The organism is Kitasatospora sp. NPDC058032 (assembly GCF_042885845.1).
Classification (GTDB): Bacteria; Actinomycetota; Actinomycetes; order Streptomycetales; family Streptomycetaceae; genus Kitasatospora.
Map to the genome: position 1 here is coordinate 1 of NZ_JBHVRK010000037.1, position 57135 is coordinate 57135.

Consider the following 57135-nt stretch of genomic DNA (forward strand, 5'->3'; position numbering starts at 1 on the left):
TCGCCGCGTCGTCCGGCACACCCTCGGCGCCGGCACCCCCAGCACCGGCACCCGCAGCACCCGCGCGCTCCGCCGCCTCGGCGGCTGCCGCTGCGGCAGCCGCCAGCGCGGCGGCCTGCGCCAGCCGGGCCTCCTCGGCCCGCTGCAGCGCCTCCTCCGCCCGGCGCCGCTGCTCCTCGCGCGCCAGCTCGCGCTGCCGCTGGAGCTCCGCCCGGGCGGCCGCCTCCTCGGCGAGCCGCTTGCGCTCGGCCTCCTCGGCCGCCCGGCGCGCCTCTTCCTCGGCGCGCCGCTTCGCTTCCTCCTCGGCCCGGCGACGGGCCTCCTCCTCGGCCTTCTTCCGGGCCTCCTCGGCCGCCTTGCGCGCGGCCTCGGCGGCGGCCCGCTCGGCCTCCTCCTTGGCCAGCCGCTCCTTCTCCGCCTGCTCGGCCCGCAGCTGCGCCAGCACCTCCTGGCGCTTGCGCTCGGCCGCTTCCTCCTCGGCGCGTTTGCGGGCCTCCTCCTCGGCCCGGCGCCGCGCCTCCTCGGCGGCCTTCCGCTCCTGCTCGGCGCGGGCGGCCTTCTCCTGCTCGGAGAGCGGCAGCTCGCGGTCCAGCCGGTGGCGGACCGCGGTGGTGACGACGCCGGGGGCCTGGCTGCCGTCGACGACGAGGTAGCGCGCCGGGTCGGCGGCGGCGAGCGCGAGGAAGCCGGAACGGACCCGCTGGTGGAACTCGGTCGGCTCGGACTCCAGCCGGTCCAGCGCCTCGGTGAAGCGCTCCCGGGCCCGGGTCGGGTCGACGTCCAGGACGACGGTCAGGTCGGGCAGCAGCCCGCCGGTCGCCCAGCGCGAGATCCGGGCGACCTCGGTGGCGGCCAGGTCGCGGCCGGCGCCCTGGTAGGCGATGGACGAGTCCATGTACCGGTCGGTGATGACCACCGCGCCGCGGGCCAGCGCCGGGCGGATCACGTTCTCGACGTGCTCGGCGCGGTCGGCCGCGTAGATCAGGGCCTCGGCGCGGTGCGAGAGGCCGGTGTTGCCGACGTCCAGGACCAGGCCGCGCAGCCGCTGGCCGACCGGGCTGCCGCCGGGCTCGCGGGTCAGCACGACCTCGTGGCCCTTGCCGCGGATCCACTCGGCGAGCGCCTGGGCCTGGGTGGACTTGCCGGCGCCGTCGCCGCCCTCCAGGGCGATGAAGAAGCCGGTGCCCGCCCGGTGCGGGGCCGGTCCGGTGGCGCCGCGCACCGCGTCGACCAGGTCCCGGCCGAACGGCACGGTGCCGCGCCGGTCGTCGGTGCGCAGCAGCACCACCGCGGCCAGCACCAGGGTGAGCAGTCCGGCGGTGGCGACCGCGAGGGCCGCGCCGCCGTGGATGAAGGTGAACGAGCCGGGCTCGACGGTGCCGTACTCGACGTCCCCGTAGGCGGCGGCGATCAGCGGGACGCCGACCAGCGCGCCGCCGACCACGACCCGCAGCACCGCGTACAGGTGCTCGGTGACCTGCGGCAGCCGGACCTCCTCGACCTCCTGGGCGAGCAGCGCGCGGCCGGTGGAGATCGCCACTCCGGCGGCCAGCGCGGCCAGCACGGTGAGCAGCAGGACCAGCACGAAGTCCACCACCAGGCCGGCCAGGATCAGCGCGACGCCCTCGGTGAGCAGGGCGAGCGCGAGCAGCCGGCGGCGGGAGAGCGAGGGCAGGACGGCCCGGGTGATCCGGACGCCGATCGCGGGGACGCCGGCGGCGGCCAGCACCAGCAGGCCGTAGCCGATCGGCCCGGCGCGGTGCTCGACGGCGGTCAGCAGGGCCAGCGCGGCGACGCCGGCCATCGTGGCGTACCCGGCGCAGACCGCGAAGGTGAAGTACGGGGCGGAGTTGGTGCGGCCCTTCGCCAGGGCCGGGCCGGGGGTCGCGTCGACGGGCGCCCGCAGGCCCCGCAGCGGCGAGCCCGGCGGCACCCGGACGGGGCCGCCGGGCAGCTCCTGGAGGTGGACCCGGACGGCCGAGACGGCGAACAGGGCGGCCGCGCCGAGGGCGGCGAAGGTGGTCTGGTGGGCGCGCAGCCAGTCCGAGCCGAGCGCCGCGCCGATGTTGTTGAGCAGGGTGAGCGCGATCAGCGCGGCGGCGCCGAGCGGCACGGTGGCCCAGCCGGTGCGGTGGTCCAGGGTCCGGACGGTGGCCAGGTTGGCGGCGGACGGGCGCCGCTCGGCCGCCGGGGCGTAGGCGTCGGCGGGCGGCAGCAGCGCGGGGACGGCGGCGGCCTTGGCGATCGCCCAGACCCGCTCGGCGGCGCCGGTCAGGAAGACGGTGGCGAGCAGCACCCAGGTCGCGGCGCCGGAGGGCTTCGGGCCGGAGCCCAGCCAGACGATCCACCAGGGCGCGACGCCGATCAGCACGGCGCGCAGCACGTCGGCGCCGAACAGCGTCCAGCCCCGGTCGAGCTTCCCGCTGAGCAGCCCGTGCACGGGGCCGAGCAGCGCGGCGCCGACCAGTCCGGTGGCGGCCAGCCGGGTGGCGAGGACGGCGGCGACCGCGAACGCGAGGGCGCGCGGCGGGTCGCCGAACGACCCGCCGAGCACGGCGGCGACCACGGTGAGCACGAGCAGCACCAGCAGGCCGAGCCGGTCGGCGGTGCCGCCGATCAGCTGGGTGGTCCACAGCCGCCGGTAGGGGCGCAGTCGCAGCAGCGCCCGGATCCGCTCGCCGGCGGTCCCGGCGGGCGCGGTCTCCGGCCGGTCGGGCGTGCCGGTGCCGGCCGCCGCCGCGGCGCTGGGGGTGGGCTGCTCCTCGCTCGTCATACGGTCAGCGTAGCGGTCGGGGCATGCCGCAAAAGAGGGGAGCGTGGCTCCGGACGACCGTCGCCACCGGGTTGTGACGATCCGCGCACGACCCTGTCACGCCCGGTCCCGGGCCCGCCGGAGCGGATCGGCGAACGGTTCGGGCCCGCGCCGCCGGGGCGGACGCGGGCCCGGGTGCGACCGAACGGGGGTCAGCCCTCGTCGGTGGCGGTGGTCTTGCTCGCGGCGGTCTTCTTGGCCGCCGTCGCCTTGGTGGCGGTCTTCTTCGCGGTGGTGGTCTTCTTCGCCGCGGTCTTGGCCGCCGCCGTGGTCTTCTTGGCAGCGGTCTTGGTCGCGGTCTTCTTGGCCGCCGCCTTCTTCGCCGGGGCCTTCTTCGCCGTCTTCTTCACCGGCCCGCGCGCCCGCTTCTCGGCGAGCAGCTCGTAACCGCGCTCGGGGGTGATGGTCTCGACCGCGTCGTCCTTGCGGAGCGTGGCGTTGGTCTCGCCGTCGGTCACGTACGGACCGAACCGGCCGTCCTTGACCACCACCGGGCGCTCGCTGACCGGGTCGGTGCCCAGCTCCTTGAGCGGCGGCGCGGCGGCGGCCCGGCCGCGCTGCTTGGGCTGGGCGTAGATCGCCAGCGCCTCCTCCAGCGTGACCGTGAACAGCTGGTCCTCGTCGGCGAGCGAACGGGAGTCGGTGCCGCGCTTCAGGTACGGGCCGTAGCGGCCGTTCTGCGCGGTGATCTCCACGCCCTCCTGGTCGACGCCGACCACGCGCGGCAGCGAGAGCAGCTTGAGCGCGTCCTCCAGCGTGACGGTGTCCAGCGACATCGTCTTGAACAGCGAGGCGGTGCGCGGCTTGACGGCGTTCTTGCCGGTCTTGGGCGTGCCCTCGGGCAGGATCTCGGTGACGTACGGGCCGAACCGGCCCTTCTTGGCGACCAGCTGGTTGCCGCTGACCGGGTCCGGGCCGAGCTCGTAGTCGCCGCTGGGGCTGGCCAGCAGCTCCTCGGCCAGCTCAACGGTCAGCTCGTCCGGCGGCAGCTCGTCCGGGATGTCGGCGCGCTGGCCGGGCTCGCCCTCGACCTCGGAGGCGCGCTCCACGTACGGGCCGTAGCGGCCGACCCGCAGGGTGATGTCGTCGCTGACCCGGAACGAGCTGATCTCCCGGGCGTCGATCGCGCCGAGGTCGGTGACCAGTTCCTTCAGGCCGCCCAGGTGGTCGCCGTCGCCGTTGCCGGCCTCGGCGGCGCCGCCGGCGGCAGCGCCCTCGCCGCCCTCGCCGAAGTAGAAGCGCTTGAGCCACGGCACGGACTGCGCCTCACCGGCCGCGATCCGGTCGAGGTCGTCCTCCATCTTCGCGGTGAAGTCGTAGTCGACCAGCCGGCCGAAGTGCTTCTCCAGCAGGTTGACCACGGCGAAGGAGAGGAACGACGGCACCAGCGCCGTCCCCTTCTTGAAGACGTACCGGCGGCCGATGATGGTGTCGATGATCGAGGCGTAGGTGGAGGGGCGGCCGATCTCCCGGTCCTCCAGCTCCTTGACCAGCGAGGCCTCGGTGTAGCGGGCCGGCGGCTTGGTGGCGTGGCCCTCCGGGGTGAGCTGCTCGGCGGCCAGCGGGTCGCCCTGGGCGACCTGCGGCAGCCGGCGCTCACGGTCGTCCAGCTCGGCGTTCGGGTCGTCGGCGCCCTCGACATAGGCCTTGAGGAAGCCGTGGAAGGTGATGATCTTGCCGGAGGCGGAGAACTCGACGTCCCGGCCGTCGGCGGACCGGCCGGCGACCTTGACGGTGACCGACTGGCCGACCGCGTCCTTCATCTGGGAGGCGACGGTGCGCATCCAGATCAGCTCGTAGAGCCGGAAGTCGTCGCCGCTCAGACCGGTCTCGGCGGGGGTGCGGAAGCGGTCGCCGGACGGGCGGACCGCCTCGTGCGCCTCCTGCGCGTTCTTCACCTTGGAGGCGTAGGTGCGCGGCGCGTCCGGCAGGTAGTCGGCGCCGTACAGCTGGGTGACCTGGGCGCGGGCCGCCGAGACGGCGGTGTCCGACAGCGTGGTGGAGTCGGTGCGCATATAGGTGATGAAGCCGTTCTCGTACAGCTTCTGGGCCACCTGCATGGTCCGCTTGGCGCCGAAGCCCAGCTTGCGGCTGGCCTCCTGCTGCAGCGTGGTGGTGCGGAACGGCGCGTACGGCGAGCGGCGGTAGGGCTTGGACTCGACGCCGCGCACCGAGAACGCGGTCTGCTCCAGGGCGGCGGCCAGCGCACGGGCGGCCTGCTCGTCCAGGTGCAGGGTGTTGGCGCTGCCCGCCTTGAGCCGGCCGTCCTGGCCGAAGTCGCGGCCGCTGGCGATCCGCTTGCCGTCGACGGCGATCAGCCGGGCGCCGAAGCTCTCCGGGTTGGCCGCGTCGGCCGCGGTGCGGCCGGTGCCGAAGGTGCCGACCAGGTCCCAGTACGAGGCCGAGTGGAACGCCATCCGCTCGCGCTCGCGCTCGACCACCAGCCGGGTCGCGACCGACTGCACGCGGCCGGCCGACAGCTTCGGCATGACCTTCTTCCAGAGCACCGGCGAGACCTCGAAGCCGTACAGGCGGTCGAGGATGCGGCGGGTCTCCTGGGCGTCGACCAGACGCTGGTTCAGCTGGCGCGGGTTGGCCACCGCCTCCTGGATGGCCGACTTGGTGATCTCGTGGAACACCATGCGGTGCACCGGCACCTTGGGCTTGAGCACCTGCTGGAGGTGCCACGCGATGGCCTCGCCCTCGCGGTCCTCATCGGTGGCGAGGAAGAGCTCGTCGGACTCCGCGAGCAGCGACTTCAACTTGCTGACCTGGGACTTCTTGTCCGCGTTGACCACGTAGATCGGAGCGAAGTCGTGGTCCACGTCCACACCGAGACGGCGCACCTCGCCGGTGTACTTGTCCGGGACCTCGGCGGCCGTGCTCGGGAGGTCGCGAATGTGCCCGACGCTCGCCTCGACGATGTAGCCGGGGCCCAGGTAGCCCTTGATCGTCTTCGCCTTGGCCGGCGACTCGACAATGACGAGTCGCTGTCCGTGCGCGGTCTCGCTGCTCGGGGACACCTTCGCTCTTCTCTCCCGGTCGTTACGTGAGCTGGTCGGCGCTGGCAGCACGGGCTGCGCTCCGCCCGACCCCTCCACCGTCCCGGGGCTGCCGCTGTACGACGACCCCACCAGCGGAGTGTGACCGTACCCCGGCCACCCTTGTCAAACGGACGGATCCCGCAATTTCACCGGCAAGGCCGACCGACGCCACTCGAACGGTAACCCGAGGGCGACGCGTCGCGCCCTGCGGAGGGGGGCTTCGGCGGGTTTCGAAGGATGGAATGACGGATTTCGAAATCTGTCAACGGAATATCGGGGCGACCGCCGGGGGCCCACGGGACCCCCGGCGCGGGCGGGCTACCCGGCGCTGAGCAGCAGGAGCGCCCCCGCCGCCAGGCAGCCGAGGCCGAGCGCCGTCCACAGCAGGTCGGCGAGGACGGTCCGCGGGCCGGTCTCCGCCGGCGCGAGCACCGCGCGGGCGGGGCGGCGGGGATCGTAGGCGATCCGGACGGAGGCGCCCGGGACCAGCCGGGGTGGGCGGCGCAGCGGAGTGTGACCGCGCGGACGGGTCAGCACCAGCTCGCACGCCTCGACGGCCAGGACACCCGGTGTTCCTCCCCCGCGTGCTCCGACGGCCGCCGGCTCGGTGGCGAAGGAGAGCAGGGGTGCGCTGTCGAGCGCGCCGTGCGCGTCGGCCTCGGCGACCACGGTCGCGACGGTCGGCCGGCCCCGGCGGCGCACTCGGTGGCGCAAGTGCACTTCGGCGGCGCACCAGAACAGCAGCGCGCCACCGAAGAGGACGAACACCGTGCCCCCCACGGCCGCCGTCGTCGTTTCCACCTCAGCCGCCCCCAGCTCTGTCCACAGCCTGTGGACAGAGCCTCACAGTCCGGGGCCAACGAGGGGCAGAGGTTCGGTGAACGGCCGACGAACCAGGGGAATCCGAGAAGTGAACCGGCGACGCCCGGGCCGCCAGTGCTCGAGCCGTCAGTGCTCGAGCCGTCAGTGCTCGAGCCGTCAGTGCTCGAGCCGTCGGTGCTCGAACCTCCGGTGCTCGGACCGCCTGCTTCAGGCCACCGGCGCTCAGGCCACCGGCCGGATGAACCCCTGCTCGGTGAGCAGCCGCAGCGACTCCGGCACCCGGTCCCGCAGCACCACCCGGTCCTCACCCAGCAGCTGGGCGATGGCGTCGACGATCTCGCCCGCCGACAGCGTCCCGTCGCAGACCCCGACGAAGCCGGCGCCCACCGTGTCCACCTTGGTGGCCCGGCGCATGCCGCGGTTGTGACGCAGGATCACGTGCTCCGGGTCCTCCGCCCCCGGCGCGCCCACCTGCTCCTGGACCACCTCGTCGGCCAGCACGTACCGCGCCGCCAGCAGGCCGGCGTCGTCGTGCGTGCGCAGGAAGTCCTGCCGGTCGAACCACTCCTCGATGTGCGGGCCGAGCGGCTGCTCCACCGGGTGCGGCCACTCCTCCACCCGGACGGTCGGCCGCTCGGCGCCGCTCGCCCGCAGGGTGATCCAGCCGAAGCCGATGCCCTCGACCCGGCCGGCCTCGAAGGCGTCCAGCCACTCCCCGTACCGGGCCCGGTAGTCGCCGCCCGGCCCGCGGTGGTCGCCGCCGTCGCGCAGCCAGAGCTCCGCGTACTGGGCCACGTCCTGCACCTCGCGCTGGACGATCCAGGCGTCCAGGCCGGTGCCGGCCACCCAGCCGGCCAGCCGGTCGTGCCAGTCCTCGCCCTTGACGTGCTGCCAGTTGGCCAGCAGCTGGCAGTAGCCGCCCGGTTCCAGGTGCTCGGCGGCCGAGCGGACCAGGCTGCGGCAGAGGTCGTCGCCGGCCATCCCGCCGTCGCGGTAGGTGAACCGGCCGGCCGGGGAGATCACGAACGGCGGGTTGGAGACGATCAGGTCGAACCGCCGCTCCCCCACCGGCTCGAAGAGGCTGCCGGCGGCGGTCTCCGTGTTGTCGAAGCCGGACAGCGCCAGGGTCAGCTCGGTGAAGCGCAGCGCCCGCGCGTTGAGGTCGGTCGCGGTCACCCGCTGGGCGTGCCGGGCGGCGTGCAGCGCCTGCACGCCGGAGCCGGAACCGAGGTCCAGCGCCGAGCGGACCGGCCGGCGCACGGTGATGTTGCCCAGCGTGGTGGACGCGCCGCCCACCCCGAGCACCAGGTCCTGGCGGGCCACGCCGTGCGCGGTCTCACCGGAGCCGATCCCGCCCGCGCCGCCGACCGCGCAGCCGAGGTCGGAGACCACCCAGGCGTCCGAACCCGGCAGCCCGGCGACCTCGTTGGCGTACGGGCGGACGTCCACGGTGGCGCGCACGAGCTCGCCGTCCTGGCGCAGCCAGCCGTCGGCCAGGCAGTCCTCCACCGGGAGCGCGGCGGCGGCCGCCTTGTACGGCACGGGCTGCTGCAGCAGGAAGAGCCGCACCAGCGTCTCCAGCGGGCTGCCGCCGCGGGTCGCGCGCAGCGCGGGCACCGCCTCGCTGCGGGCCAGCGCCGCGTACCCGGTGGGCCCGAGCAGGTCCAGGCAGCCGTCGGCGGTGTACGAGGCGGCGAGCAGCGCCTCACGAAGCTTGGCGAGGCGGGTCGGGTCGAGAGCGGGGCTACTGATCACCCCGCCATTGTCCCCCGCGCGGCCCCCGCACCCGTCCTTCCCGCCGTCGCCGAGGCGCTCGTGGAGGCGCTGGCCGAGGTACTGGCCGAGGCACTCGCGGGCGTGCTCACCGAGGCACCCCTCCGAGGGCTGTCCTCGCCAACGCCGACTACCCCCTCGGCGGCCGGGGCCGAGGGGGTGCGGGTGTGTTCGGTCAGCTCGCCGAGGGGGCGGCGGCCGGGGTGGAGGGCGCGGGTGCGGCGGGGTCGCCCGCCGGGCTCGCCCCGTCCGTGGCGCCCGCCGACGGCGCGCCGGTGGCCGCGTCCGTCGGCGTGGCGGACGGGCTGCCCGTCGAGCCACCCGTCGGAGCGGCGGCCGCCGTACCCGGCTTGCACCCCTCCTGCTTGGCCATCGCCGCGCCGAGATCGCCGCGCTGCAGCTTGCCCTGCGCCTGCGTGGAGAGCGCGGACAGCTGCTGGATCTGGTCGGCCACGCTGCGCAGCCCGTCGGCGAACTTCGACTGGTCGTCGACGGAGAGCGCGTCCAGCTTCTTCTGGATCTCGACGTAGCCGTCGGCCGCCTTGTTGAGCTCGGCGACGGTGTCCGTCTGCAGGGTCGCGCCGTCGTCCACCTTGGGGGCACCGGCCTTGTCGATGGCCGCGGCGATGTCCTGGTTGGTCTTGGCCAGCTGGCCGAGGTCCGCCGAGAGGCGCTTCTGGAGGTCGGCCGGGACCTCGCCGGTCTTCACCTGCGCGGTGTCCGCCAGCGCGGTCTGTGCCTGGGCGATCGGGTCCTTGGCGGCGCCGCACACGTTCGCCGACCAGGACTCCAGCTGCTTGCTGTTGTCGTCGCCGCAGCCGACGGCGCCGAACGCCAGCAGCGCCCCGAGCGCGGGTACGGCCAGCAGTCGCTTGTTCACCGGGAGAAGCCCTTTCGGTTTCGGTCGTCGAACTGCGAACCTACACGGCCGCCGTTCGACTCCCGGTTCCCGCCCGGGCCACCCCCCGCTGTGCGTGCGCGTAGCCTCCCGCTCGCCGCGCGCCGCCCGCCGGTCCCCGCGCGCCGCTCAGAGCGCGAGGGTGTCCGCCGAGGCCGGCCAGCTCATCCGGATCAGTCCGCCGTCGGCACCGGCGGTGACCTCCAGGTCCTCGACCAGGCCGGTGAGCACCGCGAGACCGAGGGCGTCCTCGTCCGGCTCGGCGCCGTCCGCCGCACCGGCGGTCGGGACGGTGTCGAGACCGGCCTCGTCCTCGACCTCGATGAGGAAACGCTTCTTCTGGTCGATCAGTGCGACGCGCACCGCGCCCTTGACGTCCCCGCGCCGGTGCAGGCCGACCGCGCGGGAGCACGCCTCGCCCACGGCGAGCCGCACCTCGTCGAGCACCGACTCGTCGACCCCGGCTCGCCTGGCGACCGCCGCGGCGACCAGCCGGGCCGTCCGCACGTGTTCGGGAAGCGCGCTGAATCGAAGTTCGACGGTTGCCATCTCTTCCCCCTCGGGGTGCTCCGACCGGGGCCGGTCTCACGGCCCCTGCGGGCCGGTGTCGACCGGCCCTGGGGCGACCGGACGGGCCGGGGCGCGCGGCCCCGGCTCCCGGACGCATGGGAATCGGGCGGACCGGCCGCTGAGGGCCGGCCCGGCCGGTCAGTCGGTCCTGCGGATCAGTCGGTCGCCTGGACCGCGTCGTCCACCGAGCTGTGGATCGGGAAGACCTTGGTCAGACCGGTGATCCGGAAGATCTTCAGAATGCGCTCCTGGTTGCACACCAGGCGCAGCGAGCCCTCGTGGGCACGCACCCGCTTCAGACCGCCCACCAGCACGCCGAGGCCCGTGGAGTCCAGGAAGTCCACGCCCTCCATGTCGACGACGAGGTGGTAGCTGCCGTCGTTGACGAGCTCGACCAGCTGCTCGCGCAGCTTGGGGGCGGTGTACACATCGATCTCGCCGCCAACCTCGACGACCGTGCGGTCGCCGACTGTACGGGTCGACAGGGACAGGTCCACGGAACCTCCAGCACCTTGCCTTGCTACGTCATTGCGATCCTCGGCCGGACGGCCGTCACCGCATGGTCGCGAGCTCCGGGCACGCCCAGCCAGTGCGTGGCAAGCCTCAGCGCTGCGACCCCCGGCCGTACGGCCGTCACGGCCACATTCAACCACCTGCGACCATGCCCGCACGATGGCTTAGGACGATTCTCCGTCACGCCGGTGACACACTGGGTCCTCATGCCGCCGCGTCACAGCCTGCCCGAGGCACTGCTCACGACCCTGTCCACCACCCGAGGGCGGTCGGACCGGCTCACCCATACGGAGCACCTTCCCGCCCGGCGCGCCCGGTATGCGCCGTGGCCCGACTGGATCCGGCCCGAGATCACCGCGTCCGCCCAGGCCATGGGTGTCCGGCAGCCCTGGGCGCACCAGGCGGAGGCGATGAATCTGGCCAAATCCGGTCAATCTGTGGTGATCGCCACAGGGACCGCCTCGGGCAAGTCGCTCGGCTACCTCGGCCCGGTGCTCTCCGACCTGCTGGACGGCACCGAGGCGCGCAACGGCCGGGGAGCCACCGCGCTCTACCTCGCCCCGACCAAGGCGCTCGCCGCCGACCAGCGCCGCCGGGCCGCGGAACTCGCCCCGCCCCGCGTCCGGGCCGCCCTCTACGACGGCGACACCCCGCCCGAGGAGCGCGAGTGGGTCCGCCAGTACGCCTCCTACGTCCTCACCAATCCGGACATGCTTCACCGCGGCATCCTGCCCGCGCACGCCCGCTGGTCCTCCTTCCTCAAGACCCTGCGCTACGTCGTCGTCGACGAGTGCCACGGATACCGCGGCGTCTTCGGCTCGCACGTGGCCCAGGTGCTGCGCCGGCTGCGGCGGATCTGCGCCCGCTACGGCTCCTCGCCCGTCTTCCTGCTCGCCTCGGCCACCACCGCCGACCCGGCCGTCACCGCCCGCCGCCTCACCGGTCTGCCCGCCGAGGCGGTCACCGAGGACGCCTCACCGCGCGGCCCGATGGTCTTCGGGCTCTGGGAGCCCCCGCTCACCGAGAACGTCGGCGAGAACGGCGCGCCGGTCCGCCGCACCGCCACCGCCGAGGCCGCCCACCTGCTGACCGACCTGGTCGAGCGGGAGACCCGCACCGTCGTCTTCGTCCGCTCCCGGCGGGCCGCCGAGCTCGTCGCCCTGCAGACCCAGGACCAGCTCGGCCACCCGCTCGCCGACCGGGTCGCCGCCTACCGCGGCGGCTACCTCGCCGACGAGCGCCGGGCCCTGGAACGCGAGCTGCACTCCGGCCGACTGCTCGGCCTCGCCTCCACCTCCGCCCTCGAACTCGGGGTCGACGTCTCCGGTCTGGACGCCGTCCTGATGGCCGGCTACCCGGGCACCCGGGCCTCGCTGTGGCAGCAGGCCGGCCGGGCCGGACGCGAGGCCCAGGGCGCACTCGCCGTCCTGATCGCCCGGGACGATCCGCTGGACACCTATCTGGTGCACCACCCGGAGGCGTTGTTCGCCACCCCGGTCGAGGCCACCGTGCTCGACCCGGACAACCCGCACGTCCTCGCCCCGCACCTGTGCGCGGCCGCCGCCGAGCTGCCGCTCACCGATCCGGACCTGGAGCTGTTCGGTCCCTCGGCCGCGCCGCTGCTGCCGGTGCTGGAGCGGCGAGGGCTGCTCCGCCGGCGCGGCGACGCCTGGTACTGGACCCGCCGCGAGCGGGCCGCCGACGCCGTCGACCTGCGGGGCAGCGGGGGCAGTCCGGTGCAGATCGTCGAGGCCCCGACCGGCCGACTGCTCGGCACCGTGGACGCCTCCGCCGCCCACACCACCGTGCACACCGGGGCCGTCCACCTCCACCAGGGCCGCAGCTACCTGGTCCGGGACTTCGACCTGGAGAACTCGGTCGCCCTGGTCGAGCCCGCCGACCCGCCCTACACGACCTCCGCTCGGGACATCACCTCCATCTCCGTGCTCTCCACCGACACCACCGTTGACTGGGGCGAGGGCCGGCTCAGTTTCGGTTCGGTGGAGGTGGTCAACCAGGTGGTCGGCTACCTCCGCAAGCGGATCTCCACCGGCGAGATCATGGGCGAGAGCAAGCTCGACCTGCCGCCCCGGACCCTGCGCACCCGGGCCGTGTGGTGGTCGGTCACCGAGGACCAGCTGCTCGACGCGGACATCCCGCCCGACCAGCTGCCCGGTGCCGCCCACGCCGCCGAGCACGCCTCGATCGGCCTGCTCCCGCTCTTCGCCACCTGCGACCGCTGGGACATCGGCGGCGTCTCGGTGCCGCTGCACCCCGACACCGGGCTGCCCACCGTGTTCGTTTACGACGGCCACCCCGGCGGGGCGGGCTTCGCCGAGCGCGGCTTCCGGCGGGCCACGCAGTGGCTGACCGCCACCCGGGAGGCGATCGCCGCCTGCGAGTGCGAGCGCGGCTGCCCGTCCTGCGTGCAGTCACCCAAGTGCGGCAACGGCAACGATCCACTGGACAAGGCGGCCGCCGTCCGGCTGCTGGACGTGCTGCTCGCCGGCGCTCCCGAGGCCGCCGCCGAGCCCGGCCGGGGCGGAGAAGCCGGACGGGACCGAGGAGCCGACAGGGACAGGCCGTCCGGGCACCCCGGACGACCCTCGCCGACGCAGGCGGCCGACGGCGCCGAGGAGGCCGCCCGGGCCGCGGAGCGGGCTGGGACGCCGGAGGGGAAGCCCGGGAAGGAGCCGGGACCGGACGGGCCCACCGGCGAGGGCGACGGCCCTCCCGAAGCTTCATGAGCCACCGCCCCCGACCGACCCGGACTCACCCAGCGCGGCCCGCGCGTCCTCGTCCGTCGGCGCCACCGGCGCCCTGATCGGTCCGGCCCGGGACCGTCCCCGGGCCGGACCGACCGGCAGGCGTGACGGCAGCCCGGCGACGGGCACCTGCGCCACCACCTCGACGGCGTCCGCCGCCCGGTCCACCGCGCAGGAGACCACGACGGCCGCCTGCGCGGCCGCCACGGCGCCGGCCCGGCCGCAGCCTCCGTCCGCGTCCAGCAGCAGCCCGTCGGCCGCCGCGAGTGCCGCGAGGTCGGCGGCGGACTCCGCCCGGTGGCGGGCGCCGAGCACCGCGCCCACCGAGAGCCCGGCGCCGCACGCCAGACAGCCGAGCAGCGCGCAGGCCAGCAGCCAGACCGTCGCCGATCCCGCGTCGGACCGGCGCTCCCCGAGGCGCGCCGGGACGCTCAGCCCGCCCACGGACCCGCACCTCCCTCCGCTCCCCGCAGGGTGTCCTCCCGGGCCGCGACGGCGGTGGCGCTCAGCCGCACCGCGAGCACCTCCGCGAACCGCCCCGGCGCGCCGTACGGCGCGTCCACGGTGACCCGCACGGTGTCCGGCGCCAGATCGACCAGGACGGCCGCTCCCGCCGGCGCGGCCGCCCGCGCGGCCCCGGCGGCATCGGCCTCCCCGCGCGCGGCCGCCCTGGCACCCACCCGCGCCGCGTCGATGCAGCGGAGCTGGGCGGCCGCGGCGAGCACGGCCCAGACCAGCAGCACGCCCAGCAGCACCAGCGCCGGCAGCGCGACGGCGGTCTCGGCGGTGACGAATCCACCGTCGCCGCGCCGTCGGCGTCGCGGTCGCCGCTGCCGGCGCGGGCGCCGCGGCGTCCGGTCAGGCCGCATGGAGCGCCCGGTCCAGGACGCCGGCCAGCGCCTCCAGCACAGCCGTACTGGTCGCCACCTTGTACAGCCCGGCCGCCAGGGCGCACGCCCCGAGCGTGCCGACCGCGTACTCCGCGGTCGTCATCCCCGCGTCCGAGTCGCTCCGGGCCCGGATCCGGTGCCGGATCGCGCGCGCGATCCGGTGGGCCGGCCCGCCGGGAGCGGTGACGGGAGCGACGACGGCCACGGCCACGGTCTTGATCGCCACGTTCATGGTGTTCCTCCTTGCATCGAACGGATTCGGTGTTGCGTCACATCGCGTGCGAGAAACGGCCGGTGAGCCCCACGACCACCGGGGCCACCCCGACCAGGACGAAGGCCGGGAGAAAGCACAGCCCGAGCGGCGCCGTCGCCAGCACCCCGGCCCGGCGGACGCGGGCGTGCGCCGCCCGGACGGCCTCCGCCCGCCGGCCGCTCGCGAGCCCGCAGAGCGCCGCCGCCGCGGGGGCACCGCTCAGGCTCGTCCGGACCAGGCACCGGGCCAGCGGTGCCAGCGGCGGGTGCTCCTCCCCGAGCCGGCGCCAGCAGACCTCCGGCGGCGACCCCAGGGCGAGTTCCGCCGCCGTCGACAGCAGCCGCGGCCCCATGGGCGCGTCCACGCTCGCGCCGACCGCCGCCACCGCCGCTGCGGGCGAGGCCGCCGACCCGAGACAGGCCGCCAACAACTCGGCGGTGAGCGGCAGCTGTCGCACCAGCCGCGCCTCCTCCAGCACGGCCTGCCGCTGCGCCGGGGACCGTGCCCGAGGCATCCAGCGGTGCAGCGCGACCGCCAGCAGTCCGCCGGCCACCAGGCCTCCCGGTCCGCCGAGGAACACCGCCGCCCCGAGCCCGGCCGCCAGTGCCGTCGCGGCCCGGCGCACCTTTCCCGGAACGACCGGGCTCCCCCGCGCCGCCGCCCATCGCCCGGGCCGCCTCAGCCGGAGCGGATCCGCGGTGCCGAGAAGGGCCTCGGCCCGTCGGCGTGCCCGTCTGCCGGGCCGGGCCGCACCGACCGCACCGACCGCACCGACCGCACCGACCAGCAGCACTCCCGCGCCGGCCGGATCCGTCAGCCAGGTCATCCGCACCCCACCTCCCGGCGGAACGCCCCGCTCGGCCGACCCGGCCTGGCCCGGGTCCGGGTGATCCCGCACCGCCACTCCCCCGCCGTCGGCTCGGCCTCTTGCACCGGGGCGGAGCCAAGGGCGCCCTCGGCGGCCGCCCGAACGATGCGGGCGGTCCACGCCAGGCCCACTACCTCCAGGGCCGTGCCCGCCGCCAGGGAGGCCAGCCCGGCGGGCGTGTGGAACAGCACCTCCAGCGGTCCGGCCCCGAGAGCCGCGCCCAGCAGCAAACCGGCGAGCGGCAGGGCCGCCAGTACCGCGATCGTGGTGCGCGGCGCCGCCAGCTCGGCGGTGATCTCCTCCGTGAGCGCCCGCTCGACCCGCAGGGCCTCGGCCACCCCGTCCAACCCGGCCGCCAGGCCCGATCCGCCGGCGGAGGCGACCTCCCAGCACGCGGCGACCGCCGCCGCCCCGCTCCCGCCCGGCAGTTCCGCGAGCAGCCGGAAGGCGGCGGGCACGTCCGCGCCGTACCGGCCGGCCGCGAGCCTGGCGACCGGTTCGGCACCGAGCCTGCTCAGCGCCACGGGATCGGCGGCGGTCCGCGTGGTCACCAGGTGCAGGGACTGCTCGGGCGTCGCCCCGCCGCGCAACTCGCCCGCCAGCCCGGCGCAGAGCTCCACCACGGCGGCTGCCCGGTGCCGCGCCTCGGCGACCGTAGCCCGCCGCAGCCGCCACCGCCGCACCGGCAGGACGGCCGCGACGGCCACCAGGACCGGGACCGGCGATCCCGTCGCCCAGCCGGCCGCCAACCCTCCGGGCGGGAGCAGCAGTTCGGGAGCACTCCGAAGGGACCTCCCGAGCCCGCCCGACCACCGCACCACCGCAGCCGCCGCACCGCCGTCGCCGCCTCCGACACCGGCACCGCCTCCGCTGTCGACACCCGTGCCGGCATCACCCGTCAGCACCGCCCCGGCTCGACGAACACCCGCCGTCTGCCGCCGCAGCCCGCACCACGCCGCCACCGCGGCCCCGCACAGCACCAGCGCCCACCACAGCGCCGTCTCGTCCGCCACCACGACCACCGCCTCTCTCGCCGTCGCCACCAACGCCACTCCGCCGCACCACGAACCCGAAGGCCGCCAACCGCCCACTCCGGCGCCCGACATCGCCCGCTCAGGCGCCCGGGCCGTCCCGGCCGCCTCCACCGCGGTCCCCACGCCCCCTCGGCCCGCCGCCCAGTCCGAGGAGCAGCAGGGCTCCCGCCGCAAAGCCGCCCATCAGCAGCGCGAACGCCGCCTCCGCCAACCCGGCCGTCACAATGCGCCCTCCTCGACGGCGGCTCCCCGGACGGCGAGCAGACCGGTCAGACGCTCCCAGCCGGGACCCGGGACCGTGGCGCCGTCCGCCGTGAACGTCACCGCCGGGGTGGTGACGGCGAGCCCGCGCCGGTCGCCGTCCAGGGTGTGGATCTCGGCGACCCGCCGACGCCCGGTCGCCTGGTCCCGCACCAGGTGCACCACCAGGTCGAGGGCGGCCCGGAGTTGGCTGTGCAGGGCCGGACGGTCCAGCCCGGCCAGTGAGCCGAGCGCCTCCAGCCGGACCGGCACGTCCGCCGCCGTGTTGGCGTGGACCGTTCCGGTGCCGCCTTCGTGGCCGGTGTTGAGGGCGGCGAGCAGGTCGGCCACCTCGGCACCGCGCACCTCCCCGACCACCAGCCGGTCGGGCCGCATCCGCAGTGCCTGGCGGACCAGATCCCGCAGGGTGAGCTCGCCCAGCCCCTCCTGGTTGGGCGGGCGCCCCTGGAGCCGCACCACGTGCGGGTGGTCGGGCCGCAGTTCGGCGGAGTCCTCGGCGACGACGATCCGCTCCTCCGGACCGACCAGACCGAGCAACGCCGCGAGCAGCGTGGTCTTCCCCGTGCCGGTGCCCCCGCTGATCAGCAGCGAGAGCCGGGCCCGCACCACGGCGGCCAGCAGCTCGCCACCGCGCGGCGGGAGCGCCCCGCCGGTCACCAGCTCGTCGAGATCGAACGGCCGGGGGCGGCACACCCGCAGCGAGATGTGGGTGCAGCCGGCCGCGATCGGCGGCAGGACGGCGTGCAGCCGGGTGCCGTCCGGCAGCCGGGCGTCCACCCAGGGCCGCGCGTCGTCGAGCCGCCGCCCGGCCGCCGTGGCGAGGCGGTGGGCGAGCCGGCGCACCGCCTCCGGGTCGGCGAAGCGCACGCCGGTGGCCCGGCGCAGCCCGCCGCCCCGGTCGAACCAGATCTCGTCCGGTCCGTTGACCAGGACGTCCGTGACGTCGGGCGCCGCCAGCAGCCGCTCCAGCGGGCCCGCACCCACCAGTTCGGCGCAGAGCAATCGCACGGTGTCCAGGACGTCGTCGCCGCCGAGCGGCGGCCTGGCGGCGCGCAGGGCGGTCGCCACCGAGCCGGCGGTCGGCGGCGACCCGGACTCGGCCAGCCGCAGCCGGACGGCGTCGACCAGCGCGGCGGCGCGCTCCTCCCGCGCCGTCCGGCCGTAGGCGTTCGGTTCGGCCCGGGGTCCCGGGACGCTCCCGGGGCCGGGGACGCTCCGCAGCGCGCGCCGCTCACCCGGCCCGCCGCCACCGCGGTCGGCACCCGGACCTCCGTCGGTCCTGCGCAGACGCACCATCAGGCGACACCCCCCTCGACCGCCGGCACCGGCGGCAGCACCTCGTCCAGGAACGCCCCGCAGAAGCGGGCGAGCGGCCCGCTCTCCCGGATGCCGGGCGGTACGCCCTGTTCGAGGTCGACGGCCAGCCCGGGCTCCGGCTCCAGCACCCCGGCGAGCTGCATCCGCAGTCCCCGGGCGACCCGGTGCGCGGGGATCCCGAGGGGACCCGGCGGCCGCACCACCGCCCGCACGTCGCCCAGCCGCATGCGGACGGACGCGGCCACCCGGTCGGCGGCCGCGACCGCGCGCAGTTCGGCCGGCACCACCAGCAGCGCCGTGTCGGACTGCTCCAGCGCCTGCCCGGCCGCCGGATCCAGCCGCCGGGGCACGTCGACCACCACGAGTCCGCCCCGACGGCGGGCGGCGGCCAGCACGCTGCGCATGGCCTCGGGCGGCACCGCGAGGGTGTCGCTGCGGTCCCAGGACAGGCAGGACAGGGTCCGGAGCCGCTTGAGCGCGGGCAGCGCCCGGGCCAGCTCGGCGCCGTTCACCCGGCCCCGGGAACCGGCGAGGTCCGGCCAGCGCAGGCCGGCGGCCGTCTCGCCGCCGAGCAGGATGTCGAGGCCGCCGCCGAGCGGGTCTCCGTCGACCAGCACGGTGTGCAGGCCCCGGCGCGCGGCGGTGACGGCGAGCGCGCAGGCCAGGGTGGAGGCGCCCGCGCCGCCCCGACCGCCGAGCACGGCGACGGTGCGCGCGGGGGCGCCGACCCCTTCGGCGGCGTCGGCGACGCGGTCGAGCAGCCAGGCCTCGGCGTCGGGCAGGAACAGCACGTGCTCCGCGCCGAGTTGGACGGCCCTGACCCAGACGCCCGCGTCGTCGAGGTCCAGCCCGAGCAACAGCACCCCGGGTCTGCGGGGCAGCCCGGCACACTGTCCGGACCGGTCATCGCCAACCAGGACCAGCGAGGCGCCCTCCCACAGCTCGCGCGGCGGCGGGGCGCCCCGGATCAGCCGCGGCTCGGTGCCGGCCGCCGCGCAGATCCGCAGCAGCTGCTCGGCCAGGCCGTCGTCCCCGGTGAGGACGAGCGGCCCGACGGGCTCCGGCCCGCCGGCGGTGGGGTGGTCGGTGATGGGCTTCGTCATGTGGGCTCCCCTGTCGTCCTGGTGTCCGGTCGGTCCGGCAGCCGGTCGCCGGGCCCGCGGCACGGACCCGGCGACCACCGCCGGACATCACGGTGGACGGTGATCCGGATTCCGTCCGCCTGGTTCCGAATCCCTGTGGACAACTCATGGGCTGTGGACGAAAACGTTCACCCGCACGGGGGGCTATTGGACAAAGAATTGACGAAACGGGCTCACGGAGATGAACCGCCATACCGACGAGACCGGATAGCACCGCGCGGACCGCGCGCTCCCCGGGGCAGGTCCGACCGCATTCCCGAAGCTGCCGGGGTCGGCGCCGACCACGAGCGACGCCCTATGGGCCATCTACGGAGAGTGATGAAAACACGCGACCACCCCCGTTCCCCGACACCCCCTGTAGACACCACGGGGGCCGGCCGGCAGATCCGCACGATGGGCCGTTCAAGCCCTGAAAATGGCCCCGGACATGCGACGACCCCCGCCGGGGGGGAGAGCGGGGGTCGTCTATCCACGGCCCGACTCGGGGGGGAGGAGCCGGACCGGGTTAGCACGGTCGCGAACGATCCGTGACTTCCATGGTGTACCCGAGCGGCCAGAAACACAAACCCGCACGCCCACGAGTACACCGAATGGCGGGCTGTTTTGCGGCGCCCTCTATCCTCGGTTCCCGTGGACACCACCGAGAACGCCGACGAGCACGCCGACGAGTCCCCGGACTCCACCGCCGCAGCTGCCGGAGCCGACGGGACACCCGGGCCCGACGGGACGGCCGTGACCGACGCACGCCCCGGAGCGCCCGGCTCCGGCCCGTCCGGGCCCCGTCCGCCGGCCGTGCGGCCCGGTCCGACCGGCCCGCGCACCGCCGCCTTCTTCGACCTCGACAAGACGATCATCGCCAAGTCGAGCGCCCTCGCGTTCAGCCGTCCCTTCTACCAGGGCGGCCTGATCAACCGTCGGGCCGTCCTGCGAAGTGCGTACGCCCAGTTCGTCTTCCTGGTGGGCGGCGCGGACCACGACCAGATGGAGAAGATGCGGGAGTACCTCTCCGCGCTGACCCGGGGCTGGAACGTGCAGCAGGTGCGCGAGATCGTCGCCGAGACCCTGCACAACCTGATCGACCCGATCATCTACGACGAGGCCGCCTCGCTCATCGAGCAGCACCACGCGGCCGGCCGCGACGTGGTCATCGTCAGCAGTTCCGGCTCCGAGGTGGTCGAGCCGATCGGTGCGCTGCTCGGCGCGGACCACGTGATCGCGACCAGGCTGAAGATCGAGGACGGCTGCTACACCGGCGAGATCGAGTACTACGCCTACGCCGAGAACAAGGCCGCCGCGATCCGGGAGTTGGCCGGGGTCGAGGGCTACGACCTGACCGAGTGCTACGCCTACAGCGACTCGTCGACCGACCTGCCGCTGCTGGAGGCGGTCGGCCACCCCTCGGCGGTCAACCCGGACCGGGCGCTGCGCAAGGAGGCGATGGCCCGCGAGTGGCCGGTGCTGGTCTTCGACAAGCCGGTGGAACTCCGGCGGAGGCTCCCGGAATTCTCGGCGCCGAGCCGCTCGGTGCTGACGGCGGTGGCGGTGGGCACCGCCGCGCTGACGGCCGGGGTCATCTGGTACGCGGCCAGGCGCCGCCGCCCGGCGGCCTGATCACGAGGGCGTTGGACAAAACGGTCAAAAGCCCAAGAGGCCGCTTTTCGGGTTCCCCTTTCGCCCGAAACGCGATACAAATGAAACACGGCCCGCGAGACCCGGTCAGGACCGAAGAGGTCAAACCGACAACGCAGTTCAGGCCCCACGGACCGCCGTACAGATGACCGAGCACCCACATGCAGCCGACCCGCTGTCGGGCCGCCGGACCAGACGAACGGGCAGGATCCCCGTCTGATCGGCACTTTCCGGTGCATGCATGGTCACCCGGCATCTGTGCCAGCGGCGGCACCTGGCAGGATCAGGTGCCGCCGCATCTTGCTGTTCGGGCGGGTGGATCCGCCCACCCGGGCCAGGCCCTAGACCATGCCGCGCTGCATCGCCTCGCAGACTGCCGTGCTCTCCCGCACGCCGAGCCGCAATGCCCGGCCGCAGTGGCCGATCCAGGCCGCCAGGCCCTCGGGCGTCCCCGCCAGGTAGCCGGCCAGCGCCCGCCGGTAGGCGTCCGTCCCCAGCTCCACCAGACCGACCTCGGCCGGACAGATCGACTTCGGGTCGAGCCCCTCGGCGATCAGCACGATCCGCTGGGCGGCCCGGGCGATCAGGCCGTTGTACGCGCCGAACGGCCGCAGCGCCAGCAGTTCGCCGTGCACCACCGAGGCGACCACCAGGGCCGGCGTCCCGACGCCCTGGCCCTCCGCGCGGGCGACCAGCAGCCGGGAGAGCTGGTCGAGCCGGGCGGCGACCTCCTCCGGGCCGGGCGCCGCGGGCAGCGCCGGCACCGGCCCGTCCGTCACCGCGCCGGCCGGCGCGGTCGCCGGGCCGTGGTCCGCCGCGACGCCCTCCGCCGGCTTCAGCTCCAGCGGGAACGGGTCGTCGGCGCCCTCTCCGCCCTGCCGCGGGCGGCCCGCCGCGGGGTCGGCGTCTCCGACCGCCAGCAGGTGCAGCCGGGCCAGCACCTGGAGCGGCGAGTGCCGCCAGATGCTCAGCAGCTGGCCCGCCTCGGCCGCCACCCGCAGCGCGGCGCCCACCGTACGGGCCTCGGCGTCCGCGCCGAAGTCACTGCGCCGTCGGACCTCCTCCAACGGCCAGTCGGCCCCGGCCAGCGCCGCCGAGGCGCGGGCGCCGCGCAGGGCGGACTCGGAGGTGACCTCGGCCGCACGGCGACGCATCACCCGGTGGCCGTAGAGGCGGTCGACGGCCTTGCGCACCTCGGCCACCGCGTCCGGCACTCCGGGGAGCTGGGCCAGCGGGGCGAGGGGATCTGTTCCAGTGCTCACCTACCCGAGAGTAATGACCCGGGCGCCCCGCCCGGAACAGCAACCTCGGATCACCCGTTAGAGGCAATCCTCACTTCCCTCCGGCCAGCGCCCCCAAACCCCCGATAGCATGACCGCCGTCGAAGACGACAACGATTTCCAGCTCGGAAGATCGTCGACCTCGCCACGGCGCGCAGCCACGACCGCGGCGGGCCCAGCAGTGAGAGCCCCAGCAGCGAGAGCCGGAGTTCCAAGATGAAGATCGCCTTCGTCGGCAAGGGCGGCAGCGGCAAGACCACGCTGTCCGCACTGTTCATCCGCCACCTGGCCGCCGCGGGCCGGCCGGTCCTCGCCGTCGACGCCGACATCAACCAGCACCTCGGCCCGGCCCTCGGACTGACGGACGACCAGGCCGCCGCACTGCCCGCGCTGGGGGCCAGGCTGCCCGAGATCAAGGAGTACCTGCGCGGCAGCAACCCGCTGATCCGCTCCGCCGAGGAGATGATCAAGACCACCCCGCCCGGCCGGGGCTCGCGGCTGCTGCGGATCGTCGAGGAGAACCCGGTCTACACGGCCTGCGCCCGACCGGTCGCGCTCGACGAGGGCTCGGTCCGGCTGCTGGCGACCGGCGCGTTCACCGAGGAGGACCTCGGCGTCGCCTGCTACCACTCCAAGGTCGGCGCGGTCGAGCTGCTGCTCAACCACCTGGTCGACGGCCGGGGGGAGTACGTGGTGACCGACATGACCGCGGGCTCCGACTCCTTCGCCTCGGGGCTGTTCACCCGTTTCGACCTCACCTTCCTGATCGCCGAGCCCACCCGCAAGGGCGTCTCGGTGTACCGCCAGTACCGGGACTACGCACGCGACTTCGGCGTGCGGCTGCGGGTCGTCGGCAACAAGGTGCAGGGCCCGGACGACCTGGACTTCCTGCGCCGGGAGGTCGGCGAGGACCTGCTGACCGCCTTCGGCCAGTCCGACTGGGTGCGCCGCCTGGAACAGGGCGCACAGCCGCAGCTGCGCGCCCTCGAACCCGCCAACCGCGCCGTGCTGGACGAGCTGCGCGCGGCCACCGACGCCGCGTACGAGCTGCGGGACCCGCGCCGGTACACCGAGCAGGCCGTCCTCTTCCACCTGCGCAACGCCGAGAGCTGGGCCAACGCGAAGGTCGGCACGGACCTCGCTGCCCAGGTCGACCCTGACTTCGTGCTCGGCGGCGGGTCCGCTCCGGCCGGCGAGCCCAGCGCCGCCGGCGCGGTGGTCTGAGCCGGAGGCCACCGCAGCGTCCACGGGCCGCGGTCCCCCACACGGGGGCCGCGGCCCGCGCGCGTCCGCGACACGGCCTCCACCAGCAGATTCCCGTTCGTTCGGCCACCACCCAATGGAGTGAACCGGGCGGTTATTCACTGTCGCTCCGGATGACGCTGTGCAAAGCTCTCATTACCCTCGGTTTACCGAGTCTTGATGTTCCGCTTCCGCCCCGCTGCCCCTTGGCCGTGGCCTGGCTCCTCCCAGCGCCCCGTCGAGCGGCCGCCGGACGGCCCGATGGACCAAGGCCCGGCCGGTGACACCCGCACTCCCGGCCCGACCGCGCCATCCCGCCACACCGTCGCGACCCACGACAGCCGATCCGCTTCACCGAGCCCACGACCGGACTCACCGCCGGACCTGACTGCGTTCGTTCCCCCGGACAGACGGGAAGACCCATGACCCTCGACATCTCCAGCGCCCCCATCGCCTCCGACACCACCGACCACGCCCCACCGGGCCGACGTCCCCGCGCCGCCTGGGCGCAGGACCTCTCGGCCTCGCTGGTGGTGTTCCTGATCGCCGTGCCGTTCTCCCTCGGCATCGCCCTGGCCACCGGCGCCCCGCTCACCGCCGGCCTCGCCGCGGCGGCCGTCGGCGGCATCGTGGTCGGCCTGTCCGGCGGCACCCCGCTGCAGGTCAGCGGCCCCTCCGCCGCGCTCACCGTGATCACCGCCGGGCTCATCGCCCAGTACGGCTGGCAGGCCACCTGCACCATCACCCTCGCCGCCGGCCTGCTCCAACTCCTGCTCGGGGCAAGGCGGGTGGCCCGCACCGCGCTGGCCGTCTCGCCCGCCATCGTGCACGGCATGCTGGCCGGCGTCGGCCTGGCCATCGCCATCGCCCAGCTGCACGTCGTCCTCGGCGGCTCCCCGCAGAGCTCGGCACTGGCCAACCTGCTCGCCCTGCCCGCCCAGCTGTCGACCCCTCACCCCGCCGCCCTGGCCGTCGGCGCGGTCACCGTCACCGTACTGCTCGGCTGGCCCCGGCTGGGCCGGCTTCCCGGCCGGTACGGGGAGTTCGGCACCCGGCTGGCCAAGGTCCCCGGCCCGCTCGCGGCCGTCGCCGCCGCCACCGCGCTCGCCGTCGCACTGGACCTGCGGCTCGCCCGGGTCGAACTGCCCGCCTGGCAGCCGCACGGGCTCGCCCCAGACCTGCCGCACGGCCCGCCCCTCGCCATCCTGGCTGCGGTACTGACCGTCACCGCCGTGGCGAGCGTCGAGTCGCTGCTCTCCGGCGTCGCGGTCGACCGGATGTCGCGCCGCACCGGAGACCTGGACCGCGAACTGCGCGGCCAGGGACTCGCCAACATGGTCAGCGGACTCGTCGGCGGGCTGCCGGTCGCCGGCGGCGCGGTGCGCAGCACGGCCAACGTCCGGGCCGGCGCGCGCAGCCGGCGGTCCTCCGTCCTGCACGGGGTGTGGGTGCTGGCTGCCGCGCTGGCCCTCACCGGCGGGCTGCGCCGGATCCCGCTCGCCGCGCTCGCCGCCCTGGTGCTGGTCGTCGGTCTGCAGATGGTGAGCTTCGCGCACATCCGCAAGGTGCACCGCCACCGCGAGTTCCCCGTCTATCTGACCACCGTGGTCGCGGTGGTGCTGTTCGGCGTCCTGCCGGGGGTGGCGCTCGGCGCGGCGACGGCCGTAGTGCTCGCGCTCTACCGACTGACCCGCGCCCATGTGGACGTCCTGGCCGGCCCCGACGGCTCGTTCACGGTGGAGACCCACGGCCCGCTCACCTTCACCGCGGTGCCCCGGCTCAGCCGGGCGCTGGCGGGCATCCCGGCCGGCGCCGAGGTCGCCGTGGTCCACGACGGCTCCTTCCTGGACCACGCCGCCTACGAGACGGTGCACAGCTGGCGCACCGGTCACCAGGCCGGCGGGGGGCGGGTGTCGATGGTGACGCGCCGCCAGGACGACGAGGTGCTCGATCCGGACGGCACGGTCCGCACCGGCAGCTCTCCCGGCCCGCACCGCTGCCGCGCCTGGACGCCCTGGGCCGGACACCACTGCATCGAGCAGCAGGAGGACCCGCACGGCCGGCTGCTGGACGGGGTGCGGGTGTTCCAGCTGCACACCGCCCCGCTGGTGCGGCCCGAGCTGGCCCGGCTCGCCCGGGAGGGGCAGGCGCCCTCACAGCTCTTCCTGACCTGCGCGGACTCCCGCATGGTCACCAGCATGATCACCAACAGCGGCCCGGGGGACCTCTTCACCGTGCGCAACGTCGGCAACCTGGTGCCGGCGCCGCACGAGCCGGGCGCGGCCGACGACTCGGTGGCGGCGGCGGTGCAGTACGCGGTCGAGGTGCTGGAGGTCCGGTCGATCACGGTCTGCGGGCACTCGGGCTGCGGAGCGATGAAGGCCCTGCTCGACGGCGTTCACGAGCAGCCCGGCCGGCCCACCCCGCTGGCCCGCTGGCTGCGCAACGGCCGCGGCTCGCTGGACCGGCTGCGCAGGATCCCGGCCGAGTTCACCGACCGCCCGGCGGTCGACCTGACCGAGCAGCTCTGCATCACCAATGTGGTCCAGCAGCTGGACCAGCTGATGGCCAACCCGGCAGTGGAGCGGCGGGTGACCGAGGGCACCCTGCGGCTGGTCGGCATGTACTTCGACTTCGCCACCGCCCAGGCCTATGTGCTCGACCGGGAGAGCGGCCGCTTCGGTCCGGTCGAGGCAGCGACCCCGGCGGCGGCGGCCTCCGTACGGCGGGAGCGCGACACGCCCGGACGTATGGACGGATTCGAACAGGTTCCGGCCACCGGTACCACCGCTGCGGATCCGGCCCGGGGAGAGGGAGGGCCCGGCCTGGCCGCGTGAGACGGGCCCGCGTCCTGACGGGCGGGCCAAGGACGCGGGCCCACCTTCCAGCCCTGCCGCAGGGTGCCGCCGACCTCGGGCGGCCGTTCGACCTCCGGTCAAAGGTCTACACCAATTATCCGGAGCCTCTTGTCAACTGACCTCTTCGCCTGGTGAGCTGTGCGCTGGGACACACGGGACAATCCCCACGCACGGGAAACGACCCCGATCATGACTCATGAGGAGTGCGCGTTGAGCAACGAGAGCCTGGCCAACCTGCTCAAGGAGGAGCGGCGCTTCGCCCCGCCGGCAGAGCTCGCCGCAGCCGCCAACGTCACCGCGGCCGCGTACGCACAGGCCTCCGAGGACCGCCTCGGTTTCTGGGCCGAGCAGGCCCGCCGCCTCGACTGGGCCGTCGAGCCCACCCAGACCCTCGACTGGTCCAACCCGCCGTTCGCCAAGTGGTTCGCCGACGGCAAGCTCAACGTGGCCTACAACTGCGTCGACCGGCACGTCGAGGCCGGCAACGGCGACCGCGTCGCCATCCACTTCGAGGGCGAGCCCGGCGACGGCCGCTCGATCACCTACGCGCAGCTCAAGGACGAGGTCTCGCAGGCCGCCAACGCGCTGCTGGAGCTCGGTGTCGTCAAGGGCGACCGGGTCGCGATCTACCTGCCGATGATCGCCGAGGCGGTCGTCGCGATCCTCGCCTGTGCCCGGATCGGCGCCACCCACTCGGTGGTCTTCGGCGGCTTCTCCGCCGACGCCGTGGCCTCCCGCATCCAGGACGCCCAGGCCAAGCTGGTCATCACCGCCGACGGCGGCTACCGGCGCGGCAAGCCGTCCGCCCTCAAGCCGGCCATCGACGAGGCGCTGACCAAGGTCGACGGCGTCGAGCACGTCCTGGTCGTGCGCCGCACCGGCCAGGACATCGCCTGGACCGAGGGCCGCGACGTCTGGTGGCACGAGGCCACCGCGCGCCAGTCCACCGAGCACACCCCCGAGGCGCACGACGCCGAGCACCCGCTCTTCATCCTCTACACCTCGGGCACCACCGGGAAGCCCAAGGGCATCCTGCACACCTCGGGCGGCTACCTCACCCAGGCCAGCTACACCCACCACGCGGTCTTCGACCTCAAGCCGGAGTCCGACGTCTACTGGTGCACCGCCGACATCGGCTGGGTCACCGGCCACTCGTACATCGTCTACGGCCCGCTCTCCAACGGCGCCACCCAGGTCATCTACGAGGGCACCCCGGACACCCCGCACCAGGGCCGGTTCTGGGAGATCGTCCAGAAGTACGGCGTGACGATCCTCTACACCGCGCCGACGGCGATCCGCACCTTCATGAAGTGGGGCGACGACATCCCCGCGAAGTTCGACCTGTCCTCGCTGCGGGTGCTGGGCAGCGTCGGCGAGCCGATCAACCCCGAGGCCTGGATCTGGTACCGCGAGCACATCGGCGCCGGCAAGGCCCCGATCGTGGACACCTGGTGGCAGACCGAGACCGGCGCGATCATGATCAGCCCGCTGCCGGGCGTCACCGAGACCAAGCCGGGCTCGGCCCAGCGCGCGCTGCCGGGCATCGCGGCCACCGTGGTCGACGACAACGCCGTCGAGGTCCCGAACGGCTCCGGCGGCTACCTGGTGCTCACCGAGCCGTGGCCGTCCATGCTGCGCACCATCTGGGGCGACGACCAGCGCTACATCGACACCTACTGGTCGCGCTTCGAGGGCCGCTACTTCGCCGGTGACGGTGCCAAGAAGGACGAGGACGGCGACATCTGGCTGCTCGGCCGGGTCGACGACGTCATGCTGGTCTCCGGCCACAACATCTCGACCACCGAGGTCGAGTCGGCCCTGGTCGGGCACCCGGCGGTGGCCGAGTCCGCCGTGGTCGGCGCCACCGACGCCACCACCGGCCAGGCGATCGTCGCCTTCGTGATCCTGCGCGGCAACGCCACCGACAGCCCCGAGCTGGTCGAGGAACTGCGGGCGCACGTCGGCCGCACGCTCGGTCCGATCGCCAAGCCGAAGCAGATCAAGGTGGTCGGCGAGCTGCCGAAGACCCGCTCCGGCAAGATCATGCGCCGCCTGCTGCGCGACATCGCCGAGGGCCGCGAGGTCGGCGACACCACCACGCTGGCCGACTCCTCGGTGATGAACCTCATCCAGGCCCAGCTTCCGGCGGCGGACAGCGAGAGCTGAACCGTGCGGTGAGACGCGTGTGACGCATGCGTGCCGGTGCCCCGGGTGGTCGTGGCCACCCGGGGCACCGGCATGTCCGGACGGAGGGCCCTCCCCGGACCGCGCACGAACAGGTGCACAGCGAGGCAAAGAGGGATTAAGTCCTTAATTAGGACAATCCGGATTCCCCTTTGTCGTCACGCTAGACTGCTAAGGACGCGACAAGACCTGCACGATCCACATGATCCACAAGGTCCGCGTCACAGGGCGAGCCGGGAAGTCTGGTCGGCGATGCACCACCGGTGCATCCACACACCGTCCCCTCGCCCCCAGGAGGCCGCGCGTGGCCAGCCAGCCGCCCGTTCACGAGCCGACGACGACCCGACGACGCCAGTTCCTCGGCCGACTGTCCCTCCCCGAGCGCAACTACCTCGCCGACGCCCTGCGCACCGAGACCGTGGGCGGAATCCTGCTGCTCACCGCCGCGGTCGTGGCACTGATCTGGGCCAACGTCTGGCCGGACGCGTACCAGTCCGTGCTGAACCACACCGTCGGCCCCTCCGCCCCCCTGCACCTCGACCTCACCCTGGGCACCTGGGCCAAGGACGGGCTGCTGACGATCTTCTTCTTCGTCGCCGGCATCGAGCTCAAACGCGAGTTCGTGGCGGGCGAGCTGCGCACCCCCAGTGCGGCGCTGCTCCCCGTCGTAGCCGCCGTCTGCGGTGTCGCGCTGCCCGCCATCCTGTACGCGCTCATCAACGCGGGCCCCGGCGGTCACCCGAGCGGCTGGGCCGTCCCCACCGCCACCGACATCGCCTTCGCGCTCGGTGTGCTGGCCGTGGTCGGCAGCCACCTGCCCTCCGCACTGCGCGCCTTCCTGCTCACCCTCGCCGTGGTGGACGACCTGATCGCGATCCTGATCATCGCGGTCTTCTACAGCTCCGGCATCAAGTTCTGGGCGCTCGGGCTGGCCATCGTCGGCCTCGCGCTCTTCTGGTTCCTGCACCGGCGCGGGGTGCACGGCTGGTACCTGTTCGTCCCGCTCGCCTTCATGGTCTGGGCGCTGATGCACGAGAGCGGTGTGCACGCCACGGTGGCGGGCGTCGCGATGGGCCTGATGCTCCGCTGCCACCGGGAGGGCGACGAGAAGCAGTCCCCCGGCGAGCACATCGAGCACCTGGTCCGCCCGCTCTCCGCCGGGCTGGCGGTGCCGGTCTTCGCCCTGTTCGCGGCCGGGGTGACGATCTCCGGTCCGGCGCTGCGCGAGGTGTTCACCCAGGCCGCCCCGATCGGCATCATGGTCGGCCTGCTGGTCGGCAAGACCGTGGGCGTGTACGGCGGCACCCGGCTGGCCGCCCGCTTCACCCGGGCCGAGCTGAACCCGCAGCTCAAGTGGGCCGACCTGTTCGCCGTCTCGGTCCTGGCCGGCATCGGCTTCACCGTCTCGCTGCTGATCGGCGAACTGGCCTTCCCGGACGACCCGGCACTCGCCGACCGGGCCAAGGCGGCCGTCCTGGTGGGCTCGCTGATATGCGCGCTGATCGCCACCGTGCTGCTGAAGCTGCGCAACCGGCACTACCGCGAGCTGTGCGAGGAGGAGGACCGCGACCTCGACGGCGACGGCATCCCCGACGTCTACCAGCTGGACGACCCGGCCTGGCAGCGCCGCATGGCCGAACGGGCCCGGCCGGCGGACGCTGGGCAGCCGGACGCGGGCCCGGCCCGCCCGGCCGGCGGAAGGGCCGGCGAAGAGACCGGCGGAAGGGCCGACGAGGGCGCCGACGAGGGCGCCGACGGAGCCCGCTGAGCGGCCCGCCGGCCGGACACGTCCCCCCGGCGGGGCCCCGGAGTGGTGTCCGCTCGTCCGGTAGGGGCATGATTCTGAGCTGTCGACAGTCCACCGAAGAGGAGTACCGCTGATGCCCGCAGGAGCCGCAGACCCGTCCAGCAACGGCCGGGCGCCCTACGAGGGCGAGCGTTCGGTGGGGCAGCTGTTCGCCGCGGCCACCGCCGACCTGTCCGCCCTGGTCCACGACGAGATCGCGCTCGCCAAGGCCGAGATCCGCGCCGACGTCAAGCGCGGCGTCTCCGGCGGCGTCTCGCTGGGCGTCGCCGGTGTGGTCGCGCTGGCCGCCGTCCCGATGCTGAGCGCCGCCGCCGCGTTCGGCATCCACGCGCTGGGCCTGTCACTCGGTTGGTCGTTCCTCATCGTGGCCGGCGCGTACCTGCTGCTGGCCGTGCTGCTGGGCCTGCTGGCACTGCGTTCGTTCAAGAAGATCGAGAAGCCGGTCCGCACCATCGAGGGTGCGCAGAAGACCGCCGACGTCCTCAAGAACGCCCGGCCGCGTCCCGCCACCAAGGAGGAGATCGACCGCGCCCTGGGCCGCATCCCGTAAGCCCTCCCCGTACGCCCTCCCCGTAAGCCCACCCCGTGCGTCGCTGCCAAGCCCGCTGCCCCGCCCGCTGCCGGGCCGGCCACCGCGTCGGGGCCCGGTCGGCACGCGCCAGGGAGGCGCCACCGGAGCGCCACGGGAGCGCCAGGGAAGCGCGCCCGGTACGCGCCGGGCCGGAAGGGTCCGAGTGCGAGTGCCGGGCGCGTGTACGGCGCGCGGATGTGACACGCTCTCGGTATGTCGCTCGACCAGAAGCCCGTGCCCGCGCAGCCGTCCGACAGCTCCGGCCTCACCGCCCCCGGCGACGCCCCGGGCACGCCCCCGGCCGCCTGGGACGTCCGGCAGGCCGGGCCGTGGATCCACCGCGACCTCGCCGCCAACGGCGCGCGGTTCCACATCGCCGAGCTCGGTGAGGGCCCGCTGGTGCTGCTGGTGCACGGCTGGCCCGAGTACTGGTGGGCCTGGCGCCACCAGCTGACCGCGCTGGCCGCGGCGGGCTACCGGGCCGTCGCCGTCGACCTGCGCGGCATCGGCGGCAGCGACCGCACCCCGCGCGGCTACGACCCCGGCAACCTCGCGCTGGACATCACCGGGGTGATCCGCTCCCTCGGCGAGGACCGGGCGCACCTGGTCGGCCACGCCTCCGGCGGCACGCTGGCCTGGGTGGCGGCCGTGATGCGGCCCTCGGTGATCCAGAGCCTCACCGTGGTCTCCGCCGCGCACCCCCGCGACCTCCGCCGGGCGCTGCTGACCGACCGCAAGCAGCTGGCCGCCTTCGAGCACGTGCTGGGCTTCCAGCGGCCGTGGATACCGGAGCGCCGACTGGTGGCGGACGACGCCGAGCTGGTCGGCCGCTACCTGGACGCCTGGACCGGCCGTACCCAGCTGGACCGCACGGCGGTCGCCGCCTACCGGCGGGCGATCCAGATCCCCAGCACCGCGCACTGCTCGATCGAGCCCTACCGCTGGCTGCTGCGCTCGATGGCCCGCCCGGACGGCATCCAGTTCGCCCGCCGGATGAAGAAGCCGATCACCGCCCCCACCCTGCACGTCCAGGGCGCGGCGGACCCGGTGCTGCTGTCGCACACCGCGCTGGGCGGCGGCGAGTACGTGGCCGCGCCGTACCGCTGGCGGCTGATGCCGGGGGTCGGGCACTTCCCGCACGAGGAGGCGCCGGAGCAGTTCACCGCCGAGCTGCTGGACTGGATCGGCCGGCACAGGGACTGAGGTCCGCGAGTGCCGGAAGGGGCTTGATGATCAACGGCCCCGGACCGGGAAAGGACACGGGGCGCGGGCCCCGGCCCCCGGATGGGCGAACAGGGCCGAAGGTCCCAACTCCCTTGATGTGACGTTCATATGACAAACGCATAGGCCACGTTGGTGCCCCGCCGGGCGGTTACCCCCGTCGGCCCAGGGGCATCCATTGCGGTATGACCTGGATGCCCGATCGCGGCAGCGCCCCGCGCGGCCGACAGCACAGCAACAGCCCGCAGCGTTCCGCCCACCGTCCCGAGTGGGCGGACGACCGCGGTTACGACGGCGGCTACGACACCGGCTTCGACGGCGCGGGCGGCCACCCGCGCACGGCGCAGCGCCAGCTCGGCATCCCGCACATCCTCGGCCGCCGCGCCCGCTGGGTGGGCGCCCGGCTCCGCCGGGACACCTGACCGGGATCAGCGCGCACCGGCCGACCCGCACCGGCACCGGCCGACCCGCACCGGCCGACGCGAATCAGCACCGGCCGCCGCGGATCAGAGCGCGCAGCCCTGGGTGTCCACCCGCCCCGTCGCCGCAGTCCCCTGCTCGGCGTCCTGGCGAACCTCGGCGGCGGTCAGCACGTACCCGGTGTCCGCGCTGTCCAGCGACTTCGCGAACACCATCCCGTACACCTGGCCGTCCGGCGTGAGCAGCGGCCCGCCGCTGTTGCCCTGGCGGACCAGCGAGCGCACCGAGTAGACGTCGCGGACGACCTGGCCGCGGTGGTAGATGTCCGGGCCGTTCGCCTGGATCCGGCCACGGATGCGGGCCGGCTGGACGTTGAAGGCGCCGTTCTCGGGGAAGCCCGCGACGATGGCGCTGTCGTTGGTCTTCGCCTCGCCCGCGAAGGTGAGCGCCGGCGCGTTCAGCTTGGGCACGTCGAGGACGGCGATGTCGCGCTGCCAGTCGTAGCTGACCACCGTCGCGTCGTACAGCTGGCCGACGCCGCCGACCTGCACGGTCGGCTCGTCGACGCCGCCGACCACGTGGGCGTTGGTCATCACCCGGTGCGGGGCGTAGACGAAGCCGCTGCCCTCGAGCGTCTTGCCGCAGGCGGTGGCGGTGCCGACCACCTTGACCAGGCTCTGCCGTGCCTTGGCCACCGCCGGGCTGGCGGCCAGCGCCGGGTCGGGGATGTCGACCTGGGTGATCGGCTCGTGCTCGAAGGGGTTGAACACCTGCGGGAAGCCGTTGCGGGCGAGCACCTTGGAAAAGTCCGAGAACCAGTTGGGCGCGTCGGCCGGCAGCGCGTCCTGGACGCCGCCCAGCACGGCCGAGGTGCGGACCTGCTTGGAGACGGTCGGCAGGGACGTCCCGGCGAGCGCCGAGCCGATCAGCCAGGCCACCAGCAGCATCGAGATCACGTTGACCACGGCGCCGCCCGCGGCGTCCAGGGCCCGGGCCGGGCGGCGGTCGATGTGGCCGCGCAGCTTCCAGCCGAAGTGCGTGGTGATCGCCTGGCCGGTCGCCGCCAGCACGATCACCACCACCACGGCGATCACCGAGGCGGTCGTCCCGGGGCTGAGGTGGTCGAGCAGCAGCGGCAGCAGCTGGACGGCGAGCAGACCGCCGCCCAGGAAGCCGAGGACCGACAGCACTCCGACCACGAAGCCCTGCCGGTAGCCCGAGACGGCGAATCCGAGGGCGGCGGCGATCAACAGCACATCCAGGACGTTCACCCGGACACCCTCCCACGACGGACCGTCCGCCCGAGTGGGCTAACGCCGAATCCGGCCGGGACCGTGCGGGGGCCGGCCCCGCCCGCCGCCCCGTGGTTCACGGTGTCCCGGGGTCGCGGCCGAGCGCCGCGCGGGACCGTTCCAGATCGCCCTGCACCAGTGCCAGCGCCTCGTCCGAGAGGTCGACGATCCGGCCGGCGTCCCACGGCCGCTCCAGTCCGCCGTGGTGCAGCACCCGGTCGATCACCCCGGCGGTGAAGCCCCAGACCAGCCGTCCGCCGACCGCGAAGGCCGGCCCCAGGTGGCCGGACGGGTGCCGCAGCCGGGCCCGGTTGGCCGGGTCGGTCAGCTCGGCGATCGGCACCCGGAAGACCGCGCCGGTCTCCCCCAGGTCCACCGGGCGGACCGGTGACTCCTCGCGCCACCAGCCGAGCACCGGCGTCACCACGAACCGGCTGACCGGGATGTAGAGCGCGGGCAGCGTCGCGAAGACCTGCACGCCGTCCGGGTCCAGGCCGGTCTCCTCCCAGGCCTCGCGCAGCGCCGCCGCCACCGGCCCGGCCCCCGTCGGGTCGCCGTCCTCCGGGTCGAGCGCGCCGCCCGGGAAGGACGGCTGACCGGCGTGCGAGCGCAGTGAGCGGGCCCGTTCGATGAGCAGCAGGTCCGGCCCGGCCACCCCCTCGCCGAAGAGCATCAGCACGGCGGCGGCCCGGCCGCCCTCGGACGGCGGCAGGAAGCGGCTCAGCTGCTCGGGCAGCACCCGCTCCGCGGCCTCCCGGACCGGCTCCAGCCAGGCCGGCAGCCCGTCCCGCTCGACCTGCGGCGCCCCGCGCCCGCTCACTCGGACACCGCCAGGTCGGCGACCTCACCGTGGTGCGCGGCGGCGTCCGCGCGGGCGCCGACCTCGCCCGGGAAGTCGGCGGGCGGCCGCAGCCGCTGGCCCGGGTGGCCGCCCAGCTCGTACTTCAGCAGCTTCTTCGCCTTCTCCGGATCGGTCTCGCCCTCCCCGTACGCGGGGCAGAGCGGTGCGATCGGGCAGGCTCCGCAGGCCGGCTTCTGGGAGTGGCAGATGCGCCGGCCGTGGAAGACCACCCGGTGCGAGAGCATCGTCCACTCGGACTTCGGGAAGATCTCCGCGACCGCCGCCTCGACCTTGACCGGGTCCTCCTCGGTGGTCCACCCGAACCGACGGGCCAGCCGCCCGAAGTGGGTGTCCACCGTGATTCCAGGGACTCCGAAAGCGTTGCCGAGGACGACGTTGGCGGTCTTGCGGCCGACGCCGGGCAGGGTGACCAGGTCGGCCAGCCGGCCGGGGACCTCCCCGTCGAACTCGTCGCGCAGCGCGATCGACAGGCCGATCAGCGACTTCGCCTTGTTCCGGAAGAAGCCGGTGGGCCGGATGATCTCCTCGAGCTCGGCCGGGTTCGCCGCCGCCATGTCCTCCGGTGCCGGGTACTTCGCGAACAGCGCCGGCGTGGTCTGGTTCACCCGGAGGTCGGTGGTCTGCGCCGACAGCACGGTGGCCACCAGCAGCTGGAAGGGGTTGTCGAAGTCCAGCTCCGGGTGCGCGTACGGGTACAGCTCCGCCAGCTCCCGGTTGATCCTCCGGGCCCGCCGCACCATCGCCAGCCGTGATTCGGGCTTGCGCACCCTGACCGTCTTCCCGACCGGCTTCCCCGCAGACGCGGTCTTCCGGACCTTGCTCTCTGCCATGCGTGAAGGCTACGCCGGACGGCCGCGCTCCTGCGGCGGATCGGCCGGGCCCGCGCCCCCTCCGCCCGCCGCGCGCCGGGCCGGCACCCGTCGTCGGCGGGTGACGGCCCGGGGACAGGCGGCGGCTCAGGGGCAGCTGACGACCTGGCCGGCCCAGGAGAGGCCGCCGCCGAAGCCGAGCAGCAGGGCGGGGGCCCCGGTGGGCACCTCGCCGCGCTCGACGAGCTTGGCGAGGGCGAGCGGGACGGAGGCGGCCGAGGTGTTGCCGGACTCGACGACGTCGCGGGCCACCACCGCACCGGTGGCGCCGAGGCGGTCGACCAGCGCCTCGATGATCCGCAGGTTGGCCTGGTGGGTGACGACCGCGCCCAGGTCGGCGGGGGTCAGACCGGCCCGGCGGCAGGCCTCCTCGGCGATCGGGGCCAGCGTGGTGGTCGCCCAGCGGTAGACGGTCTGGCCCTCCTGGCGGAACCGCGGCTGCCAGCCGTCGTCCAGCCGGACGGCGTGACCCTTCGTCGGGTCGGAGCCCCAGACCACCGGCCCGACGCCGGGGCGGCCGGCGGTCGCGGTGTCCGGGCCGAGGATCGCGGCGCCCGCGCCGTCGCCGAGCAGGACGCAGGTGGAGCGGTCCGTCCAGTCGGTGACATCGCTCATCCGCTCCGCGCCGACGACCAGCGCGTACCGGGCGGCGCCGGCCCGGACGGCGTGGTCGGCGGTGGCCAGCGCGGTGCAGAAGCCGGCGCAGCCGTTGTTGACGTCGAAGCCGACGGCCGCCGGGATGCCCAGCCGGCCTGCGACCTGGGTGCCGATGCTCGGGCAGCGGTCCATCGCGGTGCAGGTCGCGACCACCACCAGGTCGATCTCCCCGGGGGCCAGTCCGGCGGCGGCCAGCGCCTTGCCGGCGGCGGAGGCGGCGAGGTCGGTGACGGTCTCGTTGTCGGCGATGCGGCGGGTCACGATGCCGGTGCGCTGCCGGATCCACTCGTCACTGGTGTCGACCAGCTGGGCCAGGTCGTGGTTGGTCAGGACCTTCGCGGGCTGGTGGTGGCCCAGCGCGACGATGCGGGAACCCGGCATGGCTGCTCCTCGGGAAGCGGATCGGTGAGGGGGCGTCATCACGCCGGACTATAGCGTCCGAACGGTCGGATGCTAAAGGGCCGACACTCGCTACACTGGCGCGGTGAGCCCCAGACGATCCGCCGCCGACACCCGCCGGACCCGCGCCTCGATCCTGGCCCGCAGCCTGGACCTCGCCTCGGTCGAGGGACTGGAGGGCCTGACCATCGGCAGGCTCGCCACCGACCTGTCGATGAGCAAGTCCGGCGTCCTGGGCCACTTCGGCACCAAGGAGAGCCTGCAGCTGGCCGTCGTCGACGAGGCGGTCGCACTGTTCGCCCGCGAGGTGGTGCGACGCTCGGAGGCGGCCGGGGCCGCGCCGGGTCTGCCGCTGCTGCTCGCCCAGTGCGAGGCCTGGGTGTCCTACCTGGAGCGCGATCTGCTGCCCGGCGGCTGCTTCTTCACCACGGTGACCGCCGAGTTCGACGACCGGGAGCCCGGGCCGGTCCGCTCGGCGGTGGCGGCGCGCAACGCGATCTGGCAGCGGAGGGTGCGCCGCCAGGTCGAGCTGGCGGTCACCGCCGGGCAACTGCCCGGCGACACGGAGCCCGAACAGACCGTCTTCGAGCTGACCGGCCAGGTGCTCGCGCTCAACCACGCCCGCCGGCTGTACGGCGACCGCGGCGCCGCCGACCGCGCCCGGCGGGCGATGCGGCGACTGCTCGGGCTGCCGGCCCCCGGCGCGGGGCAGCCGACGGCGCTCGCCGACCTGCCAACGCCGTCGCAGGTCTGACGCGCCCGCTCGCACACCCCGTCCGCACGCCCGTCCATGCGCCCCCGGGCCCGGACCGGCCGAGCCTGACCGGGCCCGACCCATCCTGATCTTGCCTGACCTGGCTTGATCGGTCTTGCTTCACAACTTGACCGATCGGGACTGAACCACGGCGCCCCACTGGCTGGCTGACCTGCCGGTTCGGGCGGTCAGCGGGAAGGTTCCGGCGGTACGAATGGCCCCGCGCAGCACACCTCGGCGCACCCCCTCCTCATATGATCGGAGCGACATGCGCCATGCTTGGTGATGCAGAGCACTGTACGAACTTGTGCCGGAGGGCTTGACGGCCGGCCGGCCGAGAAGGAGGAAGCACGTGGACGACGTTCTGCGGCGCGCCGCACTCTTCGCGGCACTCGACGACGAACAGGCCGGCGAGCTGCGCGCTTCCATGACCGAGGTGACGCTCGCCCGCGGCGAGTCGCTGTTCCACGAGGGCGACCCGGGCGACCGGCTGTACGTCGTCGCCGAGGGCAAGGTCAAGCTGCACCGCGCCTCGCCGGACGGCCGCGAGAACATGCTCGCCGTCCTCGGCCCCAGCGAGATGATCGGCGAACTCTCGCTGTTCGACCCGGGCCCGCGCACCGCCACCGCGAGCGCGTTGACCGAGGTCAAGCTGCTCGGCCTCGGCCACGGCGACCTCCAGCCCTGGCTGCACGCCCGCCCCGAGGTCTCGATCGCCCTGCTGCGCGCCATCGCCCGCCGCCTGCGCCGGACCAACGACGTGATGTCCGACCTGGTCTTCTCCGACGTGCCCGGGCGCGTCGCCAAGGCCCTGCTGGACCTCTCCCGCCGCTTCGGCGTGCAGTCCGAGGAGGGCATCCACGTCGCGCACGACCTCACCCAGGAGGAGCTGGCCCAGCTGGTCGGCGCCTCCCGCGAGACGGTCAACAAGGCGCTCGCCGACTTCGCCGGCCGCGGCTGGCTGAAGCTGGAGGCCCGCGCGGTCGTCCTGCTGGACGTCGAGCGGCTCTCCCGCCGGTCCCGGTGACCGCGGGCCGACAGCCGCGCACCGCTTGCGGAAAGGGCCCGTACGCTCCGGCGTACGGGCCCTTCGCGCTGCCTGCGCGGCCTCATGCCCGCTCTCGCGCCGCCTCGGGCAGCCTGCGCGGCCGTCAGTCGGGGATCAGCCCGTGCTCCCGGAGGTACTGGAGCTGGGCGCGGACCGAGAGTTCGGCGGCCGGCCACAGCGCGCGGTCCACGTCCGCGTACACCCGGGCCACCACCTCGGCGGCCGTACGGCAGCCGGCCTCCACCGCCGTCTCCACCTGGGCGAGCCGGCCCGCCCGGTGCGCCAAGTAGTAGTCCACCGCGCCGAGCGCGTCCGCGAGCACCGGCCCGTGGCCGGGCAGCACCGTCCGCACGCCGTGCTCGGCGGCCATGGTGTGCAGGTGGCGCAGCGAGTCCAGGTAGTCGCCGAGCCGGCCGTCCGGGTGGGCGACCATCGTGGTGCCGCGGCCGAGCACGGTGTCGCCGGTCAGCACGGCGCCGTCGGCGGGCAGGTGGAAGGTCAGCGAGTCCGAGGTGTGGCCGGGCGTGCCGACCACCCGGAGGTCGAGCCCGCCGACGTCCAGGCGCTGGCCGTGCGTGAGGCCCTCGGAGCCGAGCCGGTGCGCCGGGTCCAGTGCGCGGACCTCGGTGCCGGTCAGCTCGGCGAACCGGGCCGCGCCCTCGGAGTGGTCGGCGTGCCCGTGGGTCAGCAGGGTGAGCGACACCCGCTGGCCCCGCTGCTCGGCGGTCTCGATCACCCGGCGCAGGTGGCCCTCGTGCAGCGGGCCCGGGTCGATCACCACCGCGAGGTCCGAGCCCGGCTCGGAGAGCAGCCAGGTGTTGGTGCCGTCCAGCGTCATCGGGGACGGGTTCGGCGCCAGCACGCAGAGCGCACGGGGGGTGGCCTCGCCGCCGATCGCGGCGGCGGGGTCACCGGGCAGGAGTCCGCTCACCGGCCGCCCTCGCCGTCGCGATGCAGCAGGCGCAGCGGCAGCGTCCGGACGAGGGCGCGCTGGGCCGGCTCGGTGAAGCCGGCCTGGTCGGTGTCACAGGCCGGGGTGCGCGGGGTCAGGCTGCGGGCGGGCATCTCGGGTGCCGTCCGGCGAGCCACGTCGTTGTGGGTCATCGGGCGTCGGTCCTTTCCTCTTGCGGGGACTCGGGTGGAAGGGGACTCGGGTCGAAGCGAGCAGTGGTGGAAACGGGCGGTGCTGGAAGCGGACAGTACTGGACGGCGGCGCGCCGTCAGCCGACCCGCTCCTCGGGGAAGGTGCCGTCGATGGTCAGTTCGTCGTACCCCGGCCAACGGACGGTCAGCCGCTCCCCGCGCACCTCGGCGCGGCCGAGCACCGGCTCCAGCGAGCGGCCTGCCGCCGCCGCCAGCGCCTCGGCGGCGCTGTGCACCGGCCGCAGTTCACGCAGCACGGTGACGGTCGGCGGCAGCATGCCGAACCGGCCCTCCTGGTAGCCGCGGACGGCCTCGTCCGGGGTGAGCCAGGCGACCCGGTCGGCCTCGCCGACCTCGCGGGCGGCGTCCTGCCCGGGCGGCAGGGCGGCGACGAAGAACCAGGTGTCGTAGCGGCGCTCCTCGAACGCCGGGGTGATCCAGCGCGCCCAGCCGGCCAGCAGGTCGCTGCGCAGCAGCAGGCCGTGGTCGCGCAGGAAGTCGGCGAAGGAGAGCTCGTGGGCCTCCAGGGCGGCGCGCTCGGCGCTCCAGTCGCGCGGCTCGGCGACGCTCCCGGCGTCCGGGCCGGCCAGCAGGACGCCGGCCTCCTCGAAGGTCTCGCGGACCGCGGCGCAGACCACCGCCTGCGCGGTCGCGGCGTCCACCCCGAGCCGCTCGGCCCAGGCGCGCGGACCGGGGCCGGCCCAGCCGAGCTCCGCCTCGGCGTCCCGCCGGTCCACCCCGCCGCCCGGGTAGGCGTACATGCCGGCGGCGAACGCCATCGAGGTGCGGCGGCGCAGCAGGTAGGCCTCGGGGGCGGCGCCCGCAGCGGTGTCCCTGAGCAGCACCACGGTGGCGGACGGCTTCGGCACGGGCGGGGTCAGCTCACCCGCGTCGGCCGCCCGGATCCGGGCGGGCCAGCCGGGCGGCATCGGGAGCGTCGTTGCTCGCTGGTCCATGCCCGGATGCTAAGCGCCCGGGGGCGGGGTTGGACAGGGGTGATCCGTTGTCCGACCCCGCCCGGGAGGGTCCTCCGGTCCGGGTGCGTCCCGGGTGCGTCCCGGTGCGGCTCAGGCTCCGGTGCGGACCCGGACCTGCAGCTCGACCTCGACGGGGGCGTCCAGCGGCAGCACGGCGACGCCGACCGCGCTGCGGGCGTGCACACCGGCCTCGCCGAGGACCTGACCGAGCAGCTCGCTGGTGCCGTTGATCACACCGGGCTGGCCGGTGAAGTCGGGGGCTGAGGCGACGAAGCCGACCACCTTGACGACCTGCTCGACCAGGTCGAGGTCGCCGATCACCGACTTGACGGCGGCCAGCGCGTTCAGCGCGCAGATCTGCGCGAGCTCCTTGGCCTCCTCCGGGGTGACCTCGGCGCCGACCTTGCCGGTGTTCGGCAGCTTGCCGCCCACCATCGGCAGCTGGCCCGACGTGAAGACGAACTCACCGGTGCGCACGGCGGGGACGTAGGCGGCGACCGGGGCGGCCACCGGCGGCAGGGTCAGCCCCAGCTCGGCAAGCTTTTCCTCGACCTTGCTCATGCCCGCTTCTCCCGCTTGAAGTAGGCCACCAGCTGCTCCGGGTTCGGACCCGGTACGACCTGGACGAGCTCCCAGCCGTCCTCGCCGAAGTTGTCCAGGATCTGCTTCGTGGCGTGCACGAGCAGGGGTGCCGTCATGTATTCCCACTTGGTCATGGCCAGACTCTAGACGCTCCGTCCCGGCGGACCGGCACGGTTCGCGCCCGGGCGTGCTCCGGCGTGTGAAGTGGCCCACAAAGCGGGCATGATTCAGGCCCGGCCCCCGGGGTAGTCCCGGCATCCGGTGCGGTCCCTGGTTACCCTCGCGGAAGGGCACCCGTGTGGTGCCGGCCCTCGGAGACGGACGGAGACGGAGCGTGGCACGCACCCCCGGCCAGGCGGCCCGGCGCGATCCCGACTGGGAGGGCGTGCGGTTGCACGTGGTCAGCGGCAAGGGCGGTACCGGGAAGACCACGGTGGCCGCGGCGCTGGCGCTCGCGCTCGCCGCGCGGGGCCACCGGACGCTGCTGATCGAGGTGGAGGGCCGACAGGGCATCGCCGAGCTGTTCGGCATAGCGGCGCTGCCGTACGAGGAGCGCAGGATCGCCTCGGTCACCCCGGCCCAGCTGGGCCTGCCGCCGGCGCAGGACGGCACCGCGGCCGGCGGCGAGGTGCACGCCCTCGCCATCGACACCGAGCAGGCGCTGCTCGAGTACCTCGACATGTTCTACAAGCTCGGCCGGGCCGGGAAGGCGCTGCAGAAGGTCGGCTTCGTCGACTTCGCCACCACCATCGCCCCCGGCGTCCGGGACGTCCTGCTGACCGGCAAGGCCTGCGAGGCCGCCCGCCGCAAGGGCCCGGACGGCCGGCGGCGGTACGACGCGGTGGTGATGGACGCCCCGCCGACCGGGCGGATCACCCGCTTCCTGAACGTCAACTCCGAGGTGGCCGGGCTGGCCCGGATCGGGCCGATCCACAGCCAGGCGCAGGCTGTGATGCGGGTGCTGAAGTCGCCGGAGACCGCCGTGCACCTGGTCACGCTGCTGGAGGAGATGCCGGTCCAGGAGACCGTGGACGGCATCGCCGAGCTGCGCGAGTCCGGGCTGCCGGTGGGCGGGGTGCTGGTCAACATGGTCCGCCCGCCGGTGCTGGACGCGGCGGCGGTGGCCGCGGTGGACGGCGACCACCGCGAGGAGGTCGCGCTGGCCCTCGGCGAGGCGGGCCTCGGCGGCCGCTCGCGCAAGCCGGAGACCGTCCGGGCGGCGGTCGAGCCACTGCTCGACCCGCTGCTGGAGCAGGCCAGGGAGCACGCCGAGCGGGTGGAGCTGGAGCGGGCGCGCCGCGCCGACCTGCAGCAGCTGAAGCTCCCGACGTACGAACTTCCGCTGCTGGGCGAGGGTGTGGACCTCGGCGGGCTCTACCGGCTGGCGGGCGAACTGAAGCGTCAGGGGGCAGCGTGAGCGGGCGCAACGACGTGAGCGGGCGGAACAACGTGAGCGGCGGCGGTACGGGCAGCGGCAACCGGCTCGCGGTGGACGGGCTGATCGACGACCCGAAGACCCGGATCATCGTCTGCTGCGGCTCCGGCGGCGTCGGCAAGACCACCACCGCGGCGGCGATCGGCCTGCGGGCCGCCGAGCGCGGCCGCAAGGTCGTCGTGCTGACCATCGACCCGGCCCGCCGGCTGGCGCAGTCGATGGGGCTGACCGAGCTCGACAACACTCCGCGGATCGTCAAGGGCGTCGGCGGCGACGGCGAGCTGCAGGCCATGATGCTCGACATGAAGCGGACCTTCGACGAGGTCGTGCTGGCCCACGCCGAGCCCGAGCGGGCCCGCGCGATCATGGAGAACCCCTTCTACCAGTCCCTGTCGGCCGGCTTCGCGGGCACCCAGGAGTACATGGCGATGGAGAAGCTCGGCCAGCTGCGGGCGGCCGAGGAGTGGGACCTCATCGTCGTCGACACCCCGCCGTCGCGCTCCGCGCTGGACTTCCTGGACGCGCCCAACCGGCTCGGCTCGTTCCTGGACGGCAAGGTGATCCGGATCCTGACCGCACCGGCCAAGGTCGGCGGCCGGTCCGCGATGAAGTTCCTGAACGCCGGGATGGGCCTGCTCACCGGCACCCTCGGCAAGATCTTCGGCGCCCAGCTGCTGACCGACGTGCAGACCTTCGTCAGCGCGATGGACTCGATGTTCGGCGGCTTCCGCGAGCGCGCCGACCGCACGTACCAGCTGCTCCAGGCGCCGGGCACGGCGTTCCTGGTGGTGGCCGCGCCGGAGCGGGACGCGCTGCGCGAGGCGGCGTACTTCGTGGACCGGCTGGCCGCCGACCGGATGCCGCTGGCCGGGCTGGTGCTCAACCGGGTGCACGGAACGGGCGCGCCGCAGCTCACCGCCGAACGGGCGCTGGCCGCGGCGGAGGCGCTGGAGGAGAACGGTTCGGAGCACGCCTCGCCGGAGGCCGAGGTGCTCGCGGCCGGACTGCTGCGACTGCACGCCGAGCGGATGCAGGTGATGGTGCGCGAGCGCCGGACCCGCGACCGCTTCGTCTCGGTCTACCCGGACGTGCCGATCGTCGAGGTCGCGGCGCTGCCCGGGGACGTCCACGACCTGGACGGACTACGGGCGATCGGCGAACGGCTCAGCGGCTCCGCCGACTGACCACCGTCCGCGCCGCGGTCCGGCCCGGGCCCCCCAGCCCGGGCTGACCGACCGTTCCTCCGGGGGCTCAGCCCGCCTGGGCGTAGTCCGTCAGTATCACGCCGGTGGCCAGCGAGGCCTCGTACTCGGTGCGCGCCGTCTCCAGCAGCCGCCGCCACGAGATCACGGTCGGCCGACGGCGCAGCAGCGCCCGGCGCTCGCGCTCGGTCATCCCGCCCCAGACCCCGAACTCCACCCGGTTGTCCAGCGCGTCCGCCAGGCACTCCGTGCGCACGGGGCACCCGCTGCACACCGCCTTGGCGCGGTTCTGCGCCGCCCCCTGGACGAACAGTTCGTCCGGATCACTCGTGCGGCAGGCGGCCTGCGCACTCCAGTCGTCTACCCAGCCCATGCTGGCGCCGTCCTCTCCCGAATCGAGGCTCCCCCACGGCGGCAACGGCATATTCACCGTTGCCAGTTGAGGACGTTACGGAAGAACGACAGCTTGCAACAGCCCCTTCGGGCTCAATCTCGAATGACCCGATTGGACTATGGGTGGCGATCAGCTCACTCGTTGGAGTGACCGCAGGTCGCAAGCCTTGCCAGGACCACGGGCGCCACTCTCGCCACGCGGGTCGTCACGCAGTGCTACCGGACACAGGGGTGCAGCGGGCAACAGCTGCCCCAAAAGCACACCAGGATCGGGCAATTCGGGCAATTCTCATCACTCACAAGAGTGATCGATGCTGACGCAGCGAAGCTGTCGCAAGCTTGTGACAAGCCTAGGCGAACACCTGCCCCGGTGGGTGGCATTCGGCAACGTAGGGTTCTCCCCATGGCACCGAAGCGCCCCCAGGCATCCCCGCCCCCCGGCAACCCCGGAGCTCCGCGCGGCAAGCGCCGCGGGTCACCGCTGGACTACGCGGGACACGGAGTGAAGTTCCTGGGGGTCAGTGTGCTCTCCGGCGTCCTGCTCGCCGGCATGGCCCTGCCCGCCGTCGGCGCGCTCGGACTGACCGCCAAGAACACGGCCGAGGGCTTCTCCAACATCTCGGACGACTTCAAGACCCCGCCGCTCACCCAGGCGACGCAGATCTTCGACGCCAAGGGCGGGCTGATCGCCAAGGTCTACGAGCGCGACCGCACCGTCCTCACCGCCGACCAGATGTCGCCGTACATGCGGCAGGCCCAGGTCGACATCGAGGACGCCCGCTTCTACGAGCACGGCGCCGTCGACCTCAAGGGCGTGCTGCGCGCGATCAGCAAGAACGCGGAGAGCGGCACCGCCTCCCAGGGCGCCTCGACGCTGACCCAGCAGTACGTGAAGAACGTCAACGTCGAGAAGGCCGGCGACGACCAGGCCGCCGTCCTGGAGGCCCAGCGCAAGACCCTGGGCCGCAAGATCCAGGAGCTGAAGGTCGCGATCAAGCTGGAGGAGGACCTGACCAAGGACCAGATCCTCACCAACTACCTCAACATCACCTTCTACGGTCACCAGGCGTACGGCATCGAGGCCGCGTCCCAGCGCTACTTCAGCAAGTCCAACAAGGACCTCAGCATCGCCGAGGCCGCCACCCTGGCCGGCCTGGTGCAGAACCCGTCCCAGTACGACCCGGTGCGCTTCCCCGACAACGCCGTGAAGCGGCGCAACGTCGTGATCGACAAGATGGTCGAGAACAAGCACATCACCGCGGACCAGGCCAAGGAGGCCAAGGCCGCCCCACTGGGCCTGAAGTACAAGGACCCGCAGAACGGCTGCATCACCGCCCAGGCGGGCATGGGCTTCTTCTGCGACTACGTCCGGCACGTGGTCAAGCAGGATCCGGTGTTCGGCAAGAACGCCGCCGAGCGCAAGAAGTTCTGGGACCAGGGCGGTCTGAACATCTACACCACCCTCGACCCGGACAAGCAAGCCGCCGCCCAGAACGCGGTCACCAGCAAGGTCAAGGTCACCGACCCGGTCTCGGCCGCCACGACCATGATGGAGCCGGGGACCGGCAAGATCCTGGCGATGGCCCAGACCCGCCCGTACGGCCTGGAGCCGGCCAAGAACCAGACCGTCGTCAACCTGAACGTCGACGCGGCAATGGGCGGCGGCAACGGCTTCCAGCCCGGTTCGACGTTCAAGCCGATCATCGCCGCGGCCGCGCTCGAGAACGGGATGTCGCCCACCAAGGCGTACCCGTCCGAGAACCGCATCGAGTGGCCGACGATGAAGACCTGCGAAGGCACCTGGAAGAACACCTACAAGGGCAACGAGCGGTACGTCCCGAACGAGAGCAAGAGCGAGGTCGGCCCCTACGAGCTGAAGCAGGCGATGGCCCTCTCGGTCAACACCTACTTCGTTCAGATGGAGCAGGAGATGGGCCTCTGCCCCGTCAAGCAGATGCTCGACAAGCTCAGCATCACCACCACCGCCTCCGGCGCCAAGCTGGAGATCGTGCCCTCGATCACCCTGGGCACCAAGGAGATGTCGCCGCTGACCATGGCGAACGTCTACGCGACCTTCGCCGCCCGCGGCAAGCACTGCACGCCGATCGCGATCAACAAGATCACCACGGTCGACGGCAAGGACGTCAACGTCCCGCAGACCAGCTGCACCCAGGCCTTCTCCGAGCAGACCGCCGACGCGATGAACAGCGTCCTGCTCAACGTGACCGAGAAGGGCACCGGTGCCTCGCTCGGCCTGGAGGACGGCCGGCAGATCGCCGGCAAGACCGGCACCACCGACAAGAAGAAGGCCGCCTGGTTCAGCGGCTACACCCCGCAGCTGGCCACCGCGGTCTGGATCGGCGGCCCGACCGGCGGCGTCGAGATGAAGAACATGAAGATCGGCGACACCTACTACGGCGCCGACGGCGTCTTCGGTGCCACCGGTCCCGGCCCGATCTGGAAGATGGCCATGGACGGCGCGCTGAAGGGCTCCCCCAAGGAGTCGCTGCCGACCATCGACATCCCGGACCCGGCCCCCAAGCCGGACCCGAACGCCACCCCCGGCGCCACCGCCCCGGCCAACCCCGCCAACCCGGCCGACCCGAACGCGGGCGGCAACCCGCCGCCGGCCCCGAACCCGGGCGACCCCGGCACCAACGCGGGCGGCATGATCGGCGGCGGCTTCACCTTCCCGCCGGGCGTCATCGGCGGCGGGAACGGGAACGGCAACGGGAACGGCAACGGCAACGGCCACCGCTGAGCGGGCACCCGGTGGACGACGAGGGGCGCCCCCCGAGCGATCGGCTCGGGGGGCGCCCCTTTCCTCTTCTTCTCTTCTTTTCGTCTCTTCGCCGTCCTACGGGCGTGCCGACGGCCTGGCCGACGGCGTCCCTGTGGCGTCCCGTGCTCAGCCGGCGAGGGCGGCCTTCACCGCAGCGGCCACCCGGCCGCCCTCGGCCAGGCCCTCGACCTTCGGCCGCACCAGCTTCATCACGGCGCCCATGCCCTGCGGCCCGCTCGCCCCGCTCTCCGCGACGGCGGCGGCCACGATCGCCGAGAGCTCCTCGTCGGACAGCTGCTTGGGCAGGTAGCCGGCCAGCACCTCGCCCTCGGCCCGCTCCCGGGCGGCCTGCTCGGTCCGGCCGGCGTTGTCGAAGGCCGTGGCGGCCTCCCGGCGCTTCTTCGCCTCCCGGCCGAGGACCTTCAGCACCTCGTCGTCGGAGAGCTCGCGCTTCTCCTCCCCCGCCACCTCCTCGCTGGTGACGGCGGCCAGCGTGAGCCGGATGGTGGACGAGCGCAGCTCGTCCCGGTTCCTGATGGCAGCCGTGAGGTCCTCCTGCAGCTGCGCCTTGAGCGTCGTCATGGCCCCGAGTCTCCCACCTGCGGCGTTCCACCGCCCACCATTAACCCGCTGATCCCGCCGTCCCCGGCCACCCCTCGCCACTCTTTAAAGTGGTTACATGACCGACGAGCGATCCCCCGGCATGGTCCTGCACTCCCCCGGCGGAACGCGGTTCCACTTCGACCCCGGCACGCTCTGCCTGGAACTGCTGCCCACCGGCGGCCCCGGCCCCTACGCCCGGTACGAGATCCTGCACCGGCCCGCCGACCTGGCCGACTGGGCCGGACGCTCCCGGCTGGCCGTGCCGCCCGGCGCCGTCCGGATCACCGACGACCAGCTCACCGCCGTCCGCGCCCTGCGGGACGCCCTCTGGCAGCTCACCGCGGCCCGCGCCACCCACGGCCCGGACGCCGGGGACCCCACCGACTACGCCCTGCTCAACCGGGCCGCCGCCCGGCCCCCGCTCGCCCCGCAGATCGCCCCGGACGGCACCGCGGCACCGCCGCTGCCCGGCGACGGCGACCAGCTCGCCTCCACCGTCGCCCGCGACGCCATCACCCTGTTCACCGGCCCGTACGCGGAGCGGATCCGCGAGTGCGGCGCCGACAACTGCCGGCTGCTCTTCGTCGACACCTCGCGGCCCGGACGGCGGCGCTGGTGCTCGATGGAGCGCTGCGGCAACCGCCACAAGGTGCGGGCCCTGCGCGCCCGGCGCGACCGGGACGGGGAGTGATCCGCCGGCCGCCGCCCGATCCGTTCCCCCCTGTGCGCACCGGCAGTTCACCTGCTGATCCGCCGTCTGAGAGCATGGAACGATGCGACCGCTGTACTCCGTTCCCCTCGGAATCGCCGCCACCGGCGCCGCCTGCCTCGCCTACTCCGTTGGGTACGAGGTCCGTTCCTTCCGCCTCCGCCGGGTCGAGGTCCCGGTCCTCCCCCGAGGCGCCCGACCCATCCGGGTACTGCAGGTCTCCGACATCCACATGGTGAGCAACCAGGGCAGGAAGCAGCGCTGGCTGCAGAGCCTCGCCGGCCTGCGCCCCGACCTGGTGGTCAACACCGGCGACAACCTCTCCGACCCGCTCGGCGTCCCGGCCGTCCTGGACGCGCTCGGGCCGCTGATGGAGTTCCCCGGCGTCTACGTCTTCGGGTCCAACGACTACTACGGCCCCGCCCGCAAGAACCCGGCCCGCTACCTCCAGGCCATGCGCAGCGGCGTCCACGGCATGAACAACCCCGACGGCACCGCCGCGCGCGGCATCAGCGGCGCCGTGCACAACCCGTGGGAGAAGCTGCGCGACGCCTTCGACGCGGCCGGCTGGCTCGATCTCACCAACACCCGGGGCCGCCTCACCGTCGCCGGCCTGGACCTGGAGTTCACCGGCCTGGACGACCCGCACATCCGGCGCGACCGCTACAGCGAGGTCAGCGGCGGCCCCTCCGCCGACGCCGACCTCTCCCTCGCCGTCGTACACGCCCCCTACCTGCGCGTCCTCGACGCCTTCACCGCCGACCGCTACCCGCTGATCCTCGCCGGCCACACCCACGGCGGCCAGCTCTGCGTCCCCTTCTACGGCGCCCTGGTCACCAACTGCGACCTCGACGCCAAGCGGGTCAAGGGCCTCTCCACCCACCAGGCCGGCGGCAGCCGCTCCTACCTCCACGTCTCGGCCGGATGCGGCACCAACCGCTACACCCCCGTCCGCTTCGCCTGCCCGCCCGAGGCCACCCTCCTCACCCTCACCCCGACCCCCCACTGACCCCCGCCGCCCCTCCACCCCGCTCGCCGAGATACCGGATTTCGTCTCTCGGCGAGCGTCCGGTAGAGTTCTACTCGTCGCGAAGGAGACGGAGCGACAAACAGAAAGACCGGGGTGTGGCGCAGCTTGGTAGCGCGCTTCGTTCGGGACGAAGAGGCCGTGGGTTCAAATCCCGCCACCCCGACCCAGTAAGACCAGCTCAGGGCCGGTCTCCCGCAAGGGAGACCGGCCCTGACTGGCTTTCCGGGGCCTCTCGGGAGAATTCTGGGAGAAAACCGCTCCGGATGATCTCCCGGCGGGCTTCCTACTGACCGGCCCTCAGCAAGGTGTCGAGTACTCCCACGGGCGACCCCGGCGACATCCGCCGGCGGGCTTCGAGTGACGCGCCCCACACTGCGGTGAGATCGTCCATGAGCCTGCCCCGCATCTCGGGCGTGATGTGCGAGTAGCGAGCCTGGACCGACCCGTCCTCGTGCCCCATCCGCTCGTCCTTGAGCTTCGGCGGCGTTCCGAACTCGTCCATCATCGTCTTGTGCGTGTGCCGCAGGCCGTGCGGCGTGAGACCCCACTGAATCGGCAGCCAGCACGCCTCCGCCCGGCCTGCGGCGCCCCGGCCGCGCGCGGGGATGCCGGGCCACGGCTCGCCGAGCAGCGGCACCGGGCGGGCTTCCTCCGGCGCCTTCCTCGGGTACCAGCCGGTGACCGCCGGGTGGAACAGCCACGTGGCGAAGCCGTTCCGCCGCCAGTGCGCGGCGTTCTCCCCGGACGACCAGAACCGGATGTAGCCGAGATCGGCGATCGCCTTCTCCACCCGGTCCCGGGTGCCGAGGGCCACCGCGTGCGGGCGGTTCAGGACGTTGGAGACGGTGCCGGTGGAGACACCGGCGGCGCGCGCCACGTCCACCAGCTTCGCTCCGGGCCGGCGGGCAGCCCCGTTGGCGGCGCCATGTCCGCTGAAGAGGTACCGCAGGCCGTGGCACTCGCACGGCTTCGCGCCCGCGCGAACCACTTGCCCGGCGAGCAGGCCAGAAAGGAACGGAGGAGCGTCGAGTGTCCGGTAGGAATCGTCCTTGGGCGGGCAACGGTGCATCTCGCCGGTGTCCAGCTCGTAGAGCTGCCATTCGACGCGCACGGCCGCCGGACGGACGAACCCGGTCTCCAGCCCGACGATCTCGCCCCAGCGCATGCCCGTGTATCCCTTGAGCACGATTCCGACGAACTCGTCGTCCCGACCGGACAAAAGCGCGGTGCGCTCGGCGATCAGCAAGATGCCGAGCGCGGTGGTGATCACCTTCTCGCGGCTGCGGTTGCGCGAGCGCCCGGCGCGCTTGCCCCGGCCGCGGCGACGGGTCGCCGGGTTGGAGTCGCGCAGTCCGGCGTCGACGGCGTCGGCGAGGATGAGGTGGAGCGTTCCACGCCAGGTCTTGATGCTGCTCGGCGCGTAGCCGCGCTCACGCTCCTTGCGCTCCCATCCGTCGACCGCGGCTTTGGTGATCTCGTCGAGGTAGGTGCCGTCGAACTCCGGGAGCAGATGCTCCTCGATGTGGCGGCGGTAGTTCTGCATGGTCGACGCCGCGAGGTCTTGGTCCTCGTACCAGGCGCTGGCGTACTCACCGAACGACATCCGCTCGGCTTCCGGTTCGGCTGGCGGCCGGGCGGCCTCCTCTGTGGCCTTCTCCTCCGCGATGTTGGCGGCCTTCTCCGCCGCGCGCTTGGTCTTGAAGCGCTTCGTCTTCCCGTTGTCGTCGAGGACGGTCAGGTACTTCCCGGGCGCGGCCTTGTATCGCCCGCGCCAGTAGTCGCCTCGGTTTTCGGCGAAACCCAAACTAGCTCTCCCTCAGGGGTGCAGCCCCGCCCCGGTGCCGGGGCGGGGCAGGTCGATCAGGCGGCCTCGGATTGCTGGGGCGCGGTCTGGGCGGTACGGCGAGGCGGTCGCGCGTGGAGGCGGACGGCCGGCTTCGGCTTCAGCGCCGCCGGCTTGTCCGACCGAACCGGTTTCGGGTGGGCAACCAGTTGGGTGACCGCCGAAACCGGCTGCGAGTAGAGCTGGACGATCTCGGCAACCTGCTCGGCGGTGAATCGGTAGGCGCGACCGGGCCTCGTGAACGGGATGAGGCCCTTACGGGCCTGATCCTTGACCCACCAGGCGGACTTGCCCAGCACCCGGGCCACATCCGACGGTTCGAAGAGGGGCGCCGGGCCTTCGCGGTTCGCGGGCATGCTCAGTCCTCTCTATTCTCCAGGTGCCGCTACCGCCGCTACCCCGCTACCTTGCAGGTCAGAGGGGGTGGGGAGGTAGCGGCAGTGGTAGCGGTAGCGGATGGGGTGCGGTCAGCCGGCGGTGGTGAGCCCGGCCGGGACGGCGGCGGGCACGTCCTGCTCGGTGGTGGCGGATGCCGGGTCGGTAGCCGCTACCGCTACCTCTTCCGCTACCGGAAAGAGGGTCCTGACCTGCGCGGTAGCGGAGGTAGCGGGGGTAGCGGCAGTTTCGGGAACGGGCGGGCAGTAGCGCAGCCACGCGTCGGCGAGGTCTTCGGCGTAGTAGCCCTTGAGGACCGTTTTGGGGGCGGTCTTGATGTTGCGGGTCTTGATGGGCTTGCCGGCGGCGGTGACGTACTCGCCGAGCATCTGGGACAGGGTGCGGGGGGTGAGCGGGCGGCCGTCGAGGTCGGCCCACGGGGCGTCGTCGAGGTCGTTGAGCTTCTCGACCAGGACGTTGCTGAGCACTCGCTCGGTGCCGTCGAAGACGGCGCGCACGTCGGTGAGCAGGCGGATGCCGAGGGATCCGCTGTCAGTGTCCTGTGCGGCCTTGACCATGTGGAGGCAGGCGGCGCGGGCCCGCTTGGGCCAGTGCCCGCCGGCGGCTTCGGCGACGGCGAGCAGGGGTTCCCACACGTCGGCGGGCCGGTCGTTGACGCCCTCGGGCATCTCGGGCCACGCGCCGTCGACCTTCTCGCGGACGGTGTCGGCCCAGGTCGCGAGGCGGTCGCGCAGTACGTGGCCCTCGGGAACGTGGATGCGCTCGCGGAAGGATTCGACCTTCTCGTTGGGGGCGCGGCGGCGCATGCGGATGACGATCGAGCGGCCCATGATGGTGTCGGGCAGGTCCCCGATTCCGGCGAGGGCGAGGGCGGCGTAGACGGGGAACTTAACGACCTTGTGGGTGTCGCCCTCGCGGACGCTGCGGGTTACGCCGCCGGTGCGGCGGTAGCCGGAGTTGATGAGGCCGCGCAGGTCTTCGGCGCCGGCGGCCTTGGGGCCGAAGACGGTATCGACCTCGTCCCACAGGATGGTGGGGCGGCCGGCGTCGTCGCCGGAGATGGAGCGGAACAGGGCGCTAGCGGAGATGTCGTTGGTGACCATCGGGTTGGGGACGATGGTCTGGGCGATCTCCAGCACGCGGGTCTTGCCGCTCTGCGGTTCCGGGGAGAGCAGGGCGAGGCGGGGGGTGGTCTCGAAGCAGTCCATGAAGTGGGTGTGGGCGTCCCACAGCACGAGCGCGACGTAGGCGTGTTCGCTGGGCAGGGCGTTGAAGCGGCGGTGGTGGCGCTCGATCTCGTCGAGCAGGGCGGCGCCGTCCTCGATGGGGGTGACGGCGTTGGTCGAATCGGTCATGCTGGCCTCTCTGGTTCTGAGCCGGAGCGGAGCGGCCACCGGGTCTTTGACGGGATCGGTGGCCGCTCCGGCGTGCTCGGGGTGGCTAGGTGAGGTGGGAGCCGGCGGCGGCGAGCCCGCGGCTGACGGCTCGGGTGGCGTAGGGGCGGGGGACGCCGACGGACACGGCGGCGTCGACGAGGTCCTGCGCGAGGGTGTCGAGGTGGCAGGGGCCGGGGCAGCAGGTGTGCTGGGCGGCCAGGAAGCGGGCGGCGCCGAACGCTTGAGAGCCGGCCCCGCTTTCCTGGCGGGCCCGGATGAGGTCAACGCCCCGGGAGAGGCCGGTGCGGACGTAGCCCTCAGTGTGACGGCATCCATGGCCCGCACTCCGGGACCACCGGCTGGCGGGGGTGGAAGAGGCCACCCGGCCGGCGAACGGCGCGGGGGTGGTGTCTTCTTTGGCCGCGAGGGCGCGGACGGCGTCGGGCAGATCGGTCATGATACCGGCGCCTGCTCCGAGCCAACGTGCGTAGTGCATGCGGGACTTGATGTCGACGTTCAGCCGGACGTGGTTGGCGGAGTTCATGACGCCCCGGTAGATCCAGTGCTGTCCGCGTGTGGTGGACACGGTGATCGTCGGGGGCAGAGCGGCACGTGCCCACGCTACGGCGTCCGCGCTGTCGAGGTCGACGACGGTGACGCCGGCACCTCCGGGGTGGTAGCCGACGGCGGCGGCCTGCCGCCAGGCGCGGGCCCACGCCGGACTGGTCAGGATTGCGGGGTCGAGGGTGGCTGCGGCCCAGGCGTGGCAGGGCAGCGGGCAACGGCACGGGCCGGGAACCTTCATGTTCGATCGGCCCCCGCACGCGATGTCCGCGCAGACCCGACAGTTGCGCAAGGGGCGCTTATTCGCGCCGAGCGGCAGCACGGGGATGCCCCGGGCGGCGAGCCAGAGGGCGAGTTGCAGCAACGGGGGGAGGGTCACGCGGCCTTCCCCCGGTGGCGCCGGCCGTTGGCGGGCGTGGTGAACAGGTTGTCGGGCACGGGTTCCTCGGGGGAGGCCACGGCGGCGGGACGGAGCGGCGCCGCATGGCCCGGGGTGACCGGGTCCGGCACGGCGACGGGGGTGTGCTGCTCGGCGCAGACCTTGTGTGAGGGCCTGCGCTGGTCGTCCCGCAGCGGGGTCTGCCTGCCGCACCAGCGGCAGGGCAGGGTGCGGGTGCGGTCGAAGTGATGGGCCTCGCGCCAGTCGAGGGCTGGGCTCATGGTGTGTCAGTGGGCGGGGTGCAGGTCGATGACCATGGCGGTGGCGTTGTCGGCCCCAGCGGGGTCGGTGCGCACGGCGAGGTCGGTGAGACGCTGGGCGACGGCTTCGGGGGTGCCGGTGAGCACGGGCGAGGGGAAGCTGGACCCGTCGCGGTGCCGAGGGGTGCCGTCCGGGCTGGGCGGGGGCAGGGTTCCGGCGTGCTCGTGCGGCAGGTAGGCGCCGTCGGAGGCGAGCAGGAGTCGCCGCAGGCCCAGCCGGGGGCCGAAGTCCACGGTGACGGCTTCGATGGCACCGGTGAGGAAGCACAGCGAGGACGTCAGGTAGTCGTGGGCGTCGGGCTCGGGTTCGAGGCCCTCGCGGCGCTGCTTGGTGGCGTTGTTGTGGTCGGTGGTGAGCAGGTGGGCCCGGCCCCGCTCGGCGAGGTAGGCGCGACAGTCTCCGGCCCACGCGATGTGCAGGCGGCCGGCGGGGGTGAGGACGGCGACGATCGCGGCGGCGTCCGCCGGCCAGCCCTCCGGGTGGTCCAGGTGGGCCCGGTCGGCGTGGAGGGCGGGCCGGATCTGCCGGATCGCGTCGCCGGGGTCGCCGAGGCGGGCCGCTGTGCGGGCGAGCCTGAGGGCGGTGGGGCCCACCCAGGCGGCGGTGTGCGCGCGGTCGCCGATGCCGTCGAGCAGGACCCACGCCCGGTGACCGGTGCTGGGGTTGTCGTGGAAGGCGGTGGCGTCGGCCTGGTGGGTGCGGCTCCCGATGTGCTGGGAGGCCGTCTGGTGGGTGGTGAACACGGGGCGTCTCCTCGTGCCGGCGGGCTGGACGGTCCAGCTCCCCTCACCACCCACCTGCGTGGGTGGGTGGGTGGATCGGGCAACTGCCGTACGGGTAGTGCGAGGAGGAGGCCAGCCCGGGTGGCTAGAACGGCGGCTCGCTGGAGTAGACGGGCGGGGTCCAGCCGAAGAGGCGGAAGGCGATCCAGCCGGGGACGGGCAGCAGGCGTCGGACGCGGTCCAGGTCCCAGCAGGTGCAGTGCCAGTACTCGGTTCCGGCGTACTCGCCGGTGTCGTCGGCGTAGTGCTCGGCCCACCCGCCGCGCCCCTCGCAGTCGGGGCACTTCGGGTCGGGGGTGTCGGTCAGCTCGATCGCGGGGTGGGGCCAGGGGTTGAAGCGCAGTCGCAGGCGGGCCATGGCGGTTCCTCCGGTCATCGGTTGCGGTTGGTGACGTTGACGTGCACGTTCACGGCGCCCTGTCCGCCGCCGCCCCGGCCGCCGCCGGTGGTCTTGGCGAGGGCGTAGGCGCCGACGCCGAGCGCGGCGAGGCCGCCGACGCTTCCGGCCGCCGCCGCGACAGCCTGGACCGCGTAGCCGATGCCAAGGCCGCCGGCGCCGAGGGCGACGCCCCCGGCGAGCAGGCGGGCGGGCCACGGGTCCCGCGCCGGGACCGGGTTGGTGGCCGGGGGCGGGGTGGGCTGGTAGACGGCGGTCGGCGTGAGGGCTGGGCCGTGGGCGACGGGGGCGGGGGCGGCGGGGTGGTAGAGGGCGGGCGGTGCGGTGAGGGGCGGGGTGGGGGTGAGGTAGTAGGGGGTGCCGTCCGGGCCGTGGAGCACCGGGGCGGCGAACGGCTGCTGCGGGGTGGTGCGGTCCATCGGGTTCTCCCGTCGGCAGGGGGCCGAAGGATTTCCCGTCGTGGGGCCGGAGCTCCGGCTGTCGGACGGGAGATCCTTCGGTTCGGGTGGGTGGAGTCAGTGGCCGGAGACGAGTCGGATCACGGAGGAGAGGAAGGTGTTCACGGGTCCGGCGAGGCCGGTGGAGGCGAGGGTGAAGCCGGACAGCCAGAGCACGAGCGCGGTCGGGAGGGAGACGCGGCGGCCCCGGATGAGGAGGGCGGCGATCACGGCGAGCAGGGTGGTGGCGGTGACGGTGACGATCACGGGTGGTCCTCTCGCGGGTCGGTCGAGGGGGGTGTTGGGCGGGCGGCGGCTTGTCGTCCCGCTTGTCGCCCGGCTTGTCGTGTGGCTTGTCGCTTGTCGCTTGTCGTGTGCGGCTTGTCGCTTGTCGCCTCGCAGGTCGCAAGGGGGGTCCGGGGCGCGCGGCGGCCCTGGACCCCCTCTCGCGCGAGGGCGGACGACAGGCGACAAGCGGGCCGCTGTCAGCCCTCGGCGGGGGGCTGCGGAGCGTGGGTGTGGTGGACGTAGCGGGTCTTCGTTCCGGATCCGATCCGTACCGCCTCACCGCTCTCGGCCCACTCCTTGAGCCACGCGGCGATCGTCTGGCGGGTGGTCCCGAACGTCGGCTTCAGCACCTTCTCCATGGCGCTGGCGCCGGTGCCCTCGGGCCCGGCCTCGCGCAGCAGCGCGAGCGTGGCGTCCTTTGCGCCCGGGGTCTCAGGGGTGTTGCTCTCGCGGCCGGTGGACCAGGTGGCCGGGTCGGCCCAGTCGGTGCCGGGCGGAGTGGGGTCGGCTTCGGTGCCGGCGGCGGGCAGGAGCCAGATGGATTCGAGGTCGTCGTCCGGGACAACGGTCGGGGTGGTGTCCCATCCGGCGGTGGCCTTCCACTCGCCGGCCGGAGCCGCGCCCGGCCCGGTTCCGGTGGCCGGGCCGCTGGCGGTGCCGGTCGTCGCGGCCGTGGCCGGGGCGGTGACGGCTTCGGTGCCGGCGGCCCAGAGGTGGCCGCAGCGCCCGATCAGCCAGCGGTCGGTGTAGTCGGTACCGGCGGCTTCGAGCGAGGGAGCGTCGAGGGCGGGGCGGCGGTGGGCGGTGAGCGCGCTGATCTCCTCGATCATGTCGGGGGTGATGCGCTCCTGGCGGGCCTTGGCGGGCTGCTTGCCCTCGGTGCCGACCAGCACCGACCCGGGCCCCGAGAAGCTGTCCTCGGCCCGCAGGGCGCGCCAGCCGAAGAGGTGCCCGAGTTCGGAGTCCTCGAACGCGCCGGTGGCGAGCCGGTTGGAGGCCATCTTGCGCACGAGCGGGTCGGGCATGACGTCCTGGGTGACGCGCAGGACGGAGACCACGGCCCGGATGGCCATGGCGCGGGCGATGCGGATGACCTCGGAGACGCCGGCGAGCACCTGCCGGGCCTCGCGGGTGGCGGCGACTTCGGCGCCCTCGTCCATGACGATGACGATCTCCGGAATGGTCGGGCCGACGGGCAGCTTGTCGTCGTTGGCGTCGCGCATGGCGTCCTGGTAGGCGGCCTTACGGCGCTTGGCGATCCGCACCGCCGCCGCCAGCATGCGTTTCGCCTCCTCCGGGGTCGACGCCACCCAGTCCACGCCCGGGACCGGGATGTCCGCGTCGGCCCACCGGGAGCCGGGCCGGTGGAGCTGGGCATCGCGCCAGGCGTTCAGCCACGGCAGGCCGATCGACCCCGCGTTGAGGTCGATCACCCACACGA

General features: G+C 73.8%; 52 protein-coding genes and 1 tRNA gene (1 of these 53 only partly in view). 17 read left to right on the forward strand and 36 right to left on the reverse strand.

Features of this window, described 5'->3' with window-relative positions; genetic code table 11:
- From tmk to bldG, 7 genes are all read right to left on the reverse strand, one after another.
- Window positions 1-2773, reverse strand: a 2773-nt coding sequence (gene tmk, locus ACFVUH_RS34240) for a dTMP kinase (protein WP_387917403.1), incomplete at its 3' end; no start/stop codon positions are given.
- A 191-nt stretch (window positions 2774-2964) separates the two neighbouring features.
- A complete protein-coding gene (gene topA, locus ACFVUH_RS34245) occupies window positions 2965-5835 on the reverse strand; it encodes a type I DNA topoisomerase (protein ID WP_387917405.1) in 2871 nt (956 codons plus the stop codon).
- Between the two features lie 339 nt (window positions 5836-6174).
- Window positions 6175-6657, reverse strand: a complete 483-nt coding sequence (locus ACFVUH_RS34250; protein WP_355360220.1) for a DUF3592 domain-containing protein — start codon at window positions 6655-6657, stop codon at window positions 6175-6177.
- Between the two features lie 243 nt (window positions 6658-6900).
- A complete protein-coding gene (locus ACFVUH_RS34255; protein ID WP_387917407.1) occupies window positions 6901-8433 on the reverse strand; it encodes a methyltransferase in 1533 nt (510 codons plus the stop codon).
- Between the two features lie 193 nt (window positions 8434-8626).
- Window positions 8627-9331 carry a small secreted protein gene (locus tag ACFVUH_RS34260; protein ID WP_387917409.1) on the reverse strand — a complete coding sequence of 235 codons (705 nt, stop codon included), beginning with the start codon at window positions 9329-9331 and terminating at the stop codon, window positions 8627-8629.
- Between the two features lie 147 nt (window positions 9332-9478).
- On the reverse strand, window positions 9479-9898 hold the full coding sequence (locus tag ACFVUH_RS34265) for an ATP-binding protein (RefSeq protein WP_355360229.1): 420 nt from the start codon (window positions 9896-9898) through the stop codon (window positions 9479-9481).
- A gap of 176 nt (window positions 9899-10074) precedes the next feature.
- Window positions 10075-10416, reverse strand: coding sequence for an anti-sigma factor antagonist BldG (bldG, locus tag ACFVUH_RS34270; RefSeq protein ID WP_355360232.1), 342 nt, complete (start codon window positions 10414-10416; stop codon window positions 10075-10077).
- Between the two features lie 222 nt (window positions 10417-10638).
- On the opposite strand from bldG, the gene ACFVUH_RS34275 reads away from it, so the two are divergent.
- Complete coding sequence (locus ACFVUH_RS34275; RefSeq protein ID WP_387917411.1) at window positions 10639-13179, forward strand: DEAD/DEAH box helicase; 2541 nt, start codon at window positions 10639-10641, stop codon at window positions 13177-13179.
- Here ACFVUH_RS34275 and ACFVUH_RS34280 read toward each other — a convergent pair.
- From ACFVUH_RS34280 to ssd, 7 genes are all read right to left on the reverse strand, one after another.
- Window positions 13174-13641, reverse strand: a complete 468-nt coding sequence (locus ACFVUH_RS34280) for an Rv3654c family TadE-like protein (protein WP_387917413.1) — start codon at window positions 13639-13641, stop codon at window positions 13174-13176. The two genes, ACFVUH_RS34275 and ACFVUH_RS34280, sit on opposite strands and share 6 nt — an antisense overlap.
- Complete coding sequence (locus ACFVUH_RS34285; RefSeq protein ID WP_387917414.1) at window positions 13629-14066, reverse strand: TadE family type IV pilus minor pilin; 438 nt, start codon at window positions 14064-14066, stop codon at window positions 13629-13631. The genes ACFVUH_RS34280 and ACFVUH_RS34285 overlap by 13 nt, the downstream gene beginning before the upstream one ends.
- The gene (locus ACFVUH_RS34290) at window positions 14056-14319 is read right to left on the reverse strand and encodes a DUF4244 domain-containing protein (RefSeq protein ID WP_387917416.1); all 264 of its coding nucleotides are present in this window, start codon (window positions 14317-14319) and stop codon (window positions 14056-14058) included. Before ACFVUH_RS34290 ends, ACFVUH_RS34285 begins: the two co-directional genes overlap by 11 nt.
- Window positions 14320-14356: 37 nt before the next feature.
- Entirely contained in the window at window positions 14357-15166 is an 810-nt protein-coding gene (locus ACFVUH_RS34295) for a type II secretion system F family protein (RefSeq protein WP_387917418.1), read from the reverse strand.
- The gene (locus tag ACFVUH_RS34300) at window positions 15163-16251 is read right to left on the reverse strand and encodes a type II secretion system F family protein (protein WP_387917420.1); all 1089 of its coding nucleotides are present in this window, start codon (window positions 16249-16251) and stop codon (window positions 15163-15165) included. The genes ACFVUH_RS34295 and ACFVUH_RS34300 overlap by 4 nt, the downstream gene beginning before the upstream one ends.
- A gap of 210 nt (window positions 16252-16461) precedes the next feature.
- The gene (locus ACFVUH_RS34305; protein WP_387917422.1) at window positions 16462-17799 is read right to left on the reverse strand and encodes a TadA family conjugal transfer-associated ATPase; all 1338 of its coding nucleotides are present in this window, start codon (window positions 17797-17799) and stop codon (window positions 16462-16464) included.
- Window positions 17799-18923, reverse strand: a complete 1125-nt coding sequence (ssd, locus tag ACFVUH_RS34310; RefSeq protein ID WP_387917424.1) for a septum site-determining protein Ssd — start codon at window positions 18921-18923, stop codon at window positions 17799-17801. The genes ACFVUH_RS34305 and ssd overlap by 1 nt, the downstream gene beginning before the upstream one ends.
- An 831-nt stretch (window positions 18924-19754) precedes the next feature.
- Between ssd and ACFVUH_RS34315 the strand changes: the two genes are divergently transcribed.
- Complete coding sequence (locus tag ACFVUH_RS34315) at window positions 19755-20573, forward strand: HAD-IB family hydrolase (protein WP_355360915.1); 819 nt, start codon at window positions 19755-19757, stop codon at window positions 20571-20573.
- 359 nt (window positions 20574-20932) lie between these two features.
- Here the strand turns inward: ACFVUH_RS34315 and ACFVUH_RS34320 are convergent, their stop codons facing one another.
- Window positions 20933-21853, reverse strand: coding sequence for an oxidoreductase (locus tag ACFVUH_RS34320; protein WP_355360313.1), 921 nt, complete (start codon window positions 21851-21853; stop codon window positions 20933-20935).
- Window positions 21854-22087: 234 nt separating this feature from the next.
- Between ACFVUH_RS34320 and ACFVUH_RS34325 the strand changes: the two genes are divergently transcribed.
- The 7 genes from ACFVUH_RS34325 (at window position 22088) to ACFVUH_RS34355 (ending at window position 32176) form a co-directional block, all read left to right on the forward strand.
- A complete protein-coding gene (locus ACFVUH_RS34325; RefSeq protein WP_387917426.1) occupies window positions 22088-23095 on the forward strand; it encodes an ATP-binding protein in 1008 nt (335 codons plus the stop codon).
- A gap of 440 nt (window positions 23096-23535) precedes the next feature.
- On the forward strand, window positions 23536-25950 hold the full coding sequence (locus ACFVUH_RS34330; RefSeq protein ID WP_387917427.1) for a SulP family inorganic anion transporter: 2415 nt from the start codon (window positions 23536-23538) through the stop codon (window positions 25948-25950).
- Between the two features lie 210 nt (window positions 25951-26160).
- Window positions 26161-28137: an acetate--CoA ligase gene (gene acs / locus ACFVUH_RS34335; protein WP_387917429.1), complete on the forward strand. Its 1977-nt coding sequence runs from the start codon at window positions 26161-26163 to the stop codon at window positions 28135-28137.
- Between the two features lie 220 nt (window positions 28138-28357).
- On the forward strand, window positions 28358-29923 hold the full coding sequence (nhaA, locus tag ACFVUH_RS34340; RefSeq protein WP_387917430.1) for a Na+/H+ antiporter NhaA: 1566 nt from the start codon (window positions 28358-28360) through the stop codon (window positions 29921-29923).
- Between the two features lie 112 nt (window positions 29924-30035).
- Complete coding sequence (locus ACFVUH_RS34345) at window positions 30036-30512, forward strand: phage holin family protein (RefSeq protein ID WP_350558600.1); 477 nt, start codon at window positions 30036-30038, stop codon at window positions 30510-30512.
- Window positions 30513-30746: 234 nt separating this feature from the next.
- Window positions 30747-31736, forward strand: coding sequence for an alpha/beta fold hydrolase (locus ACFVUH_RS34350; RefSeq protein WP_387917432.1), 990 nt, complete (start codon window positions 30747-30749; stop codon window positions 31734-31736).
- A gap of 203 nt (window positions 31737-31939) precedes the next feature.
- Window positions 31940-32176: a hypothetical protein gene (locus ACFVUH_RS34355; RefSeq protein ID WP_355360332.1), complete on the forward strand. Its 237-nt coding sequence runs from the start codon at window positions 31940-31942 to the stop codon at window positions 32174-32176.
- Between the two features lie 84 nt (window positions 32177-32260).
- On the opposite strand, the gene ACFVUH_RS34360 is transcribed toward ACFVUH_RS34355, so the two are convergent.
- The 4 genes from ACFVUH_RS34360 to ACFVUH_RS34375 form a co-directional block, all read right to left on the reverse strand.
- Window positions 32261-33445: a MarP family serine protease gene (locus ACFVUH_RS34360; RefSeq protein WP_387917434.1), complete on the reverse strand. Its 1185-nt coding sequence runs from the start codon at window positions 33443-33445 to the stop codon at window positions 32261-32263.
- Window positions 33446-33542: 97 nt separating this feature from the next.
- Window positions 33543-34286 (reverse strand): NUDIX hydrolase, encoded by a 744-nt coding sequence (locus ACFVUH_RS34365; protein ID WP_387917436.1) that lies wholly within the window; start codon window positions 34284-34286, stop codon window positions 33543-33545.
- Window positions 34283-35158: an endonuclease III gene (nth, locus tag ACFVUH_RS34370; protein ID WP_355360341.1), complete on the reverse strand. Its 876-nt coding sequence runs from the start codon at window positions 35156-35158 to the stop codon at window positions 34283-34285. The genes ACFVUH_RS34365 and nth overlap by 4 nt, the downstream gene beginning before the upstream one ends.
- 126 nt (window positions 35159-35284) lie before the next feature.
- Window positions 35285-36235 carry a beta-ketoacyl-ACP synthase III gene (locus ACFVUH_RS34375; RefSeq protein WP_387917438.1) on the reverse strand — a complete coding sequence of 317 codons (951 nt, stop codon included), beginning with the start codon at window positions 36233-36235 and terminating at the stop codon, window positions 35285-35287.
- A gap of 103 nt (window positions 36236-36338) precedes the next feature.
- Between ACFVUH_RS34375 and ACFVUH_RS34380 the strand changes: the two genes are divergently transcribed.
- Both ACFVUH_RS34380 and ACFVUH_RS34385 read left to right on the forward strand, forming a co-directional pair.
- Entirely contained in the window at window positions 36339-37007 is a 669-nt protein-coding gene (locus tag ACFVUH_RS34380) for a TetR/AcrR family transcriptional regulator (protein WP_387917439.1), read from the forward strand.
- Window positions 37008-37359: 352 nt separating this feature from the next.
- Window positions 37360-38034 (forward strand): Crp/Fnr family transcriptional regulator, encoded by a 675-nt coding sequence (locus ACFVUH_RS34385; RefSeq protein WP_030288117.1) that lies wholly within the window; start codon window positions 37360-37362, stop codon window positions 38032-38034.
- 124 nt (window positions 38035-38158) lie between these two features.
- Here ACFVUH_RS34385 and ACFVUH_RS34390 read toward each other — a convergent pair whose 3' ends face one another.
- The 5 genes from ACFVUH_RS34390 to ACFVUH_RS34410 form a co-directional block, all read right to left on the reverse strand.
- A complete protein-coding gene (locus tag ACFVUH_RS34390; RefSeq protein WP_387917440.1) occupies window positions 38159-38986 on the reverse strand; it encodes an MBL fold metallo-hydrolase in 828 nt (275 codons plus the stop codon).
- On the reverse strand, window positions 38983-39159 hold the full coding sequence (locus ACFVUH_RS34395; RefSeq protein WP_355360353.1) for a hypothetical protein: 177 nt from the start codon (window positions 39157-39159) through the stop codon (window positions 38983-38985). Before ACFVUH_RS34395 ends, ACFVUH_RS34390 begins: the two co-directional genes overlap by 4 nt.
- Window positions 39160-39275: 116 nt before the next feature.
- Window positions 39276-40154, reverse strand: coding sequence for an NUDIX hydrolase (locus tag ACFVUH_RS34400; RefSeq protein ID WP_387917441.1), 879 nt, complete (start codon window positions 40152-40154; stop codon window positions 39276-39278).
- A 111-nt stretch (window positions 40155-40265) separates the two neighbouring features.
- A complete protein-coding gene (locus ACFVUH_RS34405) occupies window positions 40266-40736 on the reverse strand; it encodes a RidA family protein (protein WP_355360359.1) in 471 nt (156 codons plus the stop codon).
- Window positions 40733-40891 (reverse strand): DUF4177 domain-containing protein, encoded by a 159-nt coding sequence (locus ACFVUH_RS34410; protein ID WP_158845411.1) that lies wholly within the window; start codon window positions 40889-40891, stop codon window positions 40733-40735. Before ACFVUH_RS34410 ends, ACFVUH_RS34405 begins: the two co-directional genes overlap by 4 nt.
- 200 nt (window positions 40892-41091) lie before the next feature.
- Here ACFVUH_RS34410 and ACFVUH_RS34415 point away from each other — a divergent pair, with 200 nt between their 5' ends.
- Together ACFVUH_RS34415 and ACFVUH_RS34420 are read left to right on the forward strand one after the other, a co-directional pair.
- On the forward strand, window positions 41092-42174 hold the full coding sequence (locus tag ACFVUH_RS34415; protein WP_355360363.1) for an ArsA-related P-loop ATPase: 1083 nt from the start codon (window positions 41092-41094) through the stop codon (window positions 42172-42174).
- 14 nt (window positions 42175-42188) lie between these two features.
- Window positions 42189-43376: an ArsA family ATPase gene (locus tag ACFVUH_RS34420; protein WP_355360918.1), complete on the forward strand. Its 1188-nt coding sequence runs from the start codon at window positions 42189-42191 to the stop codon at window positions 43374-43376.
- 67 nt (window positions 43377-43443) lie between these two features.
- Here the strand turns inward: ACFVUH_RS34420 and ACFVUH_RS34425 are convergent, their stop codons facing one another.
- Window positions 43444-43767, reverse strand: coding sequence for a WhiB family transcriptional regulator (locus ACFVUH_RS34425; protein WP_344338874.1), 324 nt, complete (start codon window positions 43765-43767; stop codon window positions 43444-43446).
- Between the two features lie 423 nt (window positions 43768-44190).
- On the opposite strand from ACFVUH_RS34425, the gene ACFVUH_RS34430 reads away from it, so the two are divergent.
- Window positions 44191-46548: a transglycosylase domain-containing protein gene (locus tag ACFVUH_RS34430; protein ID WP_387917443.1), complete on the forward strand. Its 2358-nt coding sequence runs from the start codon at window positions 44191-44193 to the stop codon at window positions 46546-46548.
- 147 nt (window positions 46549-46695) lie between these two features.
- Here ACFVUH_RS34430 and ACFVUH_RS34435 read toward each other — a convergent pair whose 3' ends face one another.
- The gene (locus tag ACFVUH_RS34435) at window positions 46696-47151 is read right to left on the reverse strand and encodes a GatB/YqeY domain-containing protein (protein WP_355360370.1); all 456 of its coding nucleotides are present in this window, start codon (window positions 47149-47151) and stop codon (window positions 46696-46698) included.
- Window positions 47152-47248: 97 nt separating this feature from the next.
- Between ACFVUH_RS34435 and ACFVUH_RS34440 the strand changes: the two genes are divergently transcribed.
- The 3 genes from ACFVUH_RS34440 to ACFVUH_RS34450 all read left to right on the forward strand — a co-directional run bounded on the left by ACFVUH_RS34440 (window position 47249) and on the right by ACFVUH_RS34450 (window position 49074).
- Window positions 47249-47863 (forward strand): CGNR zinc finger domain-containing protein, encoded by a 615-nt coding sequence (locus ACFVUH_RS34440; RefSeq protein WP_387917444.1) that lies wholly within the window; start codon window positions 47249-47251, stop codon window positions 47861-47863.
- An 82-nt stretch (window positions 47864-47945) separates the two neighbouring features.
- Window positions 47946-48890, forward strand: coding sequence for a metallophosphoesterase (locus tag ACFVUH_RS34445; RefSeq protein ID WP_387917446.1), 945 nt, complete (start codon window positions 47946-47948; stop codon window positions 48888-48890).
- A 110-nt stretch (window positions 48891-49000) separates the two neighbouring features.
- Window positions 49001-49074, forward strand: a tRNA-Pro gene (locus tag ACFVUH_RS34450).
- 120 nt (window positions 49075-49194) lie between these two features.
- Here the strand turns inward: ACFVUH_RS34450 and ACFVUH_RS34455 are convergent.
- The 10 genes from ACFVUH_RS34455 to ACFVUH_RS34500 form a co-directional block, all read right to left on the reverse strand.
- Window positions 49195-50715: a tyrosine-type recombinase/integrase gene (locus ACFVUH_RS34455; RefSeq protein WP_387917448.1), complete on the reverse strand. Its 1521-nt coding sequence runs from the start codon at window positions 50713-50715 to the stop codon at window positions 49195-49197.
- Between the two features lie 56 nt (window positions 50716-50771).
- The gene (locus ACFVUH_RS34460; protein WP_387917450.1) at window positions 50772-51110 is read right to left on the reverse strand and encodes a helix-turn-helix domain-containing protein; all 339 of its coding nucleotides are present in this window, start codon (window positions 51108-51110) and stop codon (window positions 50772-50774) included.
- A 111-nt stretch (window positions 51111-51221) separates the two neighbouring features.
- The gene (locus tag ACFVUH_RS34465; RefSeq protein WP_387917451.1) at window positions 51222-52505 is read right to left on the reverse strand and encodes a DUF3631 domain-containing protein; all 1284 of its coding nucleotides are present in this window, start codon (window positions 52503-52505) and stop codon (window positions 51222-51224) included.
- 85 nt (window positions 52506-52590) lie between these two features.
- Entirely contained in the window at window positions 52591-53469 is an 879-nt protein-coding gene (locus ACFVUH_RS34470) for a bifunctional DNA primase/polymerase (RefSeq protein WP_387917453.1), read from the reverse strand.
- Window positions 53466-53750: a hypothetical protein gene (locus ACFVUH_RS34475; protein ID WP_387917455.1), complete on the reverse strand. Its 285-nt coding sequence runs from the start codon at window positions 53748-53750 to the stop codon at window positions 53466-53468. The genes ACFVUH_RS34470 and ACFVUH_RS34475 overlap by 4 nt, the downstream gene beginning before the upstream one ends.
- A 6-nt stretch (window positions 53751-53756) precedes the next feature.
- On the reverse strand, window positions 53757-54533 hold the full coding sequence (locus tag ACFVUH_RS34480) for a protein phosphatase 2C domain-containing protein (RefSeq protein ID WP_387917457.1): 777 nt from the start codon (window positions 54531-54533) through the stop codon (window positions 53757-53759).
- 124 nt (window positions 54534-54657) lie between these two features.
- Complete coding sequence (locus ACFVUH_RS34485; protein WP_387917459.1) at window positions 54658-54930, reverse strand: hypothetical protein; 273 nt, start codon at window positions 54928-54930, stop codon at window positions 54658-54660.
- Window positions 54931-54944: 14 nt separating this feature from the next.
- On the reverse strand, window positions 54945-55388 hold the full coding sequence (locus ACFVUH_RS34490; protein WP_387917460.1) for a hypothetical protein: 444 nt from the start codon (window positions 55386-55388) through the stop codon (window positions 54945-54947).
- Between the two features lie 96 nt (window positions 55389-55484).
- Window positions 55485-55673, reverse strand: a complete 189-nt coding sequence (locus ACFVUH_RS34495; protein WP_387917462.1) for a hypothetical protein — start codon at window positions 55671-55673, stop codon at window positions 55485-55487.
- Window positions 55674-55891: 218 nt separating this feature from the next.
- Window positions 55892-57135, reverse strand: partial view of a hypothetical protein gene (locus tag ACFVUH_RS34500; RefSeq protein WP_387917464.1) — the 3' portion only. It continues 886 nt past the right edge of the window; 1244 of the gene's 2130 nt are visible here — the last part of the coding sequence; its start codon lies off the right edge, out of view — the gene reads right to left on this strand; it ends in the stop codon at window positions 55892-55894.

Bases quoted from the DNA above. Each gene is read 5' to 3' on its own strand.
- ACFVUH_RS34395 (WP_355360353.1), bottom strand. From the start codon at position 39,159: ATGACCCACAACGACGTGGCTCGCCGGACGGCACCCGAGATGCCCGCC.
- ACFVUH_RS34425 (WP_344338874.1), bottom strand. From the start codon at position 43,767: ATGGGCTGGGTAGACGACTGGAGTGCGCAGGCCGCCTGCCGCACGAGT.
- ACFVUH_RS34465 (WP_387917451.1), bottom strand. From the start codon at position 52,505: ATGACCGATTCGACCAACGCCGTCACCCCCATCGAGGACGGCGCCGCC.
- ACFVUH_RS34285 (WP_387917414.1), bottom strand. From the start codon at position 14,066: ATGCGGCCTGACCGGACGCCGCGGCGCCCGCGCCGGCAGCGGCGACCG.
- ACFVUH_RS34405 (WP_355360359.1), bottom strand. From the start codon at position 40,736: ATGAGCAAGGTCGAGGAAAAGCTTGCCGAGCTGGGGCTGACCCTGCCG.
- ACFVUH_RS34305 (WP_387917422.1), bottom strand. From the start codon at position 17,799: ATGGTGCGTCTGCGCAGGACCGACGGAGGTCCGGGTGCCGACCGCGGT.
- ACFVUH_RS34435 (WP_355360370.1), bottom strand. From the start codon at position 47,151: ATGACGACGCTCAAGGCGCAGCTGCAGGAGGACCTCACGGCTGCCATC.
- ACFVUH_RS34490 (WP_387917460.1), bottom strand. From the start codon at position 55,388: ATGGACCGCACCACCCCGCAGCAGCCGTTCGCCGCCCCGGTGCTCCAC.
- ACFVUH_RS34330 (WP_387917427.1), top strand. From the start codon at position 23,536: ATGACCCTCGACATCTCCAGCGCCCCCATCGCCTCCGACACCACCGAC.
- nhaA (WP_387917430.1), top strand. From the start codon at position 28,358: ATGATCCACAAGGTCCGCGTCACAGGGCGAGCCGGGAAGTCTGGTCGG.
- ACFVUH_RS34355 (WP_355360332.1), top strand. From the start codon at position 31,940: ATGACCTGGATGCCCGATCGCGGCAGCGCCCCGCGCGGCCGACAGCAC.
- ACFVUH_RS34265 (WP_355360229.1), bottom strand. From the start codon at position 9,898: ATGGCAACCGTCGAACTTCGATTCAGCGCGCTTCCCGAACACGTGCGG.
- ACFVUH_RS34430 (WP_387917443.1), top strand. From the start codon at position 44,191: ATGGCACCGAAGCGCCCCCAGGCATCCCCGCCCCCCGGCAACCCCGGA.
- ACFVUH_RS34345 (WP_350558600.1), top strand. From the start codon at position 30,036: ATGCCCGCAGGAGCCGCAGACCCGTCCAGCAACGGCCGGGCGCCCTAC.
- ACFVUH_RS34295 (WP_387917418.1), bottom strand. From the start codon at position 15,166: ATGACCTGGCTGACGGATCCGGCCGGCGCGGGAGTGCTGCTGGTCGGT.
- ACFVUH_RS34410 (WP_158845411.1), bottom strand. From the start codon at position 40,891: ATGACCAAGTGGGAATACATGACGGCACCCCTGCTCGTGCACGCCACG.
- ACFVUH_RS34275 (WP_387917411.1), top strand. From the start codon at position 10,639: ATGCCGCCGCGTCACAGCCTGCCCGAGGCACTGCTCACGACCCTGTCC.
- ACFVUH_RS34290 (WP_387917416.1), bottom strand. From the start codon at position 14,319: ATGAACGTGGCGATCAAGACCGTGGCCGTGGCCGTCGTCGCTCCCGTC.
- nth (WP_355360341.1), bottom strand. From the start codon at position 35,158: ATGGCAGAGAGCAAGGTCCGGAAGACCGCGTCTGCGGGGAAGCCGGTC.
- ACFVUH_RS34440 (WP_387917444.1), top strand. From the start codon at position 47,249: ATGACCGACGAGCGATCCCCCGGCATGGTCCTGCACTCCCCCGGCGGA.
- ACFVUH_RS34375 (WP_387917438.1), bottom strand. From the start codon at position 36,235: ATGCCGGGTTCCCGCATCGTCGCGCTGGGCCACCACCAGCCCGCGAAG.
- ACFVUH_RS34485 (WP_387917459.1), bottom strand. From the start codon at position 54,930: ATGGCCCGCCTGCGACTGCGCTTCAACCCCTGGCCCCACCCCGCGATC.
- acs (WP_387917429.1), top strand. From the start codon at position 26,161: ATGACTCATGAGGAGTGCGCGTTGAGCAACGAGAGCCTGGCCAACCTG.
- ACFVUH_RS34325 (WP_387917426.1), top strand. From the start codon at position 22,088: ATGAAGATCGCCTTCGTCGGCAAGGGCGGCAGCGGCAAGACCACGCTG.
- ssd (WP_387917424.1), bottom strand. From the start codon at position 18,923: ATGACGAAGCCCATCACCGACCACCCCACCGCCGGCGGGCCGGAGCCC.
- ACFVUH_RS34400 (WP_387917441.1), bottom strand. From the start codon at position 40,154: ATGGACCAGCGAGCAACGACGCTCCCGATGCCGCCCGGCTGGCCCGCC.
- ACFVUH_RS34475 (WP_387917455.1), bottom strand. From the start codon at position 53,750: ATGAGCCCAGCCCTCGACTGGCGCGAGGCCCATCACTTCGACCGCACC.
- ACFVUH_RS34460 (WP_387917450.1), bottom strand. From the start codon at position 51,110: ATGCCCGCGAACCGCGAAGGCCCGGCGCCCCTCTTCGAACCGTCGGAT.
- ACFVUH_RS34445 (WP_387917446.1), top strand. From the start codon at position 47,946: ATGCGACCGCTGTACTCCGTTCCCCTCGGAATCGCCGCCACCGGCGCC.
- ACFVUH_RS34350 (WP_387917432.1), top strand. From the start codon at position 30,747: ATGTCGCTCGACCAGAAGCCCGTGCCCGCGCAGCCGTCCGACAGCTCC.